The 53,503-nt window shown below is 67.0% G+C and carries 62 protein-coding genes, 1 tRNA gene and 1 riboswitch (2 of these 64 cut by a window edge); of the genes, 29 read left to right on the top strand and 34 right to left on the bottom strand.

The window, feature by feature from the left end; translation table 11 throughout:
• From ASE22_RS00840 to ASE22_RS00830, 3 genes are all read left to right on the top strand, one after another.
• Positions 1 to 1,613, top strand: partial view of a cytochrome c3 family protein gene (locus ASE22_RS00840; protein ID WP_056353673.1) — the 3' portion only. The gene continues 211 nt to the left of window position 1, outside the view; the window shows 1,613 of its 1,824 coding nt (coding positions 212–1,824); its start codon lies off the left edge, out of view; its stop codon occupies positions 1,611 to 1,613.
• Between the two features lie 130 nt (positions 1,614 to 1,743).
• A complete protein-coding gene (locus ASE22_RS00835; RefSeq protein ID WP_056353670.1) occupies positions 1,744 to 2,613 on the top strand; it encodes a phosphodiesterase in 870 nt (289 codons plus the stop codon).
• 54 nt (positions 2,614 to 2,667) lie between these two features.
• Positions 2,668 to 2,773, top strand: a riboswitch (SAM-I-IV-variant riboswitch).
• Positions 2,774 to 2,812: 39 nt separating this feature from the next.
• Entirely contained in the window at positions 2,813 to 3,763 is a 951-nt protein-coding gene (locus ASE22_RS00830) for a homoserine O-succinyltransferase (RefSeq protein WP_056356164.1), read from the top strand.
• Between the two features lie 56 nt (positions 3,764 to 3,819).
• Here ASE22_RS00830 and ASE22_RS00825 read toward each other — a convergent pair whose 3' ends face one another.
• From ASE22_RS00825 to ASE22_RS00815, 3 genes are read right to left on the bottom strand one after another with little or no spacing between them, the layout of a single operon-like run.
• Positions 3,820 to 4,119 carry an alkylphosphonate utilization protein gene (locus ASE22_RS00825; protein WP_056353667.1) on the bottom strand — a complete coding sequence of 100 codons (300 nt, stop codon included), beginning with the start codon at positions 4,117 to 4,119 and terminating at the stop codon, positions 3,820 to 3,822.
• The gene (locus tag ASE22_RS00820) at positions 4,116 to 4,604 is read right to left on the bottom strand and encodes a GNAT family N-acetyltransferase (protein WP_056353665.1); all 489 of its coding nucleotides are present in this window, start codon (positions 4,602 to 4,604) and stop codon (positions 4,116 to 4,118) included. Before ASE22_RS00820 ends, ASE22_RS00825 begins: the two co-directional genes overlap by 4 nt.
• Entirely contained in the window at positions 4,604 to 6,043 is a 1,440-nt protein-coding gene (locus tag ASE22_RS00815) for a glycosyltransferase family 2 protein (protein WP_235537496.1), read from the bottom strand. Before ASE22_RS00815 ends, ASE22_RS00820 begins: the two co-directional genes overlap by 1 nt.
• Positions 6,044 to 6,157: 114 nt before the next feature.
• Here ASE22_RS00815 and ASE22_RS00810 point away from each other — a divergent pair, with 114 nt between their 5' ends.
• From ASE22_RS00810 to ASE22_RS00790, 5 genes are all read left to right on the top strand, one after another.
• Entirely contained in the window at positions 6,158 to 6,733 is a 576-nt protein-coding gene (locus ASE22_RS00810; RefSeq protein ID WP_056353660.1) for a cytochrome b, read from the top strand.
• Positions 6,734 to 6,793: 60 nt separating this feature from the next.
• Positions 6,794 to 7,414 (top strand): GTP cyclohydrolase I FolE, encoded by a 621-nt coding sequence (folE, locus tag ASE22_RS00805; protein ID WP_056353657.1) that lies wholly within the window; start codon positions 6,794 to 6,796, stop codon positions 7,412 to 7,414.
• Between the two features lie 23 nt (positions 7,415 to 7,437).
• Positions 7,438 to 7,917 (top strand): hypothetical protein, encoded by a 480-nt coding sequence (locus ASE22_RS00800; RefSeq protein ID WP_056353653.1) that lies wholly within the window; start codon positions 7,438 to 7,440, stop codon positions 7,915 to 7,917.
• A complete protein-coding gene (locus ASE22_RS00795; RefSeq protein WP_056353650.1) occupies positions 7,914 to 9,284 on the top strand; it encodes a cryptochrome/photolyase family protein in 1,371 nt (456 codons plus the stop codon). Before ASE22_RS00800 ends, ASE22_RS00795 begins: the two co-directional genes overlap by 4 nt.
• A gap of 104 nt (positions 9,285 to 9,388) precedes the next feature.
• On the top strand, positions 9,389 to 10,669 hold the full coding sequence (locus ASE22_RS00790) for an SAM-dependent methyltransferase (protein WP_056353647.1): 1,281 nt from the start codon (positions 9,389 to 9,391) through the stop codon (positions 10,667 to 10,669).
• A 125-nt stretch (positions 10,670 to 10,794) separates the two neighbouring features.
• On the opposite strand, the gene ASE22_RS00785 is transcribed toward ASE22_RS00790, so the two are convergent.
• Both ASE22_RS00785 and purF read right to left on the bottom strand, forming a co-directional pair.
• Positions 10,795 to 11,505 (bottom strand): SDR family NAD(P)-dependent oxidoreductase, encoded by a 711-nt coding sequence (locus tag ASE22_RS00785; protein ID WP_056353644.1) that lies wholly within the window; start codon positions 11,503 to 11,505, stop codon positions 10,795 to 10,797.
• 22 nt (positions 11,506 to 11,527) lie between these two features.
• Positions 11,528 to 12,988 carry an amidophosphoribosyltransferase gene (gene purF, locus ASE22_RS00780; RefSeq protein WP_056353643.1) on the bottom strand — a complete coding sequence of 487 codons (1,461 nt, stop codon included), beginning with the start codon at positions 12,986 to 12,988 and terminating at the stop codon, positions 11,528 to 11,530.
• A gap of 142 nt (positions 12,989 to 13,130) precedes the next feature.
• Here purF and hisI point away from each other — a divergent pair, with 142 nt between their 5' ends.
• From hisI to ASE22_RS00760, 4 genes are all read left to right on the top strand, one after another.
• Positions 13,131 to 13,505, top strand: a complete 375-nt coding sequence (hisI, locus tag ASE22_RS00775) for a phosphoribosyl-AMP cyclohydrolase (RefSeq protein WP_056353640.1) — start codon at positions 13,131 to 13,133, stop codon at positions 13,503 to 13,505.
• Positions 13,506 to 13,610: 105 nt separating this feature from the next.
• Positions 13,611 to 14,021: a MerR family transcriptional regulator gene (locus tag ASE22_RS00770; RefSeq protein WP_056353637.1), complete on the top strand. Its 411-nt coding sequence runs from the start codon at positions 13,611 to 13,613 to the stop codon at positions 14,019 to 14,021.
• A 91-nt stretch (positions 14,022 to 14,112) separates the two neighbouring features.
• Positions 14,113 to 14,574 carry a DUF1465 family protein gene (locus ASE22_RS00765; RefSeq protein WP_056353634.1) on the top strand — a complete coding sequence of 154 codons (462 nt, stop codon included), beginning with the start codon at positions 14,113 to 14,115 and terminating at the stop codon, positions 14,572 to 14,574.
• A 55-nt stretch (positions 14,575 to 14,629) separates the two neighbouring features.
• Complete coding sequence (locus tag ASE22_RS00760) at positions 14,630 to 15,649, top strand: LacI family DNA-binding transcriptional regulator (protein ID WP_056356162.1); 1,020 nt, start codon at positions 14,630 to 14,632, stop codon at positions 15,647 to 15,649.
• A 16-nt stretch (positions 15,650 to 15,665) separates the two neighbouring features.
• On the opposite strand, the gene ASE22_RS00755 is transcribed toward ASE22_RS00760, so the two are convergent.
• From ASE22_RS00755 to rsmI, 4 genes are all read right to left on the bottom strand, one after another.
• A complete protein-coding gene (locus ASE22_RS00755) occupies positions 15,666 to 16,265 on the bottom strand; it encodes a DedA family protein (RefSeq protein ID WP_056353631.1) in 600 nt (199 codons plus the stop codon).
• 27 nt (positions 16,266 to 16,292) lie between these two features.
• Positions 16,293 to 17,240: a glutathione synthase gene (gshB, locus tag ASE22_RS00750; RefSeq protein ID WP_056353628.1), complete on the bottom strand. Its 948-nt coding sequence runs from the start codon at positions 17,238 to 17,240 to the stop codon at positions 16,293 to 16,295.
• Positions 17,241 to 17,343: 103 nt separating this feature from the next.
• Positions 17,344 to 17,694, bottom strand: a complete 351-nt coding sequence (locus ASE22_RS00745; RefSeq protein WP_056353624.1) for a YraN family protein — start codon at positions 17,692 to 17,694, stop codon at positions 17,344 to 17,346.
• A complete protein-coding gene (rsmI, locus tag ASE22_RS00740) occupies positions 17,691 to 18,572 on the bottom strand; it encodes a 16S rRNA (cytidine(1402)-2'-O)-methyltransferase (RefSeq protein ID WP_056353621.1) in 882 nt (293 codons plus the stop codon). Before rsmI ends, ASE22_RS00745 begins: the two co-directional genes overlap by 4 nt.
• A gap of 12 nt (positions 18,573 to 18,584) precedes the next feature.
• On the opposite strand from rsmI, the gene ASE22_RS00735 reads away from it, so the two are divergent.
• Complete coding sequence (locus ASE22_RS00735; RefSeq protein WP_056353617.1) at positions 18,585 to 19,772, top strand: penicillin-binding protein activator; 1,188 nt, start codon at positions 18,585 to 18,587, stop codon at positions 19,770 to 19,772.
• A gap of 84 nt (positions 19,773 to 19,856) precedes the next feature.
• On the opposite strand, the gene ASE22_RS26540 is transcribed toward ASE22_RS00735, so the two are convergent.
• From ASE22_RS26540 to rph, 4 genes are all read right to left on the bottom strand, one after another.
• Complete coding sequence (locus ASE22_RS26540; protein WP_156397431.1) at positions 19,857 to 20,060, bottom strand: hypothetical protein; 204 nt, start codon at positions 20,058 to 20,060, stop codon at positions 19,857 to 19,859.
• A 40-nt stretch (positions 20,061 to 20,100) separates the two neighbouring features.
• Positions 20,101 to 21,288, bottom strand: coding sequence for a radical SAM family heme chaperone HemW (hemW, locus tag ASE22_RS00730; RefSeq protein WP_056353614.1), 1,188 nt, complete (start codon positions 21,286 to 21,288; stop codon positions 20,101 to 20,103).
• Between the two features lie 92 nt (positions 21,289 to 21,380).
• Complete coding sequence (rdgB, locus tag ASE22_RS00725; RefSeq protein ID WP_056353611.1) at positions 21,381 to 22,010, bottom strand: RdgB/HAM1 family non-canonical purine NTP pyrophosphatase; 630 nt, start codon at positions 22,008 to 22,010, stop codon at positions 21,381 to 21,383.
• Positions 22,007 to 22,723 carry a ribonuclease PH gene (gene rph / locus ASE22_RS00720; RefSeq protein WP_056356159.1) on the bottom strand — a complete coding sequence of 239 codons (717 nt, stop codon included), beginning with the start codon at positions 22,721 to 22,723 and terminating at the stop codon, positions 22,007 to 22,009. The genes rdgB and rph overlap by 4 nt, the downstream gene beginning before the upstream one ends.
• Before the next feature lie 114 nt (positions 22,724 to 22,837).
• Between rph and hrcA the strand changes: the two genes are divergently transcribed.
• Positions 22,838 to 23,866 carry a heat-inducible transcriptional repressor HrcA gene (gene hrcA, locus ASE22_RS00715; protein ID WP_414886072.1) on the top strand — a complete coding sequence of 343 codons (1,029 nt, stop codon included), beginning with the start codon at positions 22,838 to 22,840 and terminating at the stop codon, positions 23,864 to 23,866.
• Between the two features lie 24 nt (positions 23,867 to 23,890).
• Here hrcA and ASE22_RS00710 read toward each other — a convergent pair whose 3' ends face one another.
• Positions 23,891 to 24,211 carry a PilZ domain-containing protein gene (locus ASE22_RS00710; RefSeq protein WP_056353607.1) on the bottom strand — a complete coding sequence of 107 codons (321 nt, stop codon included), beginning with the start codon at positions 24,209 to 24,211 and terminating at the stop codon, positions 23,891 to 23,893.
• 124 nt (positions 24,212 to 24,335) lie between these two features.
• Between ASE22_RS00710 and ASE22_RS00705 the strand changes: the two genes are divergently transcribed.
• Together ASE22_RS00705 and ASE22_RS00700 are read left to right on the top strand one after the other, a co-directional pair.
• A complete protein-coding gene (locus tag ASE22_RS00705; protein ID WP_056353604.1) occupies positions 24,336 to 25,181 on the top strand; it encodes a cytochrome b/b6 domain-containing protein in 846 nt (281 codons plus the stop codon).
• Positions 25,178 to 25,933, top strand: coding sequence for a molybdopterin-binding protein (locus ASE22_RS00700; protein WP_056353601.1), 756 nt, complete (start codon positions 25,178 to 25,180; stop codon positions 25,931 to 25,933). Before ASE22_RS00705 ends, ASE22_RS00700 begins: the two co-directional genes overlap by 4 nt.
• 23 nt (positions 25,934 to 25,956) lie before the next feature.
• Here the strand turns inward: ASE22_RS00700 and ASE22_RS00695 are convergent, their stop codons facing one another.
• The 3 genes from ASE22_RS00695 to ASE22_RS00685 form a co-directional block, all read right to left on the bottom strand.
• On the bottom strand, positions 25,957 to 26,892 hold the full coding sequence (locus ASE22_RS00695) for a DMT family transporter (RefSeq protein WP_162248275.1): 936 nt from the start codon (positions 26,890 to 26,892) through the stop codon (positions 25,957 to 25,959).
• Positions 26,893 to 27,021: 129 nt separating this feature from the next.
• Positions 27,022 to 28,563 carry a 2-isopropylmalate synthase gene (locus ASE22_RS00690; protein ID WP_056353596.1) on the bottom strand — a complete coding sequence of 514 codons (1,542 nt, stop codon included), beginning with the start codon at positions 28,561 to 28,563 and terminating at the stop codon, positions 27,022 to 27,024.
• A gap of 277 nt (positions 28,564 to 28,840) precedes the next feature.
• Entirely contained in the window at positions 28,841 to 29,746 is a 906-nt protein-coding gene (locus tag ASE22_RS00685) for a class I SAM-dependent methyltransferase (protein WP_235537493.1), read from the bottom strand.
• On the opposite strand from ASE22_RS00685, the gene ASE22_RS00680 reads away from it, so the two are divergent.
• The 4 genes from ASE22_RS00680 to ASE22_RS00665 are packed head-to-tail and all read left to right on the top strand — an operon-like array spanning position 29,745 to position 32,085.
• A complete protein-coding gene (locus tag ASE22_RS00680; RefSeq protein ID WP_056353590.1) occupies positions 29,745 to 30,488 on the top strand; it encodes a ComF family protein in 744 nt (247 codons plus the stop codon). The two genes, ASE22_RS00685 and ASE22_RS00680, sit on opposite strands and share 2 nt — an antisense overlap.
• 48 nt (positions 30,489 to 30,536) lie before the next feature.
• Positions 30,537 to 30,794, top strand: a complete 258-nt coding sequence (gene grxC, locus ASE22_RS00675) for a glutaredoxin 3 (protein WP_056356157.1) — start codon at positions 30,537 to 30,539, stop codon at positions 30,792 to 30,794.
• Positions 30,794 to 31,621, top strand: a complete 828-nt coding sequence (locus ASE22_RS00670; RefSeq protein ID WP_056353589.1) for a carbon-nitrogen hydrolase family protein — start codon at positions 30,794 to 30,796, stop codon at positions 31,619 to 31,621. Before grxC ends, ASE22_RS00670 begins: the two co-directional genes overlap by 1 nt.
• Positions 31,618 to 32,085, top strand: a complete 468-nt coding sequence (locus ASE22_RS00665) for a DUF1178 family protein (RefSeq protein ID WP_056353586.1) — start codon at positions 31,618 to 31,620, stop codon at positions 32,083 to 32,085. The genes ASE22_RS00670 and ASE22_RS00665 overlap by 4 nt, the downstream gene beginning before the upstream one ends.
• 21 nt (positions 32,086 to 32,106) lie before the next feature.
• On the opposite strand, the gene ASE22_RS00660 is transcribed toward ASE22_RS00665, so the two are convergent.
• Positions 32,107 to 33,012 (bottom strand): LysR family transcriptional regulator, encoded by a 906-nt coding sequence (locus ASE22_RS00660; RefSeq protein WP_056353584.1) that lies wholly within the window; start codon positions 33,010 to 33,012, stop codon positions 32,107 to 32,109.
• 107 nt (positions 33,013 to 33,119) lie between these two features.
• Between ASE22_RS00660 and ASE22_RS00655 the strand changes: the two genes are divergently transcribed.
• Positions 33,120 to 34,280, top strand: coding sequence for an MFS transporter (locus tag ASE22_RS00655; protein WP_056356155.1), 1,161 nt, complete (start codon positions 33,120 to 33,122; stop codon positions 34,278 to 34,280).
• A gap of 92 nt (positions 34,281 to 34,372) precedes the next feature.
• Here the strand turns inward: ASE22_RS00655 and ASE22_RS00650 are convergent.
• From ASE22_RS00650 to ASE22_RS00640, 3 genes are all read right to left on the bottom strand, one after another.
• Positions 34,373 to 34,449: transfer RNA gene (locus ASE22_RS00650), tRNA-Arg, on the bottom strand.
• Positions 34,450 to 34,514: 65 nt separating this feature from the next.
• The gene (locus ASE22_RS00645; RefSeq protein ID WP_056353581.1) at positions 34,515 to 36,242 is read right to left on the bottom strand and encodes a hypothetical protein; all 1,728 of its coding nucleotides are present in this window, start codon (positions 36,240 to 36,242) and stop codon (positions 34,515 to 34,517) included.
• An 83-nt stretch (positions 36,243 to 36,325) separates the two neighbouring features.
• Positions 36,326 to 37,165, bottom strand: a complete 840-nt coding sequence (locus ASE22_RS00640) for a sugar phosphate isomerase/epimerase family protein (protein ID WP_056353578.1) — start codon at positions 37,163 to 37,165, stop codon at positions 36,326 to 36,328.
• Positions 37,166 to 37,563: 398 nt separating this feature from the next.
• Between ASE22_RS00640 and ASE22_RS27835 the strand changes: the two genes are divergently transcribed.
• The 8 genes from ASE22_RS27835 to ASE22_RS00615 all read left to right on the top strand — a co-directional run bounded on the left by ASE22_RS27835 (position 37,564) and on the right by ASE22_RS00615 (position 41,757).
• A complete protein-coding gene (locus tag ASE22_RS27835) occupies positions 37,564 to 37,698 on the top strand; it encodes a hypothetical protein (RefSeq protein WP_268801321.1) in 135 nt (44 codons plus the stop codon).
• A complete protein-coding gene (locus ASE22_RS00635) occupies positions 37,698 to 40,085 on the top strand; it encodes a DNA cytosine methyltransferase (RefSeq protein WP_056356153.1) in 2,388 nt (795 codons plus the stop codon). The genes ASE22_RS27835 and ASE22_RS00635 overlap by 1 nt, the downstream gene beginning before the upstream one ends.
• Positions 40,082 to 40,315 (top strand): hypothetical protein, encoded by a 234-nt coding sequence (locus tag ASE22_RS00630; protein WP_056353575.1) that lies wholly within the window; start codon positions 40,082 to 40,084, stop codon positions 40,313 to 40,315. Before ASE22_RS00635 ends, ASE22_RS00630 begins: the two co-directional genes overlap by 4 nt.
• Positions 40,312 to 40,878, top strand: a complete 567-nt coding sequence (locus ASE22_RS00625; protein ID WP_056353572.1) for a DUF1643 domain-containing protein — start codon at positions 40,312 to 40,314, stop codon at positions 40,876 to 40,878. Before ASE22_RS00630 ends, ASE22_RS00625 begins: the two co-directional genes overlap by 4 nt.
• Positions 40,875 to 41,033: a hypothetical protein gene (locus ASE22_RS26535; protein WP_156397428.1), complete on the top strand. Its 159-nt coding sequence runs from the start codon at positions 40,875 to 40,877 to the stop codon at positions 41,031 to 41,033. The genes ASE22_RS00625 and ASE22_RS26535 overlap by 4 nt, the downstream gene beginning before the upstream one ends.
• A 107-nt stretch (positions 41,034 to 41,140) precedes the next feature.
• Positions 41,141 to 41,290 carry a hypothetical protein gene (locus ASE22_RS26530; protein WP_156397427.1) on the top strand — a complete coding sequence of 50 codons (150 nt, stop codon included), beginning with the start codon at positions 41,141 to 41,143 and terminating at the stop codon, positions 41,288 to 41,290.
• The gene (locus ASE22_RS00620; RefSeq protein ID WP_056353568.1) at positions 41,287 to 41,472 is read left to right on the top strand and encodes a hypothetical protein; all 186 of its coding nucleotides are present in this window, start codon (positions 41,287 to 41,289) and stop codon (positions 41,470 to 41,472) included. Before ASE22_RS26530 ends, ASE22_RS00620 begins: the two co-directional genes overlap by 4 nt.
• A gap of 33 nt (positions 41,473 to 41,505) precedes the next feature.
• Positions 41,506 to 41,757, top strand: coding sequence for a hypothetical protein (locus ASE22_RS00615; protein WP_056353565.1), 252 nt, complete (start codon positions 41,506 to 41,508; stop codon positions 41,755 to 41,757).
• Between the two features lie 184 nt (positions 41,758 to 41,941).
• On the opposite strand, the gene ASE22_RS00610 is transcribed toward ASE22_RS00615, so the two are convergent.
• From ASE22_RS00610 to ASE22_RS00550, 13 genes are all read right to left on the bottom strand, one after another.
• The gene (locus tag ASE22_RS00610; RefSeq protein ID WP_056353562.1) at positions 41,942 to 43,363 is read right to left on the bottom strand and encodes a hypothetical protein; all 1,422 of its coding nucleotides are present in this window, start codon (positions 43,361 to 43,363) and stop codon (positions 41,942 to 41,944) included.
• Between the two features lie 6 nt (positions 43,364 to 43,369).
• Positions 43,370 to 43,633, bottom strand: a complete 264-nt coding sequence (locus tag ASE22_RS00605) for a hypothetical protein (protein ID WP_056353558.1) — start codon at positions 43,631 to 43,633, stop codon at positions 43,370 to 43,372.
• Positions 43,630 to 43,989, bottom strand: a complete 360-nt coding sequence (locus ASE22_RS00600) for a hypothetical protein (RefSeq protein ID WP_056353555.1) — start codon at positions 43,987 to 43,989, stop codon at positions 43,630 to 43,632. The genes ASE22_RS00605 and ASE22_RS00600 overlap by 4 nt, the downstream gene beginning before the upstream one ends.
• Positions 43,986 to 44,243 (bottom strand): hypothetical protein, encoded by a 258-nt coding sequence (locus ASE22_RS00595; RefSeq protein WP_056353552.1) that lies wholly within the window; start codon positions 44,241 to 44,243, stop codon positions 43,986 to 43,988. Before ASE22_RS00595 ends, ASE22_RS00600 begins: the two co-directional genes overlap by 4 nt.
• Positions 44,240 to 44,923: a glycoside hydrolase family 19 protein gene (locus tag ASE22_RS00590; RefSeq protein ID WP_056353549.1), complete on the bottom strand. Its 684-nt coding sequence runs from the start codon at positions 44,921 to 44,923 to the stop codon at positions 44,240 to 44,242. The genes ASE22_RS00595 and ASE22_RS00590 overlap by 4 nt, the downstream gene beginning before the upstream one ends.
• On the bottom strand, positions 44,920 to 45,378 hold the full coding sequence (locus tag ASE22_RS00585) for a hypothetical protein (RefSeq protein WP_235536190.1): 459 nt from the start codon (positions 45,376 to 45,378) through the stop codon (positions 44,920 to 44,922). The genes ASE22_RS00590 and ASE22_RS00585 overlap by 4 nt, the downstream gene beginning before the upstream one ends.
• 194 nt (positions 45,379 to 45,572) lie before the next feature.
• The gene (locus tag ASE22_RS00580) at positions 45,573 to 46,778 is read right to left on the bottom strand and encodes an acyltransferase family protein (RefSeq protein WP_056601362.1); all 1,206 of its coding nucleotides are present in this window, start codon (positions 46,776 to 46,778) and stop codon (positions 45,573 to 45,575) included.
• Between the two features lie 61 nt (positions 46,779 to 46,839).
• Complete coding sequence (locus ASE22_RS00575; RefSeq protein ID WP_056353539.1) at positions 46,840 to 49,581, bottom strand: hypothetical protein; 2,742 nt, start codon at positions 49,579 to 49,581, stop codon at positions 46,840 to 46,842.
• On the bottom strand, positions 49,581 to 50,258 hold the full coding sequence (locus tag ASE22_RS00570) for a hypothetical protein (RefSeq protein ID WP_056353536.1): 678 nt from the start codon (positions 50,256 to 50,258) through the stop codon (positions 49,581 to 49,583). Before ASE22_RS00570 ends, ASE22_RS00575 begins: the two co-directional genes overlap by 1 nt.
• Before the next feature lie 50 nt (positions 50,259 to 50,308).
• Positions 50,309 to 52,141, bottom strand: coding sequence for a hypothetical protein (locus ASE22_RS00565; protein WP_082545746.1), 1,833 nt, complete (start codon positions 52,139 to 52,141; stop codon positions 50,309 to 50,311).
• Entirely contained in the window at positions 52,141 to 52,536 is a 396-nt protein-coding gene (locus tag ASE22_RS00560) for a DUF6950 family protein (protein WP_056353530.1), read from the bottom strand. The genes ASE22_RS00565 and ASE22_RS00560 overlap by 1 nt, the downstream gene beginning before the upstream one ends.
• Positions 52,536 to 53,096 carry a hypothetical protein gene (locus ASE22_RS00555; protein ID WP_056353525.1) on the bottom strand — a complete coding sequence of 187 codons (561 nt, stop codon included), beginning with the start codon at positions 53,094 to 53,096 and terminating at the stop codon, positions 52,536 to 52,538. Before ASE22_RS00555 ends, ASE22_RS00560 begins: the two co-directional genes overlap by 1 nt.
• Positions 53,096 to 53,503: the 3' end of a tape measure protein gene (locus tag ASE22_RS00550; RefSeq protein WP_162248274.1), read on the bottom strand. Its footprint extends 1,854 nt past the window's final position; the window shows 408 of its 2,262 coding nt (coding positions 1,855–2,262); its start codon lies off the right edge, out of view; its stop codon occupies positions 53,096 to 53,098. Before ASE22_RS00550 ends, ASE22_RS00555 begins: the two co-directional genes overlap by 1 nt.

The following is a 53,503-nucleotide window of genomic DNA, read 5'->3' as shown; positions in this document are numbered from 1 at the left end:
TCGTTGACGGCAAGTCGACCGAGCATGAGCGCTTCTCCGCATCGCCGGGCGCCGATATCCGCATCGGCAGCCATTCGTTGTCGGTCGAGCCGGGCGAGGGCGAGGAAAAGGGTTCGGTCGTCATCACGGTCGAGCGGTCTGGCGCGATTTCGAACGCCTCCGAGGAAAAGGAGGAGGCCAGGGTCTTCTCGCTCGCCGCGGTACTGCCGACCAAGCGGATCATGGCCTGGGCGGGCGTGTTGCTGGTTCTGGCGATCTTCCTGGCCTGGCCGCTGGTGTCGATCAACACCCAGCCGACCGAGAACGGCCGCAAGGTGGCCTTTCATGCCGACGAGCTGTGGACTTCGGGCAAATTGTCGCAGGTGCACAAGGGGCTCGAGAATAATTGCCAGGCCTGCCATGTGAAGGCCGGAGAATCGGTGCGCGATACCGCGTGCGTCGCCTGTCACACCAAGGTCCACGACCATGCCGACAAGGCCAAGCTGCTCGCGGCCAAGGGTTCGCCCGGTATCGTTGGCGGCACCAAGCAGTTCGTCGGGGGGCTGTTTGGCATCCAGCCCGGCCGCTGCGTCGAATGCCATACCGAGCATCAGGGCCAGACGGCGATGCCGGTGACCGACGAGCGCTTCTGCACCAACTGCCATGGGGACATGAGCAAGCGGATCGATACCGCCCTCAAGGATGCCGACGATTTCGGCAAGGGCCACCCGCAGTTCGAGCCGACGATTCGCTTCGCCGGTGCCAACGGCCTGCCGTCCTTCCGCCGCGTGTCGCTCGATGCGAATCCGAAGGAGGATAATGGCCTCAAATTCCCTCATGATCTGCATCTTTCGGCCACCAACGGGGTGGCGCAGATGGCGAAGACGCTCGGCAAGTCCGAGGGTTATGGCGCGCCGCTCGACTGCGCCAACTGTCACATCCGCGACGCGACCGGGTCGAGCTTCGTCGCGGTGAAGATGGAGCCGGCTTGCGGCGCCTGCCACAGCCTCGCCTTCGACCAGGTCGGCGGCACGGTCCGCACGTTGCGGCACGGCGATCCGGCCCAGGTGGTCGCCGACATCCGTGCCTTCTATCGCGCCGGTGCCCCCCGCAGCGCCGCTCTGCAGGGCATGGACCGACGGCGCCCGGGCGATTTCGCCACGGCCGGCCAGCGGATCGGTTTCGCCCAGACCAGCGCGATGCACATAGGCAATGCCGATCAGGCGATCCGGGCGGTCTTCTCGAAGGGCGGCGCCTGCTTCGACTGCCACACCGTCCGTGCGACGGGCAATCCGACGACGCCCTTCGCGGTCGCTCCGGTTGCGCTCAGCCGGCGCTACATGATGAAGGGCTGGTTCGACCATGCCGCGCACGACACCGAGAGCTGCGCCAGCTGCCATGCGGTGAAGGGCTCCAAGCTATCGGCCGACGTCAACCTGCCGAAGCTCGCCAAATGCCAAGAATGCCATGGCGGCCAGGACGCGCACAAGGAAGTGCCATCGGCCTGCGCGATGTGCCACGACTATCATCGCAACGACTTCGCGCCGCTGATGGTTCGTGACAATCGCGCCCGCGGCAAGGCGGTCGAACATATCGAGGAGAGGGCGCTGAAGCAGGCCGGTACCGGTATTTAAACCCCGGTTTACCGCTTTTTGCGATTGCTTGTGTAGCAGATCACAACCGGTCGTGGCAGCAGGTGATCATATGGGCGGACCGTTTTCGGGGCCGGACGCGTTTACCGGTCGAGTACAGAGGGCCAAGTCCATGCTGATCGCGCAACTGACCGACCTGCATATCGGCTTCGATCTCGACAACCCTGACGAACTCAACTTCCACCGGGTCGCTTCCGCGATCGATTATGTGAAGGGCCTCTCGGTCGTTCCCGACCGGCTGTTCTTGACCGGCGATCTGACCGACAATGGCGATATCGCCAGCTACGAGCGGCTTCGCGGCCTGATCGATGGCTGCGGTTTCCCCGTCCATCTCTGCACCGGCAATCATGACGATCGGGCCGCGATGAAGCAGGTCTTTCCCGACCTGCCGGTCGAAGACGGCTTCGTCCAATATGTGATCGACGAGGCCGAGGTGCGGATCATCGTCCTCGACACGCTCGACCCAGGCCATCATGGCGGCGCCTTCTGCCGCCGCCGCGCGGGCTGGCTCAAGGCCCGGCTCGCCGAGATGCCCGGCAAGCCGGTGCTGATCGTCCTCCATCATCCGCCGATCGAGACCGGCATTCCCTGGATGACCGCGCACCCGACCGAACCCTGGGTGGTGATGCTCGACAAGGCGATCGGCAACCGGCCCGACGTGACGATGATCTCGGGCCATATCCACCGCTCGATCACGACCAGCTGGCATGGCCGGATGCTGGCGGTGGCGCCCTCGACCGCGCCACAGGTCGCGCTGGAAATGGCGCCGATCGACCCCGAATGCCCGGACGAGCGGCCGATGATCGTCGCCGAGCAGCCCGGCGTCGCGCTCCACCTGTGGACTGGCGAGGGATTCGTCACCCACCATGCCCAGGTCGGCGCGCCCGATGTGCTCGCCCGCTACGACCGCCGGCTCCAGCCGCTGGTCCAGGCGCTTGCCGAAGAGCATGAGACGATCGAGCCGGGCGCGGCGGCCGCCTGAACGGCAGCCGCGTCGTTCGACGATTGCCAAGCAGGTCGCTTCGCCCTAGATAGCGAACAGCATCAAGAGTTGGGCCGGCGCCCAACGCCAACCTGCCGATCCGGGCAAGGTGGCGCTCCGAGAGGAGGATGTGGCCGATCCGGCAACCAAGCGGACCAAGCCTCATCGCGTCGACCCTGCCGACAAGGAACGACGCGACGTGCCGATCAAGATTCCCGACGACCTTCCAGCCCGTCCCATCCTCGAGCAGGAGGGCGTCGCCGTCATGCGCCGGACCGACGCCGTGCGGCAGGACATAAGGCCGCTGCGCATCGGCCTGCTCAACCTGATGCCGAACAAGATCGATACCGAGACCCAGATCGCCCGGCTGCTCGGCGCGACCCCGCTGCAGGTCGAACTTACCCTGGTGCGGATGACCGATCATGTCGCGCGCCATACCCCGGCCGATCATATGGCGGCTTTCTACCGCCCTTGGGCGGAAGTCCGCGACGAACGCTTCGACGGCTTCGTCATCACCGGCGCGCCGGTCGAGCACCTGCCCTTCGAGGAGGTCGGCTACTGGGCCGAGTTGTGTCGCGTACTCGACTGGACCCAGACCCATGTCCACAGCAGTTTCACCATCTGCTGGGCGGCCCAGGCAGCGGTCCATCATTTTCACGGCGTGCCCAAGCGGCTGTTGCCCGGGAAGGCTTTCGGCGTGTTCCGGCACCGCAATCTCGCGCCATCGTCTCCCTATCTGCGCGGTTTTTCGGACGATTTCTCCGTTCCGGTCTCACGCTGGGCAGAGGTCCGGCGAGAAGATTTTCCCGCCGATTGCAGCCTCGAGGTGCTCGTGGACAGCGAGGAGACGGGCCTGTGCCTGCTCGGCGATCCGTCGCACCGGTCGATCCATATGTTCAACCATGTCGAATATGACACCCGGACCCTCGCCGACGAGTATTTCCGCGACGGAACGGGGCCGCTTCCGGCGAATTACTTCCCCGGCGACGATCGGACGAGACCCCCCGAAAATCGCTGGCGAAGCCATGGCCATCTGCTGTTCGGCAACTGGATCAACGAGATCTACCGGACGACGCCGTTCGACCTCGCCGCGATCGGCGGCGCCCGTACTGTCGCCAATGACGCGGGGCCGGAAGCGGCGGCGGGGTAAGGTCGGACGGGCGGTTTCCGGATGCGCTTGCTCGATGCCGACGACCGCGTCCGATCTCATCTTTTCCGGACGAACTCCGCCCGCAGCACCAGGCCCTTGATGCCTTCGTAGCGACAATCGATCTCCTGCTCGTCGCCGGTCAGCCGGATCGACTTGATCAGCGTGCCGCGCTTGAGCGTCTGGTTGGCACCCTTGACCTTCAGGTCCTTGATCAGGGTCACGCTGTCGCCGTCGGCGAGGAGATTGCCGACCGAATCGCGGACCTCGACGCCTGGGGCGCCCGCGCCCTCCGCACCGGCATCGACCGCGCTGACCCATTCGCCGGTCGCCTCGTCATAGACATAGTCGTCGCTCATTCGCTGGGCCCTTCGATCGATGCGTGGAGTTCCAGGTGCAGGAACCGGTTGAAGGCGGTCGCTACATAGTGTCCGAACGCTTCGCCATCGGTGAAACCCCTGAGCCGGTAGAGCGCCAATGCCGGATCGAAGGCGGGCCCGCTGCCGGTTTCCAGGCACAGTCGACGCACGCCCCGATCTCGCGCGGCGGCGATGATATGGTCGAGCAGCGCGGCGGCCACGCCCATCCGCAGGAAATCCGGATGGGTGCGCATCGACTTGATCTCGCCGCCGCCGTCGGCGAGCATCTTGAGTGCGCCGATGCCCGCCATCCTATTCCCGCTCCAGGCCGCCCAGACCGTAATCTCAGGCATGCGGAGGCTCGACAGGTCGAGCGCATGGACGCTGCCCGGCGGCGAATGGGCGCGCATCCCGGCCAGATGCAGCGCCAGCAGCGCGCGGGTCTGCTCTCCGGTGAGGTCGTCTTCTCGGATCGCAAAGGCCATCAGGATGCAGCCCTTGCCAATATTCCGCCGCGCCGGGCCTTGGTCCAGGTCGAGCTGCGGGTAAGGAAGGCGATCCAGCCCCAGGCGGCGCCGAGATGCCGGAGCAACTGGAAGCTGAACGGCTCGATGAAGGAGGCGGCGAGGACGCGGCCCCAGCCTTCGGGGAGCATGCCGCCCGACCAGCGCCGGTAGAGCATGATCGACCAGAGGTGGAAGCCGAGGTCGATCACGACCTTTGCAAGCATCGCGACCAGGATCGGGCCGACAACGGGCAGACGCCCCTGGCTTGCGAAGCCGATCAGCAGGGCGAAGGCGACGAGGCCGAACAGGGGCTGGACGGTGTCGAACGCCTTGACCGGCAGCATCATCGTGCCGAGCCGCCCGAAGCGTGGATTGCCGACCATGTCGCGGTTCCAAAACTGGGTCTGGAGGAAACCGCCGAACCAGCGCCGCCGCTGTCGCAGGAACGGGGCGACATGGCCGGGCGCGTCGGTATGCGCGCGGGCCTCGCCCAGCACCCGGACCTTCCAACCAAGGCCGTTCTCGGTCGACCAGCGATGGAGCCGGTGGATCAATTCATAATCCTCGACCAGGCATTCGGGGTCGAAGCCCCCGACCGTCACCACCGCCCTGCGTCGGAAGCCCGCGAAGGCGCCGGAAATCAGCAGCAGCCCGTCGACCCGCATCCAGGCGAAGCGCGAGATGAAGTTGCGGACATATTCATAGGTCTGGAACCATTCGAACAGCCGCCCGGCGGCGCTGCGGTCGCAGATCGGCCGCAGCAGGCCGGTCGCCGCGACCAGCGCGGGTTCGCGGTGGAAGGCAGTCCGCATCGCCGCTATCGCGTCGGGGGCGAGGATGGTGTCCGCATCGACCGTCAGCACGATGTCGCTGTCGATCGCCTCGAGCGCGGCGTTGAGCGCGCGTGCCTTGCCGCCGTGCGGCAACCGCAACCAGCGCAGCGCCGGCACGTCGGGCGATCGGGCCAACTCGCCATAAGCGGGCTTCGCCATGGCGAAGGCGCGCTCCATCGTCCGCGGGGTCGGGTCGGTGGATCCGTCGTCGGCGATCAGAATGATGTCGGGCGGGTCCTGCTGTGCGAGGAGGGCGCGGACGGTCTGTTCGAGCACCGCCGCCTCGTTGTGTGCGGCGATGAGCACTGCCAGGGTCGGGCGTTCGCTGCCATCCGGCTCGGCCGGCGTGAAGCGGCGCAGCGGCAGGGTCTGGACGCCCACGAAGACGAGCAGCGCGGTGTCATATGCCAGATAGACGAGCCCGACCGACCAGGCGAAGATCCCCGGCTGTGCCCAGGCTTGCGCGGTCAGCACGACCAGTGCCAGCAACGCCCCGCCGTGGAGCAATAGCGCGGGCAGGGTGAAGGGACGCGGATTGAGGCGCGGCGAGAAGGCGTTGAAGCGGGCTTCGATCGAGGACGGCATTTTCATGAAGGCGCGACCGGAAAACTCATTCTGCGTTCCGGCTGGAATCCGCCGTTTCGCGCTCTATGATCGGAATGTTGACGTATCGCAACAATCCAGCGCCGGAGCATAGCCATGGCCGATGAACGCCCGCTTACGAAGCGGTATACGACTCCCGCGATCATCGCTCACTGGCTGATCGCCGTGTTAATGATCTGCAATCTGCTGCTCGGCCTGTTGGCCGAGAAACTCCCCGACGAAAATATCCGCCTCGCGATCGATACGCATAAATCGATCGGTATCACCGTGCTCGGTCTGGTGCTGCTTCGCATCCTGTGGCGTCTCGGCCATAAGCCGCCGCCTTTTTCGGCGGGCATGGCGGCATGGGAGCGGGCGCTGGCTCATATCGCCCATTTCGGCCTCTATGCGTTCATGCTGTGGATGCCGCTGACCGGGTGGCTGCACGACAGCGCCTGGAAGGCAGCGCCCGAGATTCCGATGCGGTTGTTCAACCTGTTCGACTTCCCCCGCGTCGGATTCGTCATGGCGCTGCCCGACGACCGCAAGGAATATCTCCATGGCCTGTTCGGTGCGATGCACGAGGTCGGCGGCTATGCTTTGATCGTCCTGTTGCTGCTCCATGTGGCCGGGGCACTGAAGCACCAGTTCGTCGACGGGGAACCGGAATTCGCCCGAATGTGGCCGCGCTGACGTTTACATCCCGGCGCGCCATGCGTTAGGCGGACGCGAAACAACAGGACAGGATGCGGAATGTCGATACTCGGTGACGACGACGAAGCGCTGCACGGCACGCCCGCGGGCAAGATTCCCGTACCAGAGGATGTGCAGGAAGCGATCCGTACGCTGATCCGTTGGTCGGGCGACGATCCCACCCGCGAAGGTCTGCTCGATACGCCCTCGCGAGTGGGCCGCGCCTGGAAGGAATATTGCCAGGGCTATGACGAGGACCCTTCGCTCCACCTGACCCGCACCTTCGAGGAGGTCGGCGGCTATGACGAGATCGTCTTGCTCCGGGACATCCCGTTCCAGTCGCACTGCGAACATCATATGGCGCCGATCATCGGCCATGCGCACATCGCCTATCTGCCGCACCATCGGGTGGTCGGCATTTCCAAGCTGGCACGCGTGCTGCACGGCTTTGCTCGGCGCCTGCAGATCCAGGAACGGCTGACCGCCGAGGTGGCCGACTGCATATGGACGCACCTGGAGCCGGTCGGCGTCGCCGTCGTCATCCAAGCCAGCCACAGCTGCATGACGGCGCGGGGCGTTCGCACGCCCGGTGTCGGGATGACGACGAGCCGAATGATGGGCGTCTTCCGCGACGACGAACGAAGCCGTAAGGAAGTGCTGAGCCTGATGGGGCTCGGCTGAGAGTCGCGGGTAGAGGTAGTCCGATGATGCGTGGCACGATGATCGCCGCTATGTTCCTTGTCGTCTCGTCCGTTGCGATCGCCGCGGTGCCCTCCGCCAAGCCGGCGATGCCCGCCACGGCTCCCGGCAAGGTGCTGGCACCTACAGCCGGCGCCGTTCCCGTGCGCCGGATCACGCTGTCGGCTGAAGGCCGTACGATCGCCGCGCGGATCATCGGCACGCCCGATCCGCGCACGAAGGAGATCCAGGCCGAACTGGGGACGATCCGTCAGCAGAAGGCGCAACTGATCGCCGGCGCCGCGGTCGATGTCGAAAAGCTGGAGCCCATGCTCCGGCGCGAGGAGGTGCTTCAGGGCGAACTGCGCACGCGCCAGAACGATCGTCTGCTGTCGCTGCTCCGCGCCTTGCCCGACGCCGACCGGATCGCGCTGTTGCACAGCATGGCCAATCCAGCGAAACCGGACGGCGTCAGGGCCCCGGTTCCGGCCACGCCCGGCAATTGATCGCGCCATCGATCGTCTGGTTTCGCCAGGACCTGCGGCTCGCCGATCAGGCCGCGGTCGCAGCGGCGTCGGCGGCCGGGCCGTGGATCGGCGTCTACGTCCTCGACGACCTCACCCCCGGCGACCGCGCGATCGGCGCGGCGCAGCGCTGGTGGCTGCACCATAGCCTGCGGGCGCTCGACCGCGACCTGGCCCAGCGGGGCGGACGGCTCGTCCTGCGCCGGGGCAGGGCGGCGGAGGAACTCCCCGCCGTCGCCCGCGCAGTCGGCGCGCGGACAATCCATGCGCTGCGCCATTACGAGCCTTGGTGGAAGCGGGCCGAGGGCGAACTCCCCGGAGAAATCGGGCTGCATCTTCATGATGGCGGTCGGCTCGCCCCGCCCGAGGCGGTGCTGACTGGAAGCCATGGCCGCTACCGCATCTTTACTCCCTATTGGCGCGCGCTGAAGGAACGGATGCCGCCGGGCAGGCCGGCGCCGGCGCCCGCCACGATCCATGCGCCGCAGGCGGGCATCGATGGCGATGCGCTCGACGATTGGGCGCTGCGTCCGGCGAGGCCCAACTGGGCGAAGGGTTTCGACCGGTGGACGCCGGGCGAGGAGGGCGCGCGATCGGCGCTCGACGACTTCCTGCCGTTGCTCCCCGATTATGATGGCGACCGCGACCGGCCGTCGGTCGACGGCACCTCGCATCTGTCGCCGCACCTGCACTTCGGCGAGATATCCCCGGCGACCTTGTGGCACCGCGCGATGGCGTCGGCACCAGACAGGGCCGACCCATGGCTCCGCCAGCTCGGCTGGCGAGACTTCTGCGCCAATGTCGTCGATTTCCTTCCCGACTATGGCGACACCAACGGACGTGCCGCGTTCGATCGCTTCCGCTGGCGGACGGGGGAGGAGGCCGATCGCGACTTCCGGGCCTGGACATGCGGGCGGACGGGCTATCCCATCGTCGATGCGGGCATGCGCGAGCTGTGGGCGACCGGCGTCATGCACAACCGGGTGCGGATGATCGCGGCGTCGTTCCTGGTCAAACACCTCCTCATCGACTGGCGGCGCGGCGAGCGCTGGTTCTGGGACACGCTGGTCGATGCCGATTATGGCAACAACGGCGTCAATTGGCAGTGGGTGGCAGGCACCGGGATCGATTCCAATCCGTTCGGCCGGATCATGGCGCCGCTCGTCCAGTCGCCGAAATTCGATGCCGGCGACTATATCCGTCGCTGGCTGCCCGAACTGGCGGGGCTGGGCGACGAAGCGATCCACGATCCCGCTGGCGCCGGACTTTCGCCCACGGGCTATCCGGCGCCACTGATCGGTCACCGCGCCGCGCGCGAACGGGCACTGGCGGCGAACGCGCGAATCTGAGGAATTTTGTCGGCGCCCCTGCAACAAAGCTTCTTCCGCTCCCGTATGGCTGGATATAAGCGGCATTGCTTCGGCCGAGTTGGGGATAGGACGGACGAGATCAGATGAATGCGCAGCCGCCCGTGCGTGGACAACACCTTCTTCTTGCCGACCGCCGCTTCGCCACCGGGTCCAGCTGGATAGCCCGCCTGCTGTCACCCGGCTTCCAGCGCTTGCTCGACCGGATCGACCAGGGACTGGAGGAAGGCGCGATCGAGGCGACCTTGCCCGACGGCAGCTTCCGCGTCGTCGGCGGCCGCAAACCGGGCCCCGTCGCCGTCATCGAGTTGAAGAGCTGGAACGCCCTGATCCGGCTCGTCACCACAGGTTCGGTGGGCTGGTATCGCAGCTGGGCCGAGGGCGAGTGGACCAGCCCCGATCCGGTGCCGATCTTCGACCTGTTCATGCGCAACCGCCATCCGCTCGGGGAACTGGGTCGGGCGCAGGGACCGCTGCGATTCTTCAACTGGATCTGGCACGCCGTCCGACGCAACAGCCGCAGCAACGCCCGGCGGAACATCGCCTTCCATTACGATCTCGGCAACGACTTCTACGAGCTGTGGCTCGACCGGACGATGAGTTATTCGTCAGCGCTGTTCGCCGATCCGATCGGTACCGCCGAGCCGCTCGAACAGGCCCAGCATCGCAAGATCACTGCCTTGCTCGACCGTCTCGAGCTGAAGCCAGACATGAAGCTGCTCGAGATCGGTTGCGGCTGGGGCGGCCTCGCCGAAGTGGCGGCAGCCGATTATGGCGCCGACGTCACCGGGATCACCCTGTCGGTCGAGCAGAAGGCCTATGCCGATGCGCGGATCGCGAAGGCGGGGCTGTCGGACCGCGCACGCTTCGAGATCTGCGATTATCGCGACGTTCCTGCGCAATATGACGCCGTGGCCAGCGTCGAGATGGTCGAGGCGGTCGGCGAGAAATATTGGCCGACCTATATGGAGGCAATCGCCCGCGCGCTGAAGCCGGGCGGCCGGGCGGCAATCCAGTATATCGAGATCGACGACGATATATTCGAAAGCTACCGCACCGATGCGGATTTCATTCAGACCTACATCTTTCCCGGCGGCCTGCTGATCTCCGAAAGCCGCTTTCGCGCCGCGGCGGAGAAAGCCGGGCTGCGCTGGGAAGCATCCAGTCGCCACCGTTTCGGCCTCCATTATGCGGAAACGCTCCGGCGATGGCGGAAAAGCTTCGATCAGGCGGTAGTCGACGGCCGGCTGCCGCAGGGCTTCGACGAGGCTTTCGTCAAGCTGTGGCGCTTCTACCTGATGTATTGCGAGGGCGGCTTCACCGGCGGCGGCATCGACGTCGCGCAGGTGACGTTGGTGAAAGACTAGCCGAGCGTCGCGCCACCGAAGGTTGAGGTCCAAAGGACCCCAGAGAAGGCGGCGGACATGGATGCCAGCCTCTGCAGGAGGTTGCGTCCGAGAATATCCCGACCGTCATCCTGGCGAAAGCACGCTCAGCCCTCGACCGTTAGCCGATAGCCCGTTTCGAAGTCCTGCTGGACCAGCTTCAGAAGCGCCTCGCCCACGACGGCGGGGCCCTTCAGCTTCTCCTGGTCTTCGCCTGGATAGGCTTTCCGGCGCATCGCCGTCGCGGTGGCGCCGGGATTGACGATCGCCACGCGGATGGCGCTGATCCTGGCGACTTCCTCGGCATAGGCCAGCAGCAGCGTCTCGAGCGCGGCTTTCGAGGCGCCATAGGCCCCCCAATAGGCGCGCGGCGCCTGCGCGACCGTGCTGGTCAGCCCGATCACCCGGCCGCCCGCGCTGGCGCGCAGCAGCGGGTCGAAGGCGGCGATCAGCTGCTGCTGCGCCATGATGTTGAGGGTCAGCAGCCGGGCGAACTCCTTGGCGTCGATTGCCGGGACCGGCGCCAGCGTGCCCAGCATCGCTGCATTGAGCACGAGGATGTCGAGCGCTGCCCATCGACCGCCGATCGCCTCGGCAAGCCGAGCGATGCTGTCATTCTCGGCCAGGTCGAGCGGGGCGATGGTAGCGCTGCCACCCGCCGCGTGGATCCGTTCCTCGACCTCTTCCAGCCCGCCGGCGGTGCGGGCCGTCAACACGACATGCGCACCCGCCGCGCCCAGGGTTTCGGCCGTTGCGGCACCGATGCCGCGCGAAGCGCCGGTGACGAGCGCGAGCTTGCCGGAAAGTGGCTTGTCCATGATGGGGTCCCGGTTGAGCGGATCAGGCGACGACCCGCTCGCCGTGCAGGGCAAGCTGGTCGGTCGGGGTGAGCTCTTCATGATCGGTGAGATGGGTCGGATAGTCGCCGGTGAAGCAGGCGTCGCAGAAATTCGGGGCGCGATCCACCCGCCCATCTTCGCCGAGCGCCCTGTAGAGGCCGTCGATGGACAGGAAGGCGAGGCTGTCGGCGCCGATATAGGCGGCCATCTCGGCGACGTTCATCTGCGCGGCGAGCAGCTTGGCGCGCTCGGGCGTGTCGACGCCGTAGAAGCAGCTGTGCCGGGTCGGCGGGCTGGCGATGCGCAGATGCACCTCGCGGGCACCCGCATCGCGCAGCATCTGCAGGATCTTCACGCTGGTGGTGCCGCGGACGATCGAGTCGTCGATCAGCACGAGCTTCCTGCCGTCGATCAGCGCGCGATTGGCGTTGTGCTTCAGCTTGACGCCGAGATGGCGAACCTGGTCGCCCGGCTGGATGAAGGTGCGGCCGACATAATGCGAGCGGATGATACCGAGTTCGAACGGAATGCCCGATTGCTGGGCATAGCCGATAGCGGCGGGCGTGCCCGAGTCGGGTACCGGCACGACCAGGTCGGCCTCCACCGGGTTCTCGATCGCCAACTGGGCGCCGATGCTCTTGCGCACCGAATAGACCGACGAACCGTCGACGATCGAATCGGGGCGCGAGAAATAGACGTGCTCGAAGATGCACGGGCGGGCGCGGACGTCCGCGAAGGGACGGATCGAGCGCAGGCCGCCTTCGGAGATGATCACCAGTTCGCCCGGTTCGACCTGGCGGATGAAGGTGGCACCGACCACGTCGAGCGCGACCGTCTCCGACGCGAAGATATAGGCGTCGCCGACCCGGCCGAGGACGAGCGGACGGATGCCGAGCGGATCGCGGCAGGCGATCATGCCCTCGGGCGTCATGCAGATCAGCGAATAGGCGCCTTCGACCTGCTTGAGCGCGTCGATGAAGCGATCCAGCAGGGTCCGGTACTTGGACATGGCGACGAGATGGATGATCGTCTCGGTATCGCTGGTCGACTGGAAGATCGATCCGCCGCGCACCAGTTCGCGGCGCAGCTTCATCGCGTTGGAGATATTGCCGTTATGGGCGATCGCGAAACCGCCCGACGACAGTTCGGCGAACAGCGGCTGCACGTTGCGCAGTGCGGTTTCGCCGGTGGTCGAATAACGGACATGGCCGCAGGCGACCTTGCCGGGCAGGCCGCGGATCACCTCGTCCTTGTCGAAATTGCCGGCGACATGGCCCATCGCCCTGTGGGTGTGGAAGGCATGGCCGTCCCAGCTCGTGATCCCGGCCGCCTCCTGCCCCCGGTGCTGCAAAGCATGCAAGCCGAGGGCGACCATGGCGGCCGCGGTCTCCGCGCCCCAAATACCGAAAACGCCGCACTCTTCGCGCAGCTTGTCATCATCAAACGGATGCGTGGTGAGCATCGCGTATCCCGTCGCGGTGGCTGATAGGGGCGCATATAGTGGGGGCGTCGGCATTTGTCGCCCCACTGTCATAATAAATCTGCGGTCCGCCCGATTCCGCCCGGTCTTGCCCGCCGCGCGGCTTTGGAGCATCGCTCCGCTCATGGACCATGATCGTGAACAGGGCAGCGTGCTCGACCCGCGCTATGATGCCGCCGGCCTCATCACCGCGGTGGTGACCGACCATCTTTCGGGCGAGGTGCTCATGCTCGCCCATATGAACGCGGAGGCGCTGGCCGCCACCCTCGCCAGCGGAGAGGCGACCTTCTTCTCGCGCTCGCGCGGCCGGCTGTGGAAGAAGGGCGAGACCAGCGGTAACGTCATGCGCGTCGTCGAGGCGCGGATCGATTGCGACCAGGACGCGGTGTGGCTGCGTTGCGAGCCGGCGGGCCCCGCCTGCCACACGGGCGAGCGCAGCTGCTTCTACCGGCGGATCGATGGCGACGGTTCAGTGCTCGCGCGCGCGGAAAAAACGTAAAATATCGAGGATTTAGACTAAAGTCGCAAACGTTTGCTATTGCTCAATTGATGGCCCGAACACGGTTGCCATAAGGACATATACAGTCCTTTCAGGGGGTCTTCCGTGGCCAGCAACTGCGTTCCTATCGTCGACATCGCATCGACCGATGCCGAGAGCTTCGGCATCGGCGAACTTTCCAAGGAACTGGGCGTCACGCCCCGCGCTCTGCGCTTCTACGAGGAGGAAGGCCTGATCGCGCCCACGCGCGACGGTGCCACGCGGATATATTCGCGCCGCGATCGCTTTCGTGTTGCCTGGATTCTGCGGGGAAAGAACATGGGCTTCAGCCTGGACGAGATCGGCGAGTTGCTGGATCTCTACGACGTCGGCGACGGCGGGACGACCCAGCGAGCCGTGGCCGCGCTGCGCTGTCGCGCGAAAGTGGATAATCTTCGTCGGCAAGTGGCCGATTTGCAGTCGATGATCGACCATCTCGGTCGTTTCGCCGATGGGCTGGAGGCCCAGCGGGGCTAAACAGCCTGACGCCGCGGAAACCAGCCGATTTCCGTCATGGTTAACCCATTTTTCGATTTCTGACGGCGTTCGGCTATGTCACTTATGACGCATGAACGAAGGCCCCAGAGAGATTCGCCTGCGCGGCCGGCTGGTTAACGGCCTGTATACCGAGGCGATGCTGCTCGCCGATGAGGTCCGGGGCTATTTCGAACATCAGGGACGCGACGACCGCGAGGCGCTTGACCCGCTCGTCCGCGTCACGCTGAGCTGCGAATCCCTGAAGGTCACCAGCCGGCTGATGCATGTCCTCGCCTGGTTGCTGACCGAGCGGGCGATCGAGCTGGGTCAGATGAGCGACGAGGAGGCGGCGGCGGCGGCCCGTCGCCTCGGCGATGCGGCGCCTAGCGACGCCGCCTCGATCCGCGGCCTGCCGCAACCCGCCATTGCATTGATCGATGCCAGCCAGGACCTCTATGCGCGGGTCCGCCGGTTGGAGGTCGACGCCCCGACCCAAGCCCCCACGTCTAGCCCGGCGCTCAGCCTGCTCGACCGCCTGGAACGGGCTTTTTGAATGGCCGTACCCGGTCCGGTCGCTGGCCGCTGCCGGCTTGGATGTCGCGCGCGCCATGGCCTCTAGCGAGAAACGGGACGGCGTCAGCAGTATTTCGGACATAGCCCGGCTGGCGGGGGTGTCGGCATCGACGGTGTCGCGCGCGCTGGCCGGCAGCAAGATGATCAGTCTGGAAACGCGCACCCGAATCAACGAACTCGCACGCGAGCATGGCTTCCAGCTCAATCAGATGGCGCGCAACCTGCGTCTCAAGCGGACCAATGCGATCGGCATCGTCTTCCCGCTGGGGCATGATATCTCGCAGCTGGTATCCGATCCCTTCTTCGTCACCATGCTCGGACATGTCGCCGACGGCGTGACCGCGCGTGGCTATGATCTGCTGCTGACCCGGATCGTTCCCGGCGACGACGGCTGGCTCGATGTGCTGGTCAATTCGGGCCGGGTCGACGGCGTGATCGTGATCGGCCGGTCGAACCAGGATGCCGTGCTGCGCCGGGTAGCATCCGGCTATCGCCCGATCGTCGTCTGGGGCGAGCAGACGGCCGATCAGGGCTATTGTTCGGTCGGGACGGACGATGTGGCAGGCGGCGCGATCGCGACCCGCCATCTGCTGGCAGGCGGACGGCGCGGAATCCTCTACGCCGGCCATTCCGAGCTGCCCGAAATCCACGCCCGGTATGAAGGATTCCTTGCCGCGCATCGCGAGGCGGGGATCGAGCCCGGGGGAATGGTCCTCGCGCCCCTCCACTCGGAGGGTGCATACCAGCTGTTCGTCGAACATCTCGCGGACCATCCCGCGCCCGGCGGGATCGTCGCCGCGTCGGACCTGATCGCGGTCGCGGCGATCCGGGCGCTTGTCGGGCACGGCCTGTCGGTGCCCGGCCAGGTCGCGGTGGTCGGCTATGGCGACGGGCCGCTCGCGTCGCAGGTCGCACCGTCGCTCAGCACCGTTCGCCAGAACCTGCGCGAGGGCGCCGAGCAGTTGGTCGACCGACTGTTCCGCAGGCTCGGCGGAGAGTCGTGCGACCCGATCGTGATGACGCCGGAGTTGATCTTGCGCGCTTCGGCGCCATGATGGCTCGGGCTTGCGGTCAGCGCGAGGGGCGCCAGGTAAGCACGCGCCACAGGTACCAGGCGCTCATGGCGACCAGCAGCAGGGTCGAGGCGAGGCCTAGCCAGGTCTCCATCTCGGCGAAGCGCGTACCGAGGATCCAGCCGCCGATCGCGAGCATGGCCGACCAGCCCAGGGTACCGACGGACGACCACAGTACGAATGGCAGGAAGCGCATCCGCATCAGTCCGGCGGGCACCGAGACGAGCGAGCGGATCGTCGGCATCATCCGGCCGATGCAGACGAACAGATAGCCGTGGCGCATGAACCAGCGCTCGCCGCGGTCGACCTCGTTCCAGTCCATCGTCAGCCAGCGGCCATGGCGCTCGATCAACGGCCGGAGTCGGTCGAGCCCCAGCCAGCGCGCGGCGAGATACCAGACGATGTTGCCGAGCATCGCGCCCGCGGTTCCCGCCAGGACCGCAGCCGGCAGGGTCATCATGCCCTTGGCGACCTGCAGCCCGGCCATCGACATGATGACCTCCGAAGGGATGGGCGGGAAGATCGTCTCCCCGAACATCAGCAGGAATAGGCCCAGATAGCCGCCGTCGGCGATCAGCTGCTGGACCCAGTCGCTCATGTTGGGCTCCGTCTCGGGCCTGGGGCGTCAGCGGACCTTGGCTTCGATCGCGTCCCAGATCATCGCGGGCGTATCGGTCCCGTTGAACGTGTCGATCGCGACGATGCCGGTCGGCGACGTGACGTTGATCTCGGTCAGATGCCCGGCGATCACGTCGATTCCGACGAAGAGCAGGCCGCGAGCGGCGAGGTCGGGACCGAGCGCGTCGCAGATCTCGATCTCGCGCGGCGACAACGCGGTCGCATCGGCGCGGCCGCCGGCGGCGAGGTTCGACCGGATCTCACCCTCCTTGGGCAGGCGATTGATGGCGCCGGCGACCTTGCCGTCGACCAGCACGATCCGCTTGTCGCCCTTGGACACGTCGGGAAGAAACGCCTGGACCATGAAGGGCTCGCGCCAGACCTGGCCGAACAGCTCGGTCAGCGCGGCGAGATTGGCGTCTTTGCGACCGACATGGAACACCGCCGATCCGGCATTGCCGTAGAGCGGCTTCACCACCACCTCGCCATGCTCGGCATGGAAGGCGCGGGCGTCGTCGAGCCGGCGGGTGATCATCGTCGGCGGCATGAACTGCGCATAGTCCAGCACGAACAGCTTCTCGGGCGCGTTGCGGACCGAGGCAGGATCGTTGACCACCAGTGTCCTGTGCTGGATCCGCTCGAGCAGATGGGTGGCCGTGATATAGGCGAGGTCGAAGGGCGGGTCCTGCCGCATCAGGATCACGTCGATATCCTCGGCGAGATCGAGGATCACCGGTGCGCCGACCTCGAAATGATCTCCCGCCACGCGCTGGAGCTTCACGATCGGCCGCGCCGGCGCCGTCACCCGCCCATCGCGATAGCAGAGGTCGCCAGCGTTATAGTGCCAAAGGCTGTGCCCCCGGGCGAGCGCGCCCAGCATGATCGCGAAGGTCGAATCGCCCGCGATGTTGATCGTCTCCAGCGGATCCATCTGGACGGCGACTTTGAGGGGCATGGGCAGGCTCCGATGGTTTCGGAGGCCTAACTAGGGGGTGGGAGGGAGCGCTGCAATGCCCCCGCTCCACATATGGGTCCTTCCCCGCACGGAAGCAGGGCCGTCAGCCATGCCAGACATTTTCCAGATGCACCGGGACCCGCCAAGGCCGAACGAGCATCACGTCGATCCGGACATTTTCCGCGCCCTCGCCATAGCGTGGCAGCAGCGCCTCGGCGGCGGCGACGACCCGGCGCAGGCGATAGTCGTCGATCGCCGTCGCGAGCCCGGCCGCATCGCCGCGCGTCTTCACCTCGACGAAGGCGAGGGTCTTTCCGCGCCGCGCGATGAGGTCGACCTCGCCGCGCCGCGTCTTCACCCGTTCGCCGACGATCCGCCAGCCATGCAGTCTCAGCCACCATGCGGCGATGCGTTCGCCGCTGCGGCCCTGCTTCTCGGCGGCGCGACGGTTCAATCGCCGTCCCTGATCGCCATTGCCCGCGTGTAGAGATCGCGGCGGTTGAGGCCCGTCGAGCGGGCGACTTCGCTGGCGGCCTTTCCGGTCGAAAGGTGGGTCAGCGCGATGCGCAGCAAAGCGTCGGCATCTTCCATCGATGCGGCGGCGCGGGGCCCGGGCGGGCCTACGACAACGACGATCTCGCCCCGGGGGCCGCTTTCGCTGTAGCGTTGGGCCAGGTCGGACAGCGGGCCGAGCACGCTTTCCTCGAAGGTCTTGCTGATTTCGCGGACCACCGCCGCCTCGCGGTCGCCCAGCCCGTCGGCCAGCGCCTGGAGGGTGGCGCCGAGGCGTGGACCCGATTCGTAGAGGATCAGCGTCGCCCGCACCGCGGCGACCTCCGCGATCGCGTCGGCGCGCGCTTTCTCCTTGGACGGCAGGAAGCCGAGGAAGAAGAAGCGATCGGTCGGCAGGCCCGCCAAGGTCATCGCCGCGACCGCCGCGCAGGGGCCGGGCAGGGTGGTGACGGAAATGCCGGCAGCCCGCGCGTCGCGGACCAGCTTGTAGCCGGGATCGGAGATCAGAGGCGTCCCCGCGTCGGAGACGAGCGCCACCGCCTGCGTCGCCATCCGCGCGATCAGAGCGGGGCGCACCTTGTCCGCATTATGGTCATGATAGGGTGTCATGGGCCGCTTGACCCCGAGGTGATGGAGCAGCTTGGCGGTGACGCGGCTGTCCTCGACCGCGATCGTTTCGGCCCGCGTCAGGACCGATGCGGCGCGCGGCGACAGGTCACCCAAGTTGCCGATCGGCGTGGCCACGATATACAGGCCCGGGGGGAGGGGTGCTTCGGATGCCTGTGCATCGGTCGCGCCTTGTTCGGTAATTTGGTTCATAAGGCAGAACAGATGGCAGAGGCCCCCGCTTACAGGCAACCGCGATATTCGATCCTGAAGGGAGCGGTGCTTGGTTTCGCCGCCCTGCTCGCCGGCTGCGCCGGTATGGTGCCGAAGGGCCGGCCAGGGCGGCCCGCGACTCCGCCGCCGGCGGCCGAGGCGCCCACCCCGGGCACGCTTCCGGGGGATCAGGCGCGGCACCGAATCGCGCTGCTCGTGCCGCTGTCGGGCGCCAATGCCGCGGTCGGCCAGTCGATCGCCAACGCGGCGACGATGGCGCTGATCGATACCGGCAACAAATCGGTGCGGATGACGACCTACGACACGGCGGCCGGCGCCGCGACTGCAGCCAACCGCGCGCTGGCGGACGGCAACCGGCTGTTCCTGGGGCCGCTACTGTCGGAGGATGCTGCCGCGGTGGCGCCGGCCGCGCGCAAGGCGGGCATTCCCGTCATCTCCTATTCGAACGATGCGGCGGTTGCGGGCAACGGCTTGTTCGTGATGGGCTTCTCCCCCACCCAGTCGATCGACAGGGTCGTCCACTATGCGAAGAGCAAGGGCATCAAGCGCTTCGCGGCCCTGGTGCCGACCGGCGTCTATGGACGCAACGCTTCGACCGCGATCATCCGATCTGTCGAGAGCGCGGAAGGCAGTCTCGTCGCCATGAAGAGCTACGAGCGCAATGCCAGGTCGCTTCAGAAGGCGGTGGCCGAACTCGGCCACAACCAGGCTTATGAAGGCGTGTTGATTGCCGACAACGCCCGGCTCGCGAACAGCGCGGTGCCGATGATCCGTAAGGTCTCCAGCCAGCAGGCGCGCATCCTCGGCACCGAACTGTGGGCCGCCGAACCGTCCGCGTTGACCGCGCCGGCCCTCAGCGGCGCCTGGTACGCCAGCGTCTCGGACGGGCGCTATCGCCAACTCGCGTCCTCCTATCGCCGGCAGTTCGGCAAGGCGCCGTTCCGGCTCGCGAGCCTCGGCTATGATTCGATGCTGCTGGTGGTGAAGATCGCGCGCGACTGGAAGGTGGGGGAGCGCTTCCCGGCCGATCGATTGCGGGACGAGGATGGCTTCGTCGGTGTCGACGGCGCTTTCCGCTTCGGTCCCACGGGGGTCGCTCAACGGGCGCTGGAGGTGATCGAGGCGAGTCCGGCGGGAGTGAAGACCGTGTCTGCGGCGCCGGCCAGCTTCAAGGAGTAGTATGCTGCAAGCGCGAAAGCATATTGATGGAAGGAAATCGTGGCGGTGCCGGGCCGATGGCGCCGGACACCGCCGCGAATTGGGTCAGAGGGCGACCACGACGCCGATGGCCAGGGCCTGAGCGGCGATCGCGATGATTGCCGAAGCCGCACTTTCGAAATAGCGCATGTTGTTTTTCCTGCGAATGCTGTGTTTTGCTTTATCTCGCACTTGCGATTGTGCGATGCAGCGTGCGCTAGGCGCGGCGAAGCGTGATGGCAATTTCCAAAGGTAGAGGTACGATTGCATAATACGCAATCATACCATTGCGTTATCCGAAATGGGGAAGCTAGGCTGTCACGATTTCTGCCAATATCGCGTCGAGCAGCAGCATTCCGGCCTCGGTCACCGTCAGTCGCTCGCCGCGACGTTCCAGCAGTCCCTGTCGGGCAAGCCGATCGGTGGCGGCCCGGTCGACGAGGCGATCCACATCCAATCCGCTGAGGCTCGCTATCCGGCCCAGGTCGATGCCTTCCGCCAGGCGAAGTCCCATCAGCAGCGCTTCCTGTGCCCGCGCTTCGGCCGGGAGATCCTCTTCCTGCTCGATCCCATGGCCGTTGGCGGCGACGCGGGCCATCCAGTTCTCGGGCTTCTTGCGCCGCACGGTGGCGACGCCGTCGCGCCGGCCGTGGGCGCCTGGCCCGATGCCCGCATAATTGCCATAGCGCCAATAGGTCAGATTGTGCCGGCTCTCGGCGCCAGGACGGGCGTGATTCGATATCTCGTAAGCGGGCAGGCCGGCGGCGGCAGTCGCCGCACGGGTCTGCTCGAACAACTCGGCGGCCAGATCGGAGTCGAGCGGGGTGAGATCGCCCTTGGCCATCCGGCTCGCGAATTGGGTCCCGGGCTCGATGGTGAGCTGGTAAAGCGAGAGATGCTCGGTTCCGAAGCCGAGTGCCCGGCCCAGCTCGGCGCCCCAGTTTTCCGGGGTTTGTCCAGGGCGGGCATAGATCAGGTCGAAGCTCACCCGTCCGAAATGCCGCTGGGCGACATCCAGCGCGGCCAACCCTTCGTCGACGCTGTGTGCGCGGCCCAGCCAGTGCAGCACGTCGTCGTCGAGCGCCTGGATGCCCAGCGAGACCCGGTTGACCCCGGCACGGGCGAGATCGGCGAAGCGCGCGGCCTCCACGGAAGAGGGATTGGCCTCCAGCGTGATCTCGATATCGTCGCTCGTCGGCCAATGGCGGCTCGCGGCGTCGATCAGTGCGGCGACCGTATCGGGCGGCATCAGCGACGGCGTACCGCCGCCGAAGAAGATCGAGCTCAGCCGACGGTTCGGAAGCTGGGCGGCCTCATGGGCGAGGTCCTGCAGCAATGCCGTGCGCCACGCCGCCTGGTCGACGCTTTCGCGGACATGGCTGTTGAAGTCGCAATAGGGGCATTTCGAAACGCAGAACGGCCAGTGGATGTAGAGCGCGAGCGACTCATCCGCCCTTCGTGTCGGGGAGGGAATGGGAGTGGGTGGCGAGCCTTCCATCGTTCCGTCGAACTCCACCGAAGGGCATCGAGCCCCCAGGTTCCGTGACCCGTCCCTACACCGCCCCCTTCCGGGGAGGAGGGGGGGCTTTTCTAGAAGACCGCCGCGACCAGCTTGGCGAAGGCGTCGGCGCGGTGGCTCATCGCATGCTTGGCGTCGGGTTCCATTTCGCCGAAGCTGACGTCGTGGCCGAGCGGCTGGAAGATCGGATCATAGCCGAAGCCCCTGTCGCCGCGCGGCGGCCAGACGATCAGGCCGTCGACCCGCCCTTCGAAGGTCTCGACATGGCCGTCGGGCCAGGCGAGCGACAGCGCGCAGACGAAATGCGCGTCATGGCCGGCTTCTTCGCCGGCTTCCAGCAGCCGGGCATGGACCCGGCGCATGCCCTCGGCGAAGTCACGGCTGCCGTCGGCAAGCTCGGCCCAGCGTGCCGAGAAGATTCCGGGCTCGCCGCCCAGCGCCTCGACGCACAGGCCGCTATCGTCGGCGAGCGCCGGCAGACCGGTGAGATCGGCCGAGAAGCGCGCCTTCAGCTCGGCATTGGCGGCGAAGCTGGTGCCGGTCTCCTCCGGCTCGGGAACGTCGAGCGCCCCGGCCGACACCGTCTCGATCCCATGGGGAGCGAGCAGTTCGGCGATCTCGCGCAGCTTGCCCTTGTTGTGGCTGGCGATGACCAGCTTGCCGGGGCCGAGCTTGCGATGGAGGAGACCGTCGTCGCTCACCGACCGGTCGCCTTGCGCTGCGCCGCGAAGATTTCGCCGCAGCCGATGCGCGCCAGGCGGAGCAGTCTCAACAAGGCTTCCTCGTCATAGGTCGCTCCTTCGGCGGTCGCCTGCGCCTCGGCGATGTTGCCATTGTCGAGTAGCACGAAATTGGCGTCAGCATGGGCATTCGAATCCTCGATATAATCGAGGTCGAGCACCGGAGTTCCCTGATGGATGCCGCAGGAGATCGCCGCGACCTGCGCCGTGATCGGGTCCTCGGCGATCGCACCCGACGCGAGCAGCTTGTCGACCGCGAGACGCAGCGCGACCCAACCGCCCGAGATCGAGGCGGTGCGGGTGCCGCCGTCGGCCTGGATGACGTCGCAGTCGATCACGATCTGGCGCTCGCCGAGCTTCGCCATGTCGACGACCGCGCGCAGCGAACGGCCGATCAGCCGCTGGATCTCCTGGGTGCGGCCCGATTGCTTGCCCTTGGCCGCTTCGCGGCTGCCGCGGGTATGGGTGGCGCGGGGCAGCATGCCATATTCGGCGGTGACCCAGCCCTGGCCCTTGCCGCGCAGGAACGGCGGAACCTTCTCCTCGACCGAGGCGGTGACCAGCACCTTGGTGTCGCCGAAGCCGATCAGGACCGAGCCTTCGGCGTGGACGGTGAAACCGGTTTCGATGCTGATTGCCCGCATTTGATCGGGGGCGCGGCCGGATGGGCGCATGAACATTCCTTCTCTGCTATGTGCCCGGCTCCTTAGAGCCTGATCGCTCGAGGTGGAAGCCTGTTGAGCGGAGGAGGCAGCTTCACTATCTCTGCTGGAGTGAACAGCCAGCCCATGTCCGAAATGTCGAGCCGCGCACGCGACGTGTTCCGCGTCGTGGTGGAGAGCTATCTTGGCTCGGGCCAACCCGTCGGGTCGCGCACCATCGCCAAGCTGGCGGGGCTGAATCTGTCCCCGGCCTCGATCCGCAACGTCATGCAGGACCTCGAGGAACTGGGGCTGCTCGCCGCGCCGCACACCTCGGCGGGGCGGATGCCGACTCAGTCCGGCCTGCGCCTGTTCGTCGACGGGATGATGCAGACCGCCGAGCCGTCAGCCGATGAGCGTGCCGCGATCGAGGCCCGCGCGGCGCGTGGCAGCCCCGTCGAGGAGGCGCTGGCGCAGACCAGCGCAGTGCTGTCGGGCCTGTCGGCCTGCGCCGGCATCGTGCTGGTGCCGCCGCACGAGATGGTATTGCGCCAGTTCAGCTTCGTGCCGATCTCCCGGCAGCAGGCGGTGGCGGTGCTCGTCGGCCAGGACGGCAGCGTCGAGAACAGGGTGGTCGATCTGCCGCCCGACGTGCCGTCCTCGGCCCTCGTCGAAGCGGGCAATTTCATCAGCGAGAGGCTGGCCGGCCTGAGCCTGTCCGAGGCGCGCGCGCGGATCGAGGCCGAGCTGGGTCGAGAGCGCGCTGCGCTCGACGCGGCGGCGGCCTCGCTGGTCCAGCAGGGGCTGGCGGTCTGGTCGCGCGACGGCAGCGCCCGGCCGGTGCTGATCGTCCGGGGCCAGGCGAACCTGATCGATCCGACCGCCGCCGCCGACCTCGAACGGGTCCGCCAGCTGCTCGATGAGATCGAAGGCAAGGAGGAGATCGCCCGGCTGCTCGACAGCGCCCGGAGCGGGCAGGGGATGAAGATCTTCATCGGATCGGAGAACAAGCTGTTCTCGCTGTCGGGGTCGTCGGTGATAGCGGCGCCCTATCGCGGCGGCGACGGCCGCGTCGTGGGGGTCGTGGGCGTGATCGGCCCGACCCGGCTCAACTATGCGCGAATCGTGCCGATGGTCGACTTCACCGCGCAGGCACTTACGCGGATGATGACCTGAGGCCAGCCGATCCCGGCGCCGGGATCAGCGGTCGTTCTGATGGGTGCTGCGCGAGACGAGGCCCATCACGACTTCTTCGGACAGGGATTCCTCGAACTGAATGCCGAAGCGGTTGCCTTCGACCCAGCGGACCACGCCGGGGACCTCGAAATTCTGGCGTTCGAGCAGCAGGCGGCAGCCGATCGGCAGCGGCGGCGAGGCGCTGACCATAGCGCCGCCGCGCGACAGGTCGAGGAGCACGCCGTTGCATTCGCCATGGACCGAGAAGAGGGTCGCGGCGAGCATGATGCGATGGCGCCCATGGCGGCGCGCGTCGCCTTCCTCCTGTTCACTGGCAACGGCCATTGCGTCTCGATTCCCTTGATTCCTTCTGATCCGCAACCGGCATAATCGCCGATCATCCCTAATGATTTCCTAAAGGGCGCGGTTGACTAGGGATTACCGCTCTTCCCATGATAGGATGTCGTCCATGACCGAGGACACACGGGAAAATGGCATGCCGCCGCCGCGGGGCGGCGATCTCGTCCGCCGGCATCGGCCGTCGACGCGGCTGTGGCACTGGATCAACGCCTTCACCATCTTCGTGATGCTGATGAGCGGGTTGATGATCTTCAACGCGCATCCGCGCCTCTACTGGGGCCAATATGGCGCCAACTACGATCGGGCCTGGTTGCAGATCGGGGCGTCGGGCGGGCGCGGGGTACTGATCATAGGCCGGGAGACGATCGACACGACCGGCCTGCTCGGTGTCTGGAAGGACCAGGACGGGGTGGAGCGGCGGCGCGCCTTCCCCTGGTGGGCGACGATTCCGTCGAGCTACAGCCTTGCCGACGCCAGGATCTGGCACTTCTTCTTCGCCTGGGTGCTGGCGGTGTCGGCGGCGGCCTATCTGGTGGTCAGCCTGGTCAACCGGCATCTGCAGCGGGACCTGCTGCCGCGCGGGGAGGAGCTTCGCCCGCGCCATGTCTGGCATGACATCCGCGATCATCTGCGACTGCGCTTTCCGCGCGGGGCCGCGGCGCTGCGCTACAATATCCTCCAGAAGCTTGCCTATCTCTCGGTAATCCTCGGGTTGATCCCGCTGCTGATCCTCACGGGGCTGACCATGGCGCCGGGCGTAAACGCCGCCTGGCCCTGGCTGCTCGACCTGTTCGGCGGGCGGCAGTCGGCGCGGTCGATCCATTTCCTCTGCGCCGCCGCCATGCTGCTGTTCATCGTCGTACACCTGCTGATGGTGCTGCTCGCCGGACCGTTCAACGAGATTCGTTCGATGATCACCGGCCGTTACCGGCTGCCGAAGGAGGTGGACGAATGATCTCGCGCCGGACATTGATCGGATCGCTGGCGGCGGGGACAGGGGGGCTGCTGCTGTCGGGCTGCAACCGGATCAACGCCAATCCCCAGCTGCGTTCGGTGCTGCAGAGCGCAGAGGGGCTGACGATGCGCGCGCAGCGATTGATCGCCGACCGCACCGCCCTGGCGCGCGAGTTCGATGCCGCCGACCTCTCGCCGGTGTTCCGCGCCAACGGGACTCGCCAGCCAGCCGGCGCCGCCTATGAGGCCCACCGCATGGCGGGCTTCGCCGACTGGCGGCTGGTCGTCGACGGACTGGTCGCGCGGCCGCAGTCGCTGTCTCTAGCGCAGGTCCGGGCGATGCCGCGCCGGACCCAGATCACCCGGCACGATTGCGTCGAGGGCTGGAGCGCGATCGGCCAGTGGACCGGCGTCCCGCTCAAGCTGCTGCTCGACGCCGCGGGTCTGCGATCGTCGGCACGCTATCTGATCTTCCATTGCGCCGATCGTTATGGGCAGGCCGATTATTACGAGAGCATCGACCTGATCGACGCCTTCCACCCCCAGACGATCCTCGCCTGGGGGCTCAACGGCCAGCCGCTGCCGGTCGGTAACGGCGCGCCGTTGCGCCTCCGGGTCGAGCGCCAGCTGGGCTACAAACATGCCAAATATGTCCAGCGGATCGAGGCGGTCGACAGCCTCGCCGGCCAGGGGCGCGGCAAGGGTGGCTATTGGGAGGATTACCACGATTATGCTTGGTATGCGGGCATCTAGTCGGGCTCCCAGCTGCGAGGACGTCAGCCGCGACGCCGTCCCGGGCGGCTTTCGAGCAGGGTGAACAGCCCGACCCCGCCGATCACCAGCGCCGTGCCCGCCGCCTCGCCGATGCCGAACGGCTCGCCGAGGACGGCGATGGCGAGGACGATCGTCACGACAGGGCTGATCGTCGAGATGATCGCGGTGCCCTGTGCGCCGATCCGGGCGGTGCCGGCCGACATCATGAAGGTCGGCACGATCGTCGCGAAGACCGCCAGCGCGACCATCAGCGCCCAGGCACGCGGTGGCGCGGGGGGCAGGGCGATGCCGTGGGTCAGTGCGAAATGGGCGATCACCGACAGGCCGGCGGCAGTCATCGCGATCGCGGTGAAGAGCACCGGCCCGCAGCGCAGGATCAGTTCACGCGCGAACAGCTGGTAGAGTGCGAAGGTCCCGGCGGCGGCGAGGATCATGCCGGCGCCGCCGATCATGCCCGGCGTCAACCGCGACGGATCCGATCCGAACATGACGAGCAGCCCGGCGTAGCTGAGGCCCGCGCCCGCGAGCGCGTGAAAGCGCAGCCGGTGGCCGAAGATCAGCCGCCCGAACAGGATGACGAGGAAGGGATAGGTAAACAGGATCAGCCGCTCGGCCTGCGCTTCGACCGATTGCAGCCCGGCGAAATCGAGCCAGGACGAGACATGATAGCCCAATATGCCGACGAGCGCCGCCAGGCCGATGGTACGGACATCGGGGCGTTCTCCGATCGGGCGGCGGCGCCACTCGATCAGGCCGACGCCCAAGAACACCGGCAGCGACAGCAGCATCCGCACCGCCAGCAGCGCCGTGGGGTCGATATTGTAGACGTAGATCAGCTTGATCAGCACGCCCTTGATCGCGAACAGCATCGAGCCGATCGCGGACAGGAGAAAGCCTGTCAGCCGCCAGCGTGCGGTGGGCATGGGAACTTGGGACATGGCACCCGTCATTCTCCCCGCCCGCTTGCGGGAGGGGCAGGGGTGGGCGCGCAGTCCGTCAGGGCCGCGCTCTACCCGGTTGTTGGAGGCTCCCCCCGGCCGTCCCGCACGGGAGGGCCGGGAGAAGGATCACCCCGCCTGGGCGTCGACGGGCGCCCGGCCGCGCTTGACCATCATCTTGTTGAGCGCGTTCACATAGGCGCGGACCGATGCGACCATCGTGTCCTGGTGCGTGCCGCGGCCCCGCGTGGTCCGGCCGTTCTCCGAGAGGAGGACCGACACCTCGGCCTGCGCGTCGGTGCCGCCGGTGACGGCGTGGACCTCGTAGCGCTCGAGCACCGAGCTGTCGTGCGGCACGATCATGCGGATCGCGTTGAAGAGGGCGTCGACCGGGCCATTGCCGCGCGACGTGACGGTCTTCTCCTCACCGTCGACCTCCAGCGTCAGGATAGCGCGCTGCGGCCCGTTCGATCCGCAATAGACCTCGACTTCCTTGACCTGGATCGAGTCGTGGCCGCGCAGCACCTCGTCGTCGACCAGAGCGACGATGTCCTCGTCGTAGACGGCCTTCTTGGCATCCGCGAGCGCCTTGAAGCGGCCGAAGGCGTCCTGGAAGGCGTTGTCGCCGAGCGTGTAGCCCAATTCCTCGAGCTTCTGGCGGAAGGCGGCGCGGCCCGAATGCTTGCCCATCACCAGGTTGCTGTGGGTCAGGCCGACGCTTTCGGGGGTCATGATCTCGTAGGTCGAGCTGTCCTTGATCATGCCGTCCTGGTGGATGCCGCTCTCATGCGCAAACGCGTTGGCGCCGACGATCGCCTTGTTGGGCTGGACCTGGAAGCCGGTGATCCCCGAGATCAGGCGCGAGGCGCGGGTGATCTCGCTCGAGACGACGTTGGTGGCGTAGGGCATCACGTCGTGGCGGACCTTCAGCGCCATCGCGATCTCCTCGACCGCGGCATTGCCGGCGCGCTCGCCGATACCGTTGATCGTCGATTCGACCTGCCCCGCGCCGCTCATCACCGCCGCCAGCGTGTTCGCGACCGCGAGCCCCAGATCGTTGTGGCAATGGGTCGAGAAGACGGCGAGGCCGGCATTCGGCACCCGCTCGATCATGTCGCGGAACATCGCGCCATAGGTCTGCGGCGTCGCATAGCCGACCGTGTCGGGCAGGTTGATCGTCCGCGCGCCGGCGGCGATCGCGGTCTCGATCGCGCGCGCCAGGAAATCCGGCTCGGTGCGGGTCGCATCCTCGGCCGACCATTCGACGTCGGGGCAGATGTTGCGGGCATGGCGAACCGAGCGGTCGATCGCCTCGAGCACCTCGTCGGGCGTCTTGTTGAGCTTGACCCGCATATGCAGGGGCGAGGTGGCGATGAAGGTATGGATGCGCGGCGCGACGGCGTGTTGGACCGCTTCCCATGCGCGGTCGATATCGGCGGCGCCGGCCCGCGCCAGGCTGGCGACGGTGGCGCGCTTGCACTGGCGGGCGACCTCGGACACCGCCTCGAAATCGCCGGGAGAGGCGATGGCGAAGCCGGCTTCGATGATGTCGACGCCCATCGTCTCGAGCTGGGCCGCGACCTGCAGCTTCTCCTCGAGATTCATCGAGCAGCCCGGGGACTGCTCGCCGTCGCGTAAGGTGGTGTCGAAAATCTTGATCGTCTTGGTCACGGTACCTGCTCCTGCTGCAGGGTGGTCATTTCGGGGTTCTGGATCCGACCCTTAGACGCCGTGGCTTGCCGGGCCTGTCTCGACCCCAAGCGAAATCGCGCGCCTAAGGGCGCGTAAGTCGAAGCAGGAGGAGGGCGAACGGCCGCGTCATGTCGAAGCGGTCCATACACAGGACGGGCGCGCCAAGTCCATAGCCAATGCTGCCTCGCATCGGACGCGATCGCTTATGCAAAGGTCCCCTGTTCGCTGGACCGGTGGAGGTTGGAGGTTATTCGCTTCAATCCTTCGGCCGCAGCGCGTCCGCCAGCGATGCCGTCGCGCTGCCGCGTTTCGCGGGCTTGGGCTGGTCCGGGCTCGGCGCCCAGCCCGACAGATAGACGAGGTCGAAGCTCTCGCGCAGGCGTCCGTCGGGGCCGGCCTTCGCCTGGAACTGCGCGAATAGCTCGGTCAGCCAGGCGCGGCCGGGGGCGGTCCGGGCGCGCCGGGAGAGGATGTTCGTCGCGGCCATGCCGCGAAGGTCGTGGACGAGCCGGATCGGATCGCCATAGCCGACGTCGAGCCGCTCGCCATCCGCGACCTGCAGCGCGAAGCCGGCGCGCGACAGCAGGTCGCCCGCCGCGCGGACGTCCACCTGCGGATGGATGCGCGGGACGGCGCCCCCGCTGGTCGCGCTGTCGGCGGCCAGGGTTGCCCCCTTGAGCCAGCCGAGGCTTCCCGCGCCGACGAAGCCGCCGAGAAACAAACCGTCGGACCGCAGCACCCGGCGCACCAGCGCGAGCGCGCCGGGCAGGTCGTTGACGCTGTCGAGCGTGCCGACCGATACGACAAGGTCGAAGCTGGCATCGGCGAAGGGCAAGCGGTCCTCGTCGCATTGTACCCCGCCGGAGGCGCGTGCGAAGGCGAAACCAGGATCGGCACTGACGATGCGCCGGCCCGCCGCGGCGAAGCGCCCGGCGATCCGCCCGTCATGGCAGCCGAGGATCAAGGCGCGATCGAAGTCCCGCGTCACCATCGCCAGCCGCTCGGCGAGTTCCTCGGCGATATGCTCGACCAGGAAATCATGCTCGGCGAAGCGCGCCGCCGCACGGTCGCGGCGGCGGCGGCGGAGGTTCCGGTCGAAAATCGCGGGCTGGTCCATCGTGCGCGCTTGTGCCGCCAGCGCGCTTGCGTGACAAGAAGCCATGGGGCTGATCGGAGGATTGCGAGGGGTCGCCGACGCGGGGCTGCGCTTTGCGCTGCCGCCACGCTGTCCCGGCTGCGGGGTGGTGACGCCCGACATGCACCAGTTCTGCCTCGATTGCTGGACGGCGCTCGATTTCCTCGGGGACCCGCAGTGCCGGCGCTGCGGCGCTCCGTTCGAGGTCGATCCGGGGGCCGGCGCGCTGTGCGGCGCCTGCCACGCCGATCCGCCCGCCTTCGATTCGATGCGCGCCGCCGTCGCCTATGGGCCGATCGCCCGCGCGCTCGCGCTCAAGCTCAAATATGGCCGCCGCCCCGGCATCGCCCACACCATGGCCGCGCAGCTGCGGCGGCACTTGCCCGATGGCGAGGCGAGGCTGGTGGTGCCTGTCCCGCTCCACCGCTGGCGTCTCTGGAGCCGGGGTTACAACCAGTCGGCGCTGATGGCGCGCGCGGTGGCGCGCGGAACGGGCCATCTTCTCGCGCTCGACATCCTCGTCCGCACCAAGGCGACCCCGCCGCTGCGCGGGCTCGGTCCCGACCGGCGGGTCAAGGCTGTGCGGGGCGCCTTCGCGGTGCGCGACAAGGCGATGGTGAAGGGGCGGGCGGTGCTTCTCATCGACGATGTCTACACAACCGGCGCTACTGCCGACGCCTGCGCGCGGGCGCTGAAACGGGCGGGGGCGAGCCGGGTCGATCTCGTCTGCTGGGCACGCGTGGTGCGCGATGGCGATGTCGCGCGTTGACATTCGCGCCCGCCAACAACATTTCGGGCCGGAAAAGGAATGGATCGCATGCCCAAGGTTGAAATCTACACCAAGGCCTTCTGCCCCTATTGCTCGCGCGCCAAGGCGCTGCTCGAGACCAAGGGTGTCGAATTCGAGGAATATGACATCAGCATGGGCGGCCCCAAGCGCGCCGAGATGCTCCAGCGCGCGAACGGCGGGTCGACCGTACCGCAGATCTTCATCGACGACCGGCATGTCGGCGGTTGCGACGACATCTTCGCGCTCGATCGGCAGGGCAAGCTCGACCCGCTGCTCGCCGGCTGATGCGGGTCGCCGTCCTCCAGAGCCGGACCGGAATCGACCCGGCCGCCAATGCCGCGGTGCTGACCGATGCGGTCGCACAGGCGAGGGCGGGCGGGGCCGATATGCTGTTCACGCCGGAGATGTCGGGCCTTCTCGACCAGAACCGGGCCCGCGCTATGGCCCATCTGCGCGAGGAGGACGGAGATCCGGTCCTGGCTGCGGTGCGCAGGGCGGCGGCAGAGCAGGGCCTGTGGGTCGATCTCGGCTCGCTGGCGCTGACCGGCGGGGCGGACGGCCGGCTCGTCAACCGCGGTTTCGTGATCGACGACCGGGGCGAGATCCGAGCGCGCTACGACAAGATTCATCTGTTCGACGTCGACCTGCCGACCGGGGAGAGCTGGCGCGAATCCAACGCCTATGCGCCGGGTGAGCGCAGCGTGATCGCGACGACGCCCTGGGCAAATATCGGCCTGTCGATCTGCTACGACATGCGCTTCCCGGACCTCTATCGCGCGCTCAGCAATGCCGGTGCGGAGCTGCTGTCGGTGCCCGCCGCCTTCACCGTGCCAACCGGCAAGGCGCACTGGCATATCCTCTTGCGCGCCCGGGCGATCGAGGCGGGCGCTTTCGTCGTCGCTGCCGCGCAGTGGGGCGAGCATGAGGATGGCCGCGCTACCTATGGCCATTCGCTGGTGGTCGATCCCTGGGGCGAGGTGCTGCTCGACATGGGGGAGGGCGAGGGAATCGGTTTCGCCGACCTCGACATGGATCGGCTCGCCGATGTCCGCATGCGCGTGCCCGCGCTCAAGAATCGCCGGCCGATCGGCGCGGTCGAGGTCAGCGCATGATCGTGTTCGATCTCGCTTGCAGGAATGCCGGGCATGTCTTTGAAATCTGGTTTGGATCGTCCTCCGACTATGAGGACCAGAAAGCCCGTGGCCTCGTCTCCTGCCCTTATTGCGGATCGACCGATGTCGACAAGGCGGTGATGGCGCCGAACGTCGCCGCCAAGGGCAACAGCCGCAACGACACGCCCGCCGCGTCGCTTCCCGCCGCTGCCAACATCCCGCCGCCGGAGGCCTTCAAGGCGATGATCGGCAAGCTGGCCGAGGTCCAGGCGAAGATGCTCGAAGGCTCCGACTATGTCGGCGGCGATTTCGCCGACGAGGCGCGCTCGATGCATCTCGGCGAGCAGGAAAGCCGTCCGATCCATGGCCAGACCAGCCCCGAGGAAGCCAGGGCGCTGATCGAGGAAGGCGTGCCGGTCGCACCGCTGCTCCTGCCGGTCCGTTCGCCGAAAAGCGAGAACTGACTGGCGACCAGCATCGGGACGCTATCGCAGGCGCTCCGCGAGGAAATCCACGAACGCCCGCACCCGCGCCGGAATATTGGCACCGCCGACGAAGACGGCATGGATCGGCTCGACGTCACCCGGATTATACGCCTCCAGGATCGGCACCAACCGGCCGTTCGCGATCGCGTCGGCGACGCTGAAGGCGCCGACCCGGGTGATGCCCACGCCATCGGCGGCGAGCTGGCCCAAGGTCTCGCCGTTGTTCGCCTCGATGCTGCCCTTCACCGCCAGCGCATAATCGCGTCCGTCCTTGCGGAACGGCCAGACCGGCTCGACCCGACGGAAGTTGAAGTTCAGGCAGACATGGTCGTGGAGATCCTCGGGAACATGCGGCGTGCCGTGGCGGGCCAGATAGCCGGGGGAGGCGACGATCATCCGCCGTGTCTCGCCAAGTTTGCGCGCGGTCAGCGCGCTGTCGGCGAGCGGGCCGAACCGGATGGCGATATCGGCCTGCCCGCCGGCGATGTCGACCACCGTGTCGGTCAGGCTGATGTCGACGAGGATGTTGGGATGGACGCGGACGAAATCGCCGAGCAGCGGGACGACACAGAGCCGGCCGTGCGACTGTGCCGCGCTGACCCGCAGCCGCCCGCGCGGTGCGCCCTGGTCGGCGATCGCCTGCTCGGCATCGTCGAGATCGGCGAGGATGCGCCGCGCCGCGCCGAGATAGGCCTGACCCTCGACGGTGAGGGCCAGCGCCCTGGTCGTCCGCAGCAGGAGGCGGACGCCGAGCCGCGCCTCGATCCGGTCGATCGTCCGGCTGACCGCCGACGGGGTAAGGCCGAGTTTGCGTCCGGCCGCCGAGAAACTCCCCTCGGCCGCGACCGCCGCGAACATCTCCAGCGCGCGGGCCCGGTCGGTTTCGATGGTTGCCTTTGCGCTCATATCAAAAATCCTTCGCGTATCGACGATCTAGCGGCCCGGGATTCGGTCGTCCATCTATGCGTTCATATCGCAATTCCTCCGCCCGCCATTTTCCGATCGGAAGGTCCATGAAGTTCAATCCTCCCTTGCTCGCCCTGGCGGCCGGCGCCTTCGGCATCGGCGTGACCGAGTTCGCGCCGATGGGCCTGCTGCCCGTCATCGCGCGTGATCTCCACGTCTCGATCCCCACGGCCGGCCTGTTGATCAGCGCCTATGCGCTGGGGGTGATGTTCGGTGCGCCGCTGATGACGCTCACCACCGGTCGGGTGCCACGCCGGACGCTGCTGATCGCGCTCGCCGGCATCTTCACGGCCGGCAACCTGCTCGCCGCGGTGTCGAGCGGCTATGGCATGCTGCTCGTCGCGCGGCTGATCACCTCGCTCAACCATGGCGCCTTCTTCGGCGTCGGATCGATCGTCGCCGCCAGCCTCGTCCCGCCCGAGCGGCGGGCCGGGGCGGTCGCGGCAATGTTCATGGGCCTGACGATCGCCAATGTCGTCGGCGTACCGCTGGCGACCTGGGCGGGCGACCAGCTGGGCTGGCGCGCCTCCTTCTGGGGCATCGCCGGACTCAGCCTGCTCACCATGGCCGCGCTGCGCCTGACCCTGCCGAACCTGCCCGCGCCCGCAGGCGGCGACGCGATGGCCGAGTTGCGCGTACTGCGCCGGCCCCAGGTACTCGCGGCGCTCGGCCTGACCGTGATCGGATCGAGCGCGATGTTTACCGTCTTCACCTATGTCGCGCCGATCCTGCGCGAAGCGACCCATGCTTCGCTGGGCTTCGTCACCGCGATGTTGGTCACCTATGGCGTGGGGCTGACCGTCGGCAACTGGCTGGGCGGCAGGTTCGCGGACCGATCGGTCGACCGCACCCTGATCGTCACCCTGGCGTCGCTGGCCGCCGTGCTCGCCGCGCTGGCGGTGCTGATGCCCTATGCGGCGCCAACCGCGATCCTCGTCTTCCTATGGGGCGTGGCCAGCTTCGCGCTGGTGCCGCCGCTGCAGGTGCGGGTGATGACTGCCGCCGCCGATGCGCCGAATCTCGCCTCATCGGTAAATATCGGCGCCTTCAACCTCGGCAACGCCATCGGCGCGGCACTGGGCGGGGCGGTGATCGCCGCCGGTCTCGGCTATCCCGCGGTGGCGCTGGCCGGCGCGGCGACCTCGGTGCTCGGTCTCCTGGCGATCCTGATGGCCCGAACCGCCGAGCGGACGCCGGCAACGGCATGACCAACGTCATAGCCTGCGTTGCGACCTCACGATCGAGCCCGGGTCTTTCTCGATAGGGGAAAATGGCACCAGGACGTGGATTCGGACCGTTTTGGTGCCCCGGGAGAGACTCGAACTCCCGACCTGCGGTTTAGGAAACCGTTGCTCTGTCCTGCTGAGCTACCGGGGCACATCGACCGACGGCGCTTCTCTTATCGTGCCAAGCGCCGATGTCCAGAGAGAGCGGGCGACCGCTCAAAGCCCGACCAGCTTCAGCGCGGCGTCGAGCGTGCCCTCGAGTCCGTGGCGCGGCTCGCCCTTTCGACCGGCGAGCGGCGCCTCCTCGACGATCAGCAGGCCGTCGCCCGCTTCGACCCGGTCCTTGAACAACGGCTCGCGGCCGAGGAAATAGGGCCAGAAGGTTTCGGTCCGCGTCACCGAATAGGCGAGATCAGCCGAGAAGCCGACGAGCTGGTCCTGCCCGAAGACGCGGCCATGCTCCGCCCGCTCGACCCGAACGCCGCGCCCGCCCTTGAGCACCAGCCGCGCGGGGCCGTGGAAGACCAGATAGCGCAGTTGCAGGGTCAGCCAGGCGTTGAGCGAGAAGAGCCGCCAATGGCTGCTGATGCGGAGCGGCCGCCCGATCGGCTGCGCCACGGCGGCGAGCGCCCGGGGCTGGAGCACGCAGGCGCTCCCCTCGGGAAGGACGAGGATCACCGTCTCGGCAAAGGGGTCGCGGACCGCCGAGATCGTCGTCATCTCGCCGTCGCCCCTGATCCGGGTAAGGAAGCTGAGGCCGCTGACGAGGCTGGACAGCGGATGACGGTAATCGAGCAGCCAGCGCGTCGCCTTGGCGCCGCCGTGCGAGGTCGACTGCAGATAGTCCTGGCGCACCAGCAGTTCCTCGCCGCGTTCCAGGCGGATCGCCACCGAGGTGGTCGACGGGCCGGGCAGGGCGATGATGCCGCCACTGCCGCCCGGCACGCGCAGGCGAATGGCCGCCCGCCGCTCCGCCATGGGCGCGAGCATATGGAAGAAGAGGAGGCGGATCGCATAGGGCGTCAGGATGATCGCGAGCAGCGCCCACGCCGCCGCGACCAGGATCGAGGTGATCCCAAGCCGTTCCATCCAGAGCCGTACCCGTTCGGACCAGTTGCCCGACCACTCGGTCCGCGCCCGCTGCACGTCGGCGGCGAACGTCTGCCGCCAGGCGTCAAGCTGGGCGGCGCCAGCGGCCTGAGCCTTCGCCAACGCCACATTCGCCTGCTCCCGCGCCGCAGCCGCTTCCCGGCCGGTCCTGACCAGAAGATTATGGCGCGCGACCGCTTGGCGCGCTTCGCTGCAGGCGGCGGTCATCCGGGCTGTGAGGGCGCGATGCTCGTCATTGTCGAGCCAGGAGCGAAACCGCCAGCGCCAGCGCCGTTCGAACGTGGCCAAGGCCTCCCGCGCCGTGTCGCAGGAGCGGATGGCCTCCACGGCGACGGCGTGTTGCCGCCGCGTATCGATGGCCGCAGCGATACTCGCCTGGTCGGCAGCCGCCAGCGCGCGCGTCGCCCGCAGTCCCCCGATCTCGCGATCGAGCATCAGGATGCGCAATTCGCGCCGCTTCGCCGCGATCAGGGCATCGCTGCCCTGCAGCGCGAGCTTGAAGGTCGACGGGGCATTGCGCCCGGCCTGTTCCAGCGCGCCCTTTTCGGCCTCCGCGGCAACGATGCGCGCGTCGAGCGCAGCCATGCCCTGCCGTCGTGTCGCGGCGATCGAGGACGCTGCCCGGCGGCCGGCCGCATCGGCTTCGGCGTCCAGCCGCTCGCGGGAGAGATTCAGCGCCGCATAGCGCTGCTGCGCCTGCCGATCGCCCGCGACCTCGCGCTTGATCCAGGGCAGGGCGAAGGTCGCGAAGCCGATCGCGGCGACGAGCAGGCCATAGAGCAGCAACCGCCGCCCCAGCCAGCCGAACGCCCGCCCGATGATCTTCACCGCCATGAAGTTCTCTTAGCCGCCTCACCCGGCTTTCCGAAAGGGGAGTGCAGGCGAAAGCGAAGGGAGCGGCCGGACGGAGCCCGCGCTTATGCCGCGGCGCGCGCCGTGGCGACGCGTTCGATCAGCGCCCGTGCGGCGACCAGGGCGCTGTTGGCCCGATCGCGCGGCCCGACGCCGGCTTCGGCGGCCGCGCGCATCGGCACCTCGACGCTGATGACCGGATCGTCGCGCAGTGCCATCAGTATCTCGAACAAGGGCAACGCACCGTCGCCGGGTGGAAGCCGTGCATAGGCCGCCTCCTCGAAATAGACGGGGTTGGTCGGCGCGAGCGGTACGTCGCACAGCTGGACATAGCCGACCGTGTCCGGTTCGAGTGCGGCGACATCGGCGGCCGTTCCGCCCGAGCGGATGAGGTGCATCGTATCGAGCACGATCCGGCAATCTGGCCGACCGACATGCCGCCGCGCCGCGAGCGCGGTCGGCAGGTCGGGCGTGCTGACGCGTCCGCGGGAAAACTCGATGGCACAGTCGATGCCGGCCGCGCCAGCCATCTCGGCCAGCACGGCATATTGATCGAAGGTCCGCTCCTTGCTGGGATCGAAACTCAGGATGTTGATGCAGCGCACGCCAAGTTCCGCCATGATCGCTATGTCGCCCGCATAGGCGGTGCGCGCGTCGAGGTCGGGGCGGACGACGACGCCTTCGCCGAGCGCGAGCGTCACGCCGCGATCCCGCGTGGCGGCGATCAGTTCGCGCCTGAGCGCGCGATCGGTCCGCAGCGAATAAGGCGCATAGGCTTCGGGGTTACAGTCGAGCGGCTCGAGGATCAGCGAGACCGACGGCGCGCCGAGATCCGCCGCGAGCTCGACGAATTCCACCGGCGGCAGCGCGAAGACGGTGAGAAAGTCTATGCCGGGCCCCTTCACGCAGCACCTCTCCCTCGCTCGTCGTGGACGGCCGTCAGCCGTGCCATGCGTAAAGCAGATGGGCAGCGGGCGTCTTCAGCGATCGATTATCTACCGGGAGACCGGAAAAATACCCGGCCCGCTGCCGCACATTCGCCGCCAAGGGCGCGCGTCCCAATCCGGGAGGTAAGAAGGATGCCCGACTATCAGGACAAAACCGTGGAGCGGGTGAAGGGAATCGAACCCTCGTCGTAAGCTTGGGAAGCTTCGGAAGTGCAGCAATTCCGGGCACTTTCGAGGACGGCGCCACCGAAAATCCCGGAACGCTTGGGGAACAGGCAGGCCGGTCGGACGAGGTTTACCGCAGTTTTACCGCACCCGTCGAGCGCCCGCCGTTGGGTCTCCGGTTCGGGGGTGCAGTGAAGCACCAGCCGATCCCCGTCGAGACAGGCTCGACCCTGAGCATCCTGGATATCGACCCCGCAGAGGCCTGCAAGGGCACGGTGCTGATGGAAAGCTGCCCCTGCGCGCCTTGGTCGAAGGGCGCGCGCTGATGCTGCTGCACCCCTCATCCGACCCGCGCGTCCGCACGATCCGCCACGCCCATATGTTCTGCGGCATCGGCGCCGGCGCCAAGGGCTTCAACATGGCGAAGGCCCGCGTCGGCAACGTCACCGCCCGCTTCGTCTGCACCGGCGGCATCGACGTTGACGCGGGCGCGATCCGAGCCTTCGACAAGCTCACCGGCACGCGCGGCACGGTCCTTGATCTCTTCTCGCGCGAGCAATACATCGCCTTCCACGGTCATGAGCCGCCGGCCGGCTGGCGCGAGGCAACCCCGGCCGATGTCCGGAAAGCCCTGACCGGCGCAGACGGCAAGCGCCCCGACGTCGTCTTCCTCTCGGCGCCGTGCAAGGGCTTCTCGGGCCTGTTGTCGCAGAAGCAGTCGGGCACCGACAAATATCAGGCGCTGAATGGGCTCACCCTTCGCGGCGTCATGCTGCTGATCGAGGCGTTCAAGGACGACCCGATCCCCTGCATCCTGTTCGAGAACGTGCCCAGGATCCTGACCCGTGGGCGCGGCTTCCTCGACCAGATCTGCGCGGTCCTGCGCGGTGGCTTCTACAACGTCGCCGAGACCGTCCACGATTGCGGCGAGCTCGGCGGCCTGGCGCAGAGCCGCAAGCGCATGCTGCTGATCGCCCGCCGTCGCGACATGATCCCGAACTTCATCTACGAGCCGGAGAAGAAGCGCCTTCGCGGCGTTGGCGAGGTCATCGGCAAGCTGCCGCTGCCGGGCGATCCGGTCGCCGGCATCATGCACCGCGTGCCGATGCTCCAGTGGAAGACCTGGGTCCGCCTGGCGCTCGTGCCTGCCGGCCGCGACTGGCGCGCGCTCAACGAGTTGGCCGTGGTCGACGGCGTGCTGCGCGACTTCGGCATCATGCCCGAGCGGGCGCATCGTGATGGCGTGCTCGGCGTCATGGGCTGGGACGAGACAGCCGGGACCATCGTCGGCAACCAGCGGTCGCCGCTGCATGGTCGCCATAGCGTCGCCGATCCGCGTCCCCATGATCCGAACTGGCAGGCCGATGTCCTCGGCGTCAGGCGGTGGGAAGAGCCGACCGGCGTCGTTCCCGGGCGCAGCGGCGCGACCAACGGCGCGCACAGCGTGGCCGACCCGCGCACCAACGACATGCGGTCGGGCGGGCTCGGCGTGCTGCCATACGAGGAGCCTGCCGGCACCGTGGCGGGTGAGAGCCTGCCGACCAATGGGAAGTTCGCCGTTGCCGACCCCCGCGTCGACGGTCATCCGAAGAGCGTGCAACTCGGCGTCCGGCCGTGGGATAGGCCGTCGAGCGTCGTGAAGGGGAAGATGGACGCAGGGCAAGGGCCCTATTCCGTTGCCGACCCCCGCAAGCTCGGGAAGCCCGCGTTCAACAACGTCTTCCGCGTGATCCCGTTCGATCAGCCGACCGTCGCGGTTTCGGGTCCTGGCGCCCCGGCGGGTGGAGCGTGCGTAGCCGACCCTCGGATGGGCGACAAGGACTACACCACCACCAAATACAAGATCACGCCGTGGGAGGGGCAGAGCAGGGCGGTCATCGCCGCCAGCACGACGGGCGACGGGGCGTTCGCTGTCGCAGATCCTCGCGGAGGGCCCGATCCATCGAAGCTCCACGGCAAGCATCGGATCGAAGATTGGGACGAGCCGAGCCGCGCGGTGATCGCCGGGCGGGAGAATGGTGCGTCGGCTGTGGCGGATCCGCGTCCGGGCTATCCGGCAGGGACGCACCAAAACATCCTCGCCGTGGCGCCCTATGAGGCGCCGGCCAAGGCGGTGACCGGCGCAAAGCATGTGGCTGGCGGCGCCCTGTCGGTAGCTGATCCCCGCCCGGTCTGTCTCAACGCCCAAGGGCGCGAAGGATATGCGACCCAAGGCCACTATGGCGTCACCCCCTGGGATGCCTCATCGAACGCGGTTCCTGCCTTCGCCAAGAACAACAACGGCCCGTGGTCCGTCGCCGACCCGCGCGAGGGCCCGGCCGAGCCGCTCGCCGCTCTACCCGCGCCCGATGATCGCCTCGTCGCGCGCATTATCGCCCAGGACGGCACCTGGCATCGGCCCTTCACCACGCTCGACCTAACCGCCCTGCAGTCGATCGTCGACCCCGAGGAGATCTTCTACCGGGACGAGGAGGGGGCTTGGCACGCGCGCATGCCCTTCGGCCTCGAGAGCAAGAGCGACGCCGAGATCCGCGAATGGGTGGGCAATGCCGTGCCCAGCGACAGCGCGGCCGAGATGGCGGGCGTGATCGGCGAGGCCCTGCTGCTGGCCGAGATGGGCGAGACCTTCACCCTGTCGAGCAAGGCAATCTGGGTCGCGCCGCTGCGCGTGGCGCTGGCGGTCGACACCGATCAGGCGGCGTGGGCGTTATGACCGCCCGCTTCACCATCACCGCCAGCGGCTCCGTCGTCGAGCGCCCCGCCACGCCGGCCGAGGAGCGCGAGATCAACCTTCATTGCGCGCGGGTCTATCTCCGCGAGGCACGGGCCCGCCGGGCTCGCAGTCCGGCCTTTGCGGCGACGCTCCGGATATGGGCGGCGAATGCCCGGCGGAGGGCGGCTGCGATCGACGCGCGGCCCGTGCAGTGGGATATGTTCGCATGACGGAGCCCCTCGATCTCTTCGGCGCGCCGGTGATGCTCCGCAGCGCCGAATTCGTTACCCCGACCATCCGCCGCATCCTTTCCCGCAAGTGGGGGCCGGGACCGCGCGCGCTGGTCATCGGTTGCAACCCATCGGATGCGGGCGTCGACCGAGACGACCCGACTTCGCTGTGGTGGAACGCTTGGTTTCAGCTTTTCGGCTTCGGCGCCTACGACGCTGCGAACCTCTACCCCTTCGTGTCTCCACACCCGCGCGAATGTCGGCGGCGCGTCGAGGCGGCGTTCAGCGGCGAGTGGCACGATCGCGACGCACTGCTGGCGAACGTCGAACATATCGTCGCGCTCGCCAAGGCCGCCGATCAGGTGTTCGTCTGCTGGGGCAACATCGCGTGGGACGACTTTTGGGTCGACCATGTCGTTGAGCAGATCGCGACCGGCGTTGAGCCGTATCCGGACCTGTGGTGTTGGGGAACGACGAAATCCGGTGCGCCGATCCACCCGATGGCGCGGGGGAGGCACCGAATTGCCCGCGATCAGCAGCCGATCATGTGGCGCTCTGCATGAACCCCGCCCCCGCCATCGTCATCCAGGCCGACCGGTTCGAGCTCCTGCGCTGCCGCTGCCCGGTCTGCCTGCTGCTGGACGCGCGCTATCCGGCGGAGGGGTTCCAGCTCGCGCTGTTCCCGTATCGGCCGGCGCGGCGGGAGAGGGCGCGGTGAGGGTTAGCGAGCGCGATCTGCGTCATGACGCCGATCCAGCGAGGTTCGGATCTGCGATGCTGGCCTGTGAGGGGTTCGGGCCCGATTGCTCGCACAATGGCCGGTGCATGCGCGATGGCGACTGCTTTGCTTCGCCGCCGCATCTCGTTGCTGCCCGGATGATCGAGAGGCTGATCCCCGACGGACGCGACGGCGCGCACCTCGCCTATTTGAAGCGCGTCGCCGAGATGCTGCGCGATGAGGCCGTTCACCTTTGACCACCGACCGTAACTGGCGCCCGAACCCCGGTACCAGCGACCGCCCCAAGGACCCGAACGCGATGGTCTGGCTGCGCTTCCGGTGCGGGTATGAGCCCGGTGAGCCGCGGCGCGCGGGGCTCTACGTCTGGCGCCATCGCGGGTGGGACTTCGATATCATGGCGGCGGCGGAGGCGGATTGACCGACTCGCACGCGATGTTCAACATTCGTTCCGATGCACCGCCTCCACCTCGACGACCTCCAATATATGATGGAGCCCGCCCACTTCGCCTATCTCAAGCGGTGGCTGGAGAAGCATGGCGCGCTGATCGTCCGCCCCGACGACGTGAGGGAAGCGCACCGGTCCATGGGCAACTTCGCGTCGCGGCCGGGCCGGTGGGGCGAGGACGAGCCCTATCCTCCCTACGCCGGCACGCGGAAGCTTTTCGAGGACGCGCGGGATACGCCGCCGCCGGGCAAGCCTTGAGCGAGTTCCGGCCTATCGAGACCATCCCTCCCGATCGGCGCGACGGGCGCGAGATGCGGATCAAGACGAGCTCTGGTCGGGAGTATCTCGCCCGGTTCTTCGCGCGCAGCGGGGAATGGTGCGAGGTCGTGACGGGCGGGCAGTTGCTCGGGGTGGTCGCGTGGGCTGACGTTGACGCCGCGCCCTACGCTGCTTCCGCGACGGGCGGGACAGCGCCGATCGCGAAGCCGCAGTTGCCGCCATCCGTCGCTGCCCCGATCGCCGGCGACCCTGGCCCGTAGCCGTAATCGTCCGGGTCGAGCGTGTTCGCGGCGCCGATCAGTGCATCGGCTCGGAAACTGCCGGTGCGGACCGTGTTGCCGCTGTCGGCCGTGATGAGATCAGCATCGAAGGCCGCCGAGCCCGACAGGACGTTGTTGTGGATCTCGCTCGCTGCGGAGACAAGGGCTGCGGCAGCCGTGGAATTGACGTCCATAAAAGCGGCGGCGGTGGCCGTCTCGACGATGTTGTCGTTGAAGATCAGCTTGGAGGATCCGCCGGAGAAATTGGAGAAGATGATGGAGGCCACCGGCGCGCCCGTCGCCGGCCCCGATATGACGGAGCGGGTCACATGCACGGCGCCCCCGCTCCGCACGCGGGTCGAGAACTTTCCGTAGCACTGGTAGAGCGTGGCCTTCTGGTGGCCGTCTATGTAGGCGTTGACGAAACTCTGATTGATCGTGCCGCCGACGCCATAGCCGCTCGTCAGCGTGACCCCGAGCGAAGGCGTGCCGATCTGGCAGCGGGTAAAGACCGTGCCGTCCACGCCGAGGGTCTGACCACTCGTCGCGGGGATGAGAATGCAGTCCTCGACGATCGCGGTCGACGTCGCGCTCGCCACCGCGCCGATGCCCAGGATGGCCCCGGCCTTGGCGGTGAAGGTGCTGCGCCGCGCCTCGAAGTGCGCGTTCTCGACGTGTCCGTACGCTGACTTAGCGCAGCCTGAGGCCGTGACGCGGTCGACGAACATCTTGGCATTGCCATGCGCGGAATAGCCATCGACGCAGTCGACCACATGCACGTCATAGGCGCGGACGATGCTCTTGCCCCGATTGCCGATCCCGTTCGGCGAGGCGCCACCGACATCGTAGTTGTAATGCTGGATCGTCAGGCCGTTGCCGAAAATCCTTGTCGTCGCTTCGTCGGTGCTGGCGAACTCAAAGGCGTTGGCCGCGGCGGAGGTGTTGGCGACGGAGCCGTCCATGACGCAGCCAGGCTCGAACGTTATATCGAGAATGGATCCAGCGCCGACATTGCCGCCGGCGGTAGTGTTGCTGCGCTCCACCCAGTCGTCTGCCGTGTCGTAGGGGGTGCCGGCCTTCACCAACACGCTCCGGACAGCTGCCGCCGGAAGTGAGATGGCGCCGATCTTCTTCAGCGATTTCCACGCCTGCGCCAATGACGTCCCGTCGTTCGAATCGCTGCCATTCACCCCGTCGACATAATAGTCGTAGGAGGGCCCAAACGCCGCCGCGCCGCCCTGCCACAGGTCCATGGCAAGCCTCAGGCTCATGGACGTACCGCACAGCCAGCGCGCGCGGCGATAGACGGGATCGATGGGGATCATCGCTGCTTAGCGCTTACTGGCTGCTTCAGCCGCCTTGTCGAGCCGGTCGGACACCGACAGCACCCGCGCGTGCACCTGATCGAGAATGGTGTTCAACTGTTCGATCTGATCGGCCGCCAGCACGTCCTTGCCTTGCTCGACATTCCGCCGGACGACGTCGACGATCTCGTTCACGGCATCGACGATCGGCGCGGCTCCGGGGATGAGGCCCGAGGCGGTGACGATCTTGGCGGCACTCTGCGCCAAGCTAAGCAGGTCGTCGAAGTTCATGGCCGGGCTCCCATCGTCAGGGTCTGGAGCTTGAACGTCTCGTCCAGCGCGCGGGCGACCAGCGCGGCGCGCGCGGCGGCGTCGGTCGTGGCCTTCGCCTTGACGAGCAAGCCGGTGATCGTGGCGTTCGCGGCCTGCACCCTGGCCGCGGCCTCGCCCTTGATCACGCCGGCATTTATCAGCTCGAGCGCGACGTTGGCGGCGCTCTCATAGCCGAGCTCGGCGAGGATCAGGGCGCGGGTGCCTTCGATGACGACGGTGTCGACGACCTGCTGGACCGGCGTGTCGCCGGGGGCGGCGGGGTGCGGCGTGCAGGCGGCCAGCGCCAGCGCGGCGATGATGATCATGCGCTTCATGCGTCTACGTCCTTTACATTGACGGGGTCGGCGACCGTGCCGGCGGGATCATCCTTCGCCTTTCCGCCCGAACTCGATCCGAGCCAGAAGCCGACGGCGAGGAGGGCGAAGTTCTGCCACGTGCCGATGATGTTGCCCTTGGTGACGTCATCGGTCGAAAAGACCAGCACATGGAAGCTGACCGCCGCGAAGCAGGCCAGCACGAACGCGGAGACCGCCACGACGATGCGGAGATGGGGGATGGTCGACTTCATGATAGCAGGCCCATGATCTTCGTGAAGAGCGCCTTCACATGGTCGAGCCCGATCGACCCGCCGTTCGTGATCCGCCGCGCGCCCGCCAGGTCGCCCGCATCGATCTTCGCGACGACGCCGTTGGCGCGGTAGAACTCGCAGGCGATCAGGAGGGACAGGGCCGGCACCGCGGCGATCTCGGGATGCGTGTCGAGCCCGATGCCCAGGCGCTTGTCGAACAGCAGGTAATTGGCCTTGCCCGTGAGCTGCAGCATCCCCCGGCCGCGGTAGGCCCACCCGTCGCCGGGCTGGTCGTTGCCCATCCGGCCGCCATAGACCTTGTTGGCGATCAGTTCCGGCTTGCGGGCATAGGCAGGGGCGCTGGCGGCCGTGAAGCGGCTCGGCCAGGTGCGGACGAGCGCCTCGGCGGAATAGTTGAGGTTTTCCTCGAAGCGCTGATAGCCGCCGGTCTCGTTCGCGGTCTCGGCGAACAGCCATGCCATACGCTCGCGACTGTCCGTCACGCCATATGCCGGGAGATGGACGAGGGACGAGGTCGCGAGCGAGTTGATGACGCTCTGATCGGGCGTGGCGCCGGCCAGCGCCGACACGCGGCGCAGCAGGGCGCGCATCGTGTTCGGTCCGCCGATCCCATCGACCGTGACCCCGACGTTGCGCTGGACGGGCTTCCAATCGATCATGCGCCGGGCTTCCCGAGATCGACCGGCGGACGCCGCAGCGCGTGATAGTCAACCGGCGCCTTGCCCGTGATCTGGTCGGCGATCACTTCATGCGCCGACATTTCGGCCTGGACCTCGTTGCGGATGTCAGCGCGCTGGCGGGCGGCGATCGCTTGCAGCTCGGAATCCACCCGGTCGAGGAACCGCTCGGTGTAGAGCTTGACCAGGCGATCGGCGCCGACGGTCGCGAGCGCGCTCAACAGCGCGGCGGCCTCGCCATTGGCGCCGAGCCGCGACGTGATCGAATAGGCGATCAGCGCGACCATCGGCAGCAACAGCAGGTCGGCCACGACCAGCGGCCCCCGGATCGGAACGCCGCGCTTGATCAGCAGCGCATATTTCGCCGCCAGCCCGAACGACAGGCCGATCCAGATCCAGCCATATTTGATGAAGGCGGTTTCCAGCCAGGGGCTCACCGGCGGCCGCCCGAGAGAGAGAGTGCCGGCATTCATGCGGCCCAGCCTGAGGTGTGATGGCAATTGTTGAGCATGGCGATCCCCGAGGATTTCCCAGGACGCTATGACGCTGCGCCCATTCCGATTACCGCCGTCAAACTACCCTTGAGGAGTGGGCGGGCTACGGACGCCAGTGGGGACCAGAATGGGGGCGCTTAAGGTTTCCGCCGCCGCTCAACACGCACGGCAGCGGACACGCGATTATTGGTGCGGCCGCGCTGGAGATGGGCAACGAACCGCCGCGACCAATCGCGACAAGGTTTCTCGATGTAGCGATAGCTGATCGCCGCACAGGCGATGATGGCAGCCAGGGTCAGGAGCACGCTGATTTCTCCCACGACCCCCGGTCCAACCAGCATCTTGGTCGCCGACGTCGCCGTCCGCTCCACGCTGACAAGCTCCATTCCAAGCGGTCGCTGGATGAAGATCAGCACGTCCAGAAAGCGAGCTTCGACGAAGATATGGATCATGTAGATCGAGTAGGAAAGCAGCCCGATGGTCCGAAAGGCCGGCTTGAGCAGCAACGCGCTGACGGCGCCGCCTTGATGGGCGAAGATCAGCACGGCGCCGAGGAATATGGGCTGTGCTGCCAAGCTCCATGCTCCATCACCAGCGAGAGAGACGAACGCCACGATCCCGATCACCATCGCCGTTTCCAGGAGGGTCGCAAGCGCTCCGCGCGGGACGCGGACATGCTGGAATATCAGATAGCCCAGGCAGCCTGCGGCGAATCCATACAGGCACCGAACCTGCGCCTGCCAGCCCACGATCTGGAACAGGTGGCGAGGCTCGAGGGCGAGCGAGATCGGAGCGATGATGATGATCGCGACGAATATAAGGGCGTACCAGCGCGCGGCAAAGCAGCAGATCAGCGCGAACGCGACATAGGTCCAGAACTCCGTCGCTATGCTCCAGCTCGGCTGGTTCCAGCTCAATCCATCGGCGAAAGGCTGCATCAGAAAGATATTCGAGATGATGGTGCCGGGCGTCCGAACGCCGGTGAACGCATGCCGCGCCCCGACGAGGCTGGGGACGATCAACGCGAGACATTCGAGGGCGACGAACGCGGCCAGCACCACGATATGGAGAGGGTAGATGCGACCAAGCCGAAGCAGCAGGAAGTGGCTCGGGGGATATCCTTCGCGGAGGCGACTGCCGTAGCCGGCGGCAATCACGAAACCGCTCAAAACGAAGAAGAAATCGACGAAAAGCCAGCCATTCTTAATGATGGACAGGCTGCCGATGTACGATGTCGTCCCCAGGTGGAACAGAGCCACGATGCAGGCGAACAATCCCCGGAAGCTATCCAGAACGACGAAGCGATCCGGAGCGCCTGTGCGCTGATGTCGACCCTGCATCATGCACTGATAGGAGGTCGTTTCGCCCGTGTCGACTTCGGGTAACTGCTGATCCGCGCCGACATCAATAGACGGTGACGATGCTTCCCATGGTCCTGCCCAGCTTGGTCGCGGCGGCGTAATCGATCACGCCGCCGGCACTGACGCCCCATTCGCCCGTGCCGGCCGATGCGCCGGGGATATAATCCTGATGCACGCGCTTCGTCAGGATCACATAGCCGTCGCTGCCGTCCAGCATGTCGCGGTGCGTCCAGCCATCAGGGCGCTCGCCGGCCGCACAGGCGACGATGGTCGATGCCCCGCTGAACCGCACGAACCGGCCCTTGGCGATCGTCGCGCCGCTACTGTTGCGCACCCGCCGTTTCGGCGCGGCGTCGGGAACCCATTCCAGCGCGATATCGACGATCGACACGGGGTTGCTCGTGATCGCTGCGTTGATCGCCGAGACGATCGTCGCGTTGCTGGCGTTGGTCAGGTCAGTCGAGAAAACGCAGTCCTGCCCGTCGATTGTCAGCGTCTTCGTGACCGACGAGCAATCCCCCAGGCGCTTGCCCAAGGTGAAATCGCCGTCGCCGATCCACTTCTCGCCCCGGCCGAGTTCGTCGACCGCGCCGAAGATCAGCGCTGCCGCATCGCCGCTCGGCTCCTCGCCCGCCGTCGTCTTGAGCACGGTCGCGCCGACCGGGTCGAACATCTGGAACGCTCCGTCATGACGCCCGCCGATCCGCCAGGCGTTGCGGTCGGACACAAGATCGGTGCGCACCTCGCCGCCGGTCGCGATGTCGAGCCGGATCAGCCGGAACTCGCAACCGATCAAGGTCAGGGAGCATATCGCCGATGGATCGATCGTTTGAAGGATCACCCCGAGCTGGTCGGGGGAAGATGTCCCGCGCATCGTCACCTGCGCGGGCTTCGTCCCGACCTCCACCGTCGGCGCCGTGCTGGTAGGGCCATTGTTGTGGAAGAAGAAGGCCGCCTGCGTCGCGGTCGGATCGAGATGCTCGCCGATGCAATCCTCGAACCGGATCTCCTCGCCAGACGAGATCCCCGATCCGAACAGCGGTCCGTTATGGCCGATCGCGCCCTGGAGCTTCACGCGCTTGAACGACTGGCGCAGGCGGATGTACTGCCCGGTTCCGTCGAGCACGTCACGATTGGCGTCATCCGAGTGAATGCAATATTCGCCCGCCGTCTCGCTGTAGATGGTGCAGTCCCGGATCTTATGGTTCTTGTGAGCCTCGATCATCGCATCCGGATCGGTGTTTTCCCGGACAATCAGGGTCCGGTCGATGCCATTGCAGCGCAGATCGACGAAGCTCGGCAGCTTGAGAAAGGTCGCGTCGAAGGTCGCGTCGTCGACCACGTCGATCAGGATGCGGTGGTGATAATGTGCCCGATCGCAGATCGGTGCCCCGTTGATGTCGGAGCCGACATAGATGGCAGAATAGGTGCTTTCCACGGCGTCGCGCAGCGTCTCGTAGGTCTCGCCATCGCCGACGCGGATCACCTCGTGCCAATGATCGCTGTCGAGATAATCCGCGATCATCTCGTCCGATACCAGGCGCTCCGGGCTGATGCCCGCCCCGGCCATCGTGGCGGAGCCATAGCTGAAGAAGTCGGACACCGCGGTCCAGTCGAACTCCATCAGGCAATACAGCCGGGTTTTCGGCGTCGCGCCGTCGCCCATGACCTTGACGATGTCGGGCAGGGTGGCGACGAAGGTGGCGAAGCCGGGCTGTGAAGCGACGCCCTTAAGCACCGAACAGACGTCGACCCCGTCCGTCAGGTCGCGAACCGTGATCCGAAGGCGGGTAGATGGCGTGGTGAAGGTCTCGACCGTCAGGACCGAGATCGCATAGTCGTGCGTCGGGTCCGCGCCGTAGAGCCACATCGACTTGACCAGCTTCCGGATCGGAATGGCGGTCACCTCCTGGGCAAAGGGGACCTTCGACAGCGACAGATCGTCGAGTGCATCGCTCACCTTTTCCTCCACGGCATCCTGGTCACCCGCCGGCATCTGCAACCGCAGCGGTTCGAGCTCGCTGGTCGCTACCGAGAGCGTTCCGGCGGTGAAGTCGGCACCGTCCTTGAAGTCGATCGTCAGCGTGCCGATTTTCTGGTCGTTCGCGACCCCGGCGAAGGCCGTGCCGCTGGCGGCTTTCAGGTCCATCTCGACCAGGCCGGTAGAACCGCCGGTGTTGACGTTGGCGCCGGACCCCGCGAGACCGATCAGGTCGACCGCAGACCCGGTCCACTTGGAGATGATGAACTGGGTCCGCTCGGCGCCGCCAGCGCCACCATGGTCGCGGAAGAGGTAGCGGACGTAGAGCGGGTCGGTCGGCAGCGTGATCGAGGGCAACAGCTTGATGCTGTGGACGCGCAGCAGGTTGGAGCCGCTCGGCGGAAGCTCCTTGTACGGCAGGACGGTCACCACCACGTCGTCGGGCGGGATCTGCGCCTGCACCGCGGCGACGACCGCGGCGTAATACCAGTCGGCCACGACCCATTCGCTGCCGCCGTCGTCCCACTGGTACACGCCATTTTCGCTGTCGGCCGGGTCGGCGTTGTTCGCATAGACATAGGCGAGTTGGCCATCGTCCTTGTCGGTGACAGCCTCCATGGCCGAAACGGTGGCGTACCGCAGCAGCCCGGAGCTGATCGACGACAAGGCCGTCTCGAGCAGCTGACCTAGCGCATAGCGGATCTCGACCTTGATCGGATCATGCGCGCCGCTGGATGGTACGCCGTCCACGGTGAAATCGCGGAACGCCGCTTCCACAGCAGCCCGAATCTGGCTGGCGCTCATCAGACGTAACTCCCTGAAAAATCCTCGACGAACCGAACGGAACCCGTTGCCCAGCGCGGCCCGGCGAGCGGCGCGCGCATCGCTCCGTCGAGGTGCATGACGCAGCGGGGATTGGTGAAATCGATCGACGTGTCCGCCTCGGTCGCTTCCCGCAGCGGCGGGTGGAACTGGATGGTGGCGGATGTAGAATCCTGCGCGAGGATGCGCCCGATCTGGTAGCAGCGATCCTTCATCGTGGCGTGGACGATGGTGAAGCGCTCGCCCCCGATCAGCGGCTCGGCAAGGCTGTGGCTGATCGCGATCTGGGTCGCGCGCAACGCGGCGCCGGCCGTCAGCGCTCCGTCCGCGCCCGAATAGAGCGTTGCGTCGGAAAAAGGGCTGCCATCGCTATGCGGGACCAACACAGACGGGGCGCGCGGCTGATGCCGGGCATCGCAGGCCGGGAAGACGAACGGATCGATCCCGCCGTGCAGCGCCGACTTGAAGGCCCGCCACAGCATCACGCGATCGCGCGTGTAGAGATCGGCGCTGCCGAGATCGGCCGACCAGCTGCCGCCGCCGTCGGTCGCGATCATGTCCTCGGACCCGTTGAGCGCCACCCCGCCGGAGATCGTCGACAGGTCGATGTCGAAGTCCTTCGACTTGAACGGGAAGCGCCATGTGGGGAAGACCAGCATGGGCGGACGATGCTGCGCAGGCCCCCCGGAAGGCTACGGACGCCAGTTCGTCAGGTGATATAGGTCGTGTCGACCGTCACCGTCGCCGACCATGGCGATATCTGCCCGCCGCCGGTCCCGAACGAAGCCTGCACGTTGACCATCGAATCGACGGGGACCAGGCCCACGAGCAGTTCGACGCTCGTGCTCGCGTCGATATCGCTATAGCTCGCCTCGTTCCAGATCGCGTCGGTCGACTTCTTCCACCGCGCATACCATGTCAGGTCGGGTCGGTCGGGAGCGGCGATCGCGACAAGGATCTGTGCCGACAGGCCGTCCCCGGTGAGGGCTGGGCTCGCCGACGTGATCTCCGGGGCCTCGAGCGGCTCAAGCGCGACGCGGTCGCCCTTCGCGGCCGGCTCACCTTCCTCGGTCGCGGCATTCCACGCATCGATGTTCGGATCGGCCGCTGCCCAGGTGAAGGTGACGCCGCCGGTCGCCATGTTGCGCGTCACCGCCGTGATCTCTGCCGGGCCCGAATAGAAGGTCGTCCCCGCCTCGGTCAGGTCGAGGTTGATGAAGCGCTGGCCCCGCACGATGCGGCCGGCGACGTTGGTCGTGACCGTGCCGCGGTAGAGCGCATTGACCCGCGACATCTTGCGCTTGGCGAGGCGCCGTACCTGGCCCCATGACGGCACCTGGGGGTCGAGGCTGTCGGAAAGCACCTGACCCCGGTCGACGATATCCTCTTCGTCGCGCCATGCGTCGCATTCGACCGTGTTGTAGTCATGGTCGGCCGATATGTAGGAACAGATTATCTCGTTGACGGCCTGGTCGTCGTCGACGCCAACGCCCTGCCAGTCATAGGCGACGATATGCTCGGGCCCGATCGACACGGTCGGTTCGTAATATTTCCCGGCGTAGACGATCAGGGCACCATCGCTGCGCGGTGCTATCCACCCGTCGCAGGTCGACAGCAGGCCCGCGACGACCTGCGCATGCGCGTCGGTGTGCTTGTGGGCGACGGAGGACCGGTAGCGATCTTCGGTGCCGCCGGCCTTGAGGTCGACCGCCTCCTCGCAGATATCGGCCGCAGCCTGCCAGAATGCGATCGTCGGCGCGAACTTGGTCGCGAAATCCTCGCCCTCGCGGACCAGCTTGTAATGCATCAGCTGGCGGATCGGATTGTACGTCCAGGTCCACCCGCTTTCGTCGGTCGGATCCTCGGCATAGGGGTCGGGACATTTCTGCCACTGCGCCGCGATCGAAGGGGAGGGGATGTTGTTCGGGTAGACGTCGAGGAAGTTCTTCGACTTCACCGGCGACGACAGCAGCGCGATCAGGGCGACGCCATCCCCCCGGTGGTCGCTGGTCCAGATGGTCGGGAGAGCGGCTATGACGGCGGCGAAAGGGGTTCCGGGCGACACGCCCATCGTCTCGTAGAAGCTGATCGCACCGTCCTTGTAGCGCCCGTCGGTGCCCTCGTTCACGACGTTCCCGGTCAAGGTGATCGCGTCGTCGCCGAGATAACGCTGCACGATCTGGTCGATCTCGCCGTCGTGAACGGCGTGCACGTCGATCGCCGTGCCGTCATAGGCCGTCTCGTAGAGGATGATCGCGCCGTACAGGCGGCTGATGCCATAGCCGCTGATCCGGGGTGGTCGGGGGAGTTTGACGGTTGTTGTTGTCGTGTCTGGCTTCGGAGCCGATGGTCCGAGGCCAAGAGCCGTGGCGGTCGCCTGCACGGCATAAGCGGTTGCGGCCAATGCGAGAGCGCTCGTGGCAGCGAGCGTTGTCCCCCCGATGGTCGCGCCGGCAGCGGCAGCCGTTGCAAGACCGCCGCTGAGAATGGTCAATCCGACAGCTGCCCCGATCGCGATGATGACGCCTACCGTCCTACCCATCAGGGCCTCCAAATCCGAATGATGGACGCCGGATCGACGGAACCTATCGCGAGCCCGCGCCCGCCCGGCACGAAGGCCCACCGCCGCCCGGTGAAGACCGCCCCGGCCTCCTCACCGCCGATCATGATCACACCGATATCGCCGGCCTGGGGGTCGCTCACTTCGCGGATGCCGGCATCCTCCATGCCCATGGCGAAGAGAGCCGTGAGGCCGCCGGCTTCGGTGATGCGCTCCTCGGCTTCGGCATCGGTTCCATAGGTGCCGCGCCAGCGCGCCATGGGATCAGGGCGGCCACATGCTACCGCCCATTCGGCCGGCATGGCGCAGCAGTCCCAGATGCCCGGCTCGCGGCGGCGCGCGCCCTGTTCGGAAAGCCATTCGCCAAGGTCCGCCATCAGTCGTTCGGCCCGAAACGACGCGACGTGCCCGCCGTGATGCCGGCGACGTTGCTGAAAATCGCATCGTCGGCCGATCGGCGGCGCTGGTCGGCGTCGGTGAAGAAAGCGAGAGTGGCGCGCGCCCGGCGGGTCGATCCCTGGACGATCGTCAGGGTAATCGAGCGCGTCGTCTTTCCGTTCTGCGACCGGGGCCGGCTGATCGATAGCGAGCGGGCTTCGAACACATTCTCCCATTCGATCGCGTCGAGCTGCCAGTCCTGGTCGAACTGGACCGTGCCGACATCGACCCTGGCGCCGCGAACGCTGGGTGCGTCTTCCAAGGCGAGCCGGACCGTATCGTCGTCGACGCCCGACACGACGAAATCGAGGCGCTCCGCCGTCCCGCCGATGAGTTGCTGGAAATCCGGAACGCTGATCAGCTGCCCGCCACCCAGCGCGATAGCTGGCGCCGGGATGATGGCATCGGCCGGAACGGCAAGCGGCCCGAGCCCCGACCACAGCAGCGCGGGCGGATCGCAATCGATCCGGACGACGACGCTTTCGCGGTAGATCGTCATCAGACGCCGTCGCGCTGATATTGGAGGATGCGCGAAGGCACGCCCTTGATGACGGCCTGGCCCATTTGGCCGGAAGCCTGCACGGCCTGCTGCCCGGACAGCTCGAGGATGTCGCGCGCAAAACCCTCGGGGGTGACGCTGTTGCGCGCGTCAATGGTGATCTGCTGCACGACCGTGGAGCCGCCGCCCGGCCGCCCCAGCGTCTTCGATCCGATATTGAGACTTTCGCCGCGGCTCACGTTCGCGATCGGTCGCCCGTTGAGCGACAGCGTGTTGCGGTCCGTGCCACCCCGGCCACCCAACATCATCGATCCGCCCGATGCGAAGCCGAAAATACCCCCGATCGCGCCGATAATGGAACCGCCGACGCCACCACCGGCTGCCCCCATGAAGGCATTCAGCAACGG

The organism is Sphingomonas sp. Root720 (genome assembly GCF_001428605.1).
GTDB lineage: Bacteria > Pseudomonadota > Alphaproteobacteria > Sphingomonadales > Sphingomonadaceae > Rhizorhabdus.
This window is presented reverse-complemented; position numbering and strand designations above follow the sequence as displayed.

What these genes read in the sequence shown, in the direction of transcription:
- ASE22_RS26530 (WP_156397427.1), top strand. Translation starts at nt 41,141, where the DNA reads ATGCGCGATGGCGACTGCTTTGCTTCGCCGCCGCATCTCGTTGCTGCC.
- ASE22_RS00705 (WP_056353604.1), top strand. Translation starts at nt 24,336, where the DNA reads ATGACCGAGGACACACGGGAAAATGGCATGCCGCCGCCGCGGGGCGGC.
- ASE22_RS00700 (WP_056353601.1), top strand. Translation starts at nt 25,178, where the DNA reads ATGATCTCGCGCCGGACATTGATCGGATCGCTGGCGGCGGGGACAGGG.
- ASE22_RS00755 (WP_056353631.1), bottom strand. Translation starts at nt 16,265, where the DNA reads ATGAGCGACTGGGTCCAGCAGCTGATCGCCGACGGCGGCTATCTGGGC.
- ASE22_RS00560 (WP_056353530.1), bottom strand. Translation starts at nt 52,536, where the DNA reads ATGGCGGACCTTGGCGAATGGCTTTCCGAACAGGGCGCGCGCCGCCGC.
- ASE22_RS00815 (WP_235537496.1), bottom strand. Translation starts at nt 6,043, where the DNA reads ATGCCGTCCTCGATCGAAGCCCGCTTCAACGCCTTCTCGCCGCGCCTC.
- ASE22_RS00785 (WP_056353644.1), bottom strand. Translation starts at nt 11,505, where the DNA reads ATGGACAAGCCACTTTCCGGCAAGCTCGCGCTCGTCACCGGCGCTTCG.
- ASE22_RS00655 (WP_056356155.1), top strand. Translation starts at nt 33,120, where the DNA reads ATGAAGTTCAATCCTCCCTTGCTCGCCCTGGCGGCCGGCGCCTTCGGC.
- ASE22_RS00800 (WP_056353653.1), top strand. Translation starts at nt 7,438, where the DNA reads ATGATGCGTGGCACGATGATCGCCGCTATGTTCCTTGTCGTCTCGTCC.
- folE (WP_056353657.1), top strand. Translation starts at nt 6,794, where the DNA reads ATGTCGATACTCGGTGACGACGACGAAGCGCTGCACGGCACGCCCGCG.
- purF (WP_056353643.1), bottom strand. Translation starts at nt 12,988, where the DNA reads ATGCTCACCACGCATCCGTTTGATGATGACAAGCTGCGCGAAGAGTGC.
- ASE22_RS00660 (WP_056353584.1), bottom strand. Translation starts at nt 33,012, where the DNA reads ATGAGCGCAAAGGCAACCATCGAAACCGACCGGGCCCGCGCGCTGGAG.
- ASE22_RS00790 (WP_056353647.1), top strand. Translation starts at nt 9,389, where the DNA reads ATGAATGCGCAGCCGCCCGTGCGTGGACAACACCTTCTTCTTGCCGAC.
- ASE22_RS00635 (WP_056356153.1), top strand. Translation starts at nt 37,698, where the DNA reads ATGCTGCTGCACCCCTCATCCGACCCGCGCGTCCGCACGATCCGCCAC.
- ASE22_RS00645 (WP_056353581.1), bottom strand. Translation starts at nt 36,242, where the DNA reads ATGGCGGTGAAGATCATCGGGCGGGCGTTCGGCTGGCTGGGGCGGCGG.
- ASE22_RS00835 (WP_056353670.1), top strand. Translation starts at nt 1,744, where the DNA reads ATGCTGATCGCGCAACTGACCGACCTGCATATCGGCTTCGATCTCGAC.
- ASE22_RS00695 (WP_162248275.1), bottom strand. Translation starts at nt 26,892, where the DNA reads ATGTCCCAAGTTCCCATGCCCACCGCACGCTGGCGGCTGACAGGCTTT.
- hrcA (WP_414886072.1), top strand. Translation starts at nt 22,838, where the DNA reads ATGTCCGAAATGTCGAGCCGCGCACGCGACGTGTTCCGCGTCGTGGTG.
- ASE22_RS00710 (WP_056353607.1), bottom strand. Translation starts at nt 24,211, where the DNA reads ATGGCCGTTGCCAGTGAACAGGAGGAAGGCGACGCGCGCCGCCATGGG.
- ASE22_RS00680 (WP_056353590.1), top strand. Translation starts at nt 29,745, where the DNA reads ATGGGGCTGATCGGAGGATTGCGAGGGGTCGCCGACGCGGGGCTGCGC.
- ASE22_RS00570 (WP_056353536.1), bottom strand. Translation starts at nt 50,258, where the DNA reads ATGCTGGTCTTCCCCACATGGCGCTTCCCGTTCAAGTCGAAGGACTTC.
- rph (WP_056356159.1), bottom strand. Translation starts at nt 22,723, where the DNA reads ATGCGCCCATCCGGCCGCGCCCCCGATCAAATGCGGGCAATCAGCATC.
- ASE22_RS00685 (WP_235537493.1), bottom strand. Translation starts at nt 29,746, where the DNA reads ATGGCTTCTTGTCACGCAAGCGCGCTGGCGGCACAAGCGCGCACGATG.
- gshB (WP_056353628.1), bottom strand. Translation starts at nt 17,240, where the DNA reads ATGCCCCTCAAAGTCGCCGTCCAGATGGATCCGCTGGAGACGATCAAC.
- grxC (WP_056356157.1), top strand. Translation starts at nt 30,537, where the DNA reads ATGCCCAAGGTTGAAATCTACACCAAGGCCTTCTGCCCCTATTGCTCG.
- ASE22_RS00665 (WP_056353586.1), top strand. Translation starts at nt 31,618, where the DNA reads ATGATCGTGTTCGATCTCGCTTGCAGGAATGCCGGGCATGTCTTTGAA.
- ASE22_RS00670 (WP_056353589.1), top strand. Translation starts at nt 30,794, where the DNA reads ATGCGGGTCGCCGTCCTCCAGAGCCGGACCGGAATCGACCCGGCCGCC.
- ASE22_RS00575 (WP_056353539.1), bottom strand. Translation starts at nt 49,581, where the DNA reads ATGAGCGCCAGCCAGATTCGGGCTGCTGTGGAAGCGGCGTTCCGCGAT.
- hemW (WP_056353614.1), bottom strand. Translation starts at nt 21,288, where the DNA reads ATGGAAGGCTCGCCACCCACTCCCATTCCCTCCCCGACACGAAGGGCG.
- ASE22_RS00615 (WP_056353565.1), top strand. Translation starts at nt 41,506, where the DNA reads ATGCACCGCCTCCACCTCGACGACCTCCAATATATGATGGAGCCCGCC.
- ASE22_RS00760 (WP_056356162.1), top strand. Translation starts at nt 14,630, where the DNA reads ATGGCCTCTAGCGAGAAACGGGACGGCGTCAGCAGTATTTCGGACATA.
- ASE22_RS26535 (WP_156397428.1), top strand. Translation starts at nt 40,875, where the DNA reads ATGAACCCCGCCCCCGCCATCGTCATCCAGGCCGACCGGTTCGAGCTC.
- ASE22_RS00580 (WP_056601362.1), bottom strand. Translation starts at nt 46,778, where the DNA reads ATGATGCAGGGTCGACATCAGCGCACAGGCGCTCCGGATCGCTTCGTC.
- ASE22_RS00820 (WP_056353665.1), bottom strand. Translation starts at nt 4,604, where the DNA reads ATGGCCTTTGCGATCCGAGAAGACGACCTCACCGGAGAGCAGACCCGC.
- rsmI (WP_056353621.1), bottom strand. Translation starts at nt 18,572, where the DNA reads ATGAACCAAATTACCGAACAAGGCGCGACCGATGCACAGGCATCCGAA.
- ASE22_RS00605 (WP_056353558.1), bottom strand. Translation starts at nt 43,633, where the DNA reads ATGAACTTCGACGACCTGCTTAGCTTGGCGCAGAGTGCCGCCAAGATC.
- ASE22_RS00590 (WP_056353549.1), bottom strand. Translation starts at nt 44,923, where the DNA reads ATGATCGATTGGAAGCCCGTCCAGCGCAACGTCGGGGTCACGGTCGAT.
- ASE22_RS00555 (WP_056353525.1), bottom strand. Translation starts at nt 53,096, where the DNA reads ATGACGATCTACCGCGAAAGCGTCGTCGTCCGGATCGATTGCGATCCG.
- ASE22_RS00565 (WP_082545746.1), bottom strand. Translation starts at nt 52,141, where the DNA reads ATGGGTAGGACGGTAGGCGTCATCATCGCGATCGGGGCAGCTGTCGGA.
- hisI (WP_056353640.1), top strand. Translation starts at nt 13,131, where the DNA reads ATGGACCATGATCGTGAACAGGGCAGCGTGCTCGACCCGCGCTATGAT.
- ASE22_RS00625 (WP_056353572.1), top strand. Translation starts at nt 40,312, where the DNA reads ATGACGGAGCCCCTCGATCTCTTCGGCGCGCCGGTGATGCTCCGCAGC.
- ASE22_RS00600 (WP_056353555.1), bottom strand. Translation starts at nt 43,989, where the DNA reads ATGAAGCGCATGATCATCATCGCCGCGCTGGCGCTGGCCGCCTGCACG.
- ASE22_RS26540 (WP_156397431.1), bottom strand. Translation starts at nt 20,060, where the DNA reads ATGCAATCGTACCTCTACCTTTGGAAATTGCCATCACGCTTCGCCGCG.
- ASE22_RS00765 (WP_056353634.1), top strand. Translation starts at nt 14,113, where the DNA reads ATGAACGAAGGCCCCAGAGAGATTCGCCTGCGCGGCCGGCTGGTTAAC.
- ASE22_RS00825 (WP_056353667.1), bottom strand. Translation starts at nt 4,119, where the DNA reads ATGAGCGACGACTATGTCTATGACGAGGCGACCGGCGAATGGGTCAGC.
- ASE22_RS00595 (WP_056353552.1), bottom strand. Translation starts at nt 44,243, where the DNA reads ATGAAGTCGACCATCCCCCATCTCCGCATCGTCGTGGCGGTCTCCGCG.
- ASE22_RS00810 (WP_056353660.1), top strand. Translation starts at nt 6,158, where the DNA reads ATGGCCGATGAACGCCCGCTTACGAAGCGGTATACGACTCCCGCGATC.
- ASE22_RS00735 (WP_056353617.1), top strand. Translation starts at nt 18,585, where the DNA reads ATGGCAGAGGCCCCCGCTTACAGGCAACCGCGATATTCGATCCTGAAG.
- ASE22_RS00630 (WP_056353575.1), top strand. Translation starts at nt 40,082, where the DNA reads ATGACCGCCCGCTTCACCATCACCGCCAGCGGCTCCGTCGTCGAGCGC.
- ASE22_RS00610 (WP_056353562.1), bottom strand. Translation starts at nt 43,363, where the DNA reads ATGATCCCCATCGATCCCGTCTATCGCCGCGCGCGCTGGCTGTGCGGT.